Annotated in this window: 31 protein-coding genes; 10 read left to right on the top strand and 21 right to left on the bottom strand. The window is 66.3% G+C overall.

The annotated features are described in order from the left end of the window. Positions 1–1,060: Tn3 family transposase (locus RSA25_RS07685; protein WP_332808302.1), on the top strand; the 1,060-nt coding region annotated here is incomplete at its 5' end. A gap of 207 nt (positions 1,061–1,267) precedes the next feature. On the opposite strand, the gene RSA25_RS07680 is transcribed toward RSA25_RS07685, so the two are convergent. Together RSA25_RS07680 and RSA25_RS07675 are read right to left on the bottom strand one after the other, a co-directional pair. After that, positions 1,268–2,848 (bottom strand): AAA family ATPase, encoded by a 1,581-nt coding sequence (locus tag RSA25_RS07680; RefSeq protein WP_206620597.1) that lies wholly within the window; start codon positions 2,846–2,848, stop codon positions 1,268–1,270. 245 nt (positions 2,849–3,093) lie between these two features. Further along, entirely contained in the window at positions 3,094–3,546 is a 453-nt protein-coding gene (locus RSA25_RS07675; protein WP_049397652.1) for an antitoxin Xre/MbcA/ParS toxin-binding domain-containing protein, read from the bottom strand. Between the two features lie 362 nt (positions 3,547–3,908). On the opposite strand from RSA25_RS07675, the gene RSA25_RS07670 reads away from it, so the two are divergent. Further along, positions 3,909–4,910, top strand: coding sequence for a DUF6602 domain-containing protein (locus RSA25_RS07670; protein ID WP_049397653.1), 1,002 nt, complete (start codon positions 3,909–3,911; stop codon positions 4,908–4,910). Positions 4,911–4,965: 55 nt separating this feature from the next. Here RSA25_RS07670 and RSA25_RS07665 read toward each other — a convergent pair whose 3' ends face one another. The 5 genes from RSA25_RS07665 to RSA25_RS07645 form a co-directional block, all read right to left on the bottom strand. Beyond that, on the bottom strand, positions 4,966–5,418 hold the full coding sequence (locus RSA25_RS07665; RefSeq protein ID WP_049397654.1) for a hypothetical protein: 453 nt from the start codon (positions 5,416–5,418) through the stop codon (positions 4,966–4,968). Positions 5,419–5,424: 6 nt separating this feature from the next. Further along, positions 5,425–7,281 carry a hypothetical protein gene (locus tag RSA25_RS07660; RefSeq protein WP_049397655.1) on the bottom strand — a complete coding sequence of 619 codons (1,857 nt, stop codon included), beginning with the start codon at positions 7,279–7,281 and terminating at the stop codon, positions 5,425–5,427. Continuing rightward, positions 7,274–8,854 (bottom strand): site-specific integrase, encoded by a 1,581-nt coding sequence (locus RSA25_RS07655; protein ID WP_049397656.1) that lies wholly within the window; start codon positions 8,852–8,854, stop codon positions 7,274–7,276. The genes RSA25_RS07660 and RSA25_RS07655 overlap by 8 nt, the downstream gene beginning before the upstream one ends. Then, the gene (locus tag RSA25_RS07650) at positions 8,841–10,166 is read right to left on the bottom strand and encodes a site-specific integrase (RefSeq protein WP_223276829.1); all 1,326 of its coding nucleotides are present in this window, start codon (positions 10,164–10,166) and stop codon (positions 8,841–8,843) included. The genes RSA25_RS07655 and RSA25_RS07650 overlap by 14 nt, the downstream gene beginning before the upstream one ends. A 139-nt stretch (positions 10,167–10,305) precedes the next feature. Next, the gene (locus RSA25_RS07645) at positions 10,306–10,860 is read right to left on the bottom strand and encodes a single-stranded DNA-binding protein (RefSeq protein ID WP_332808301.1); all 555 of its coding nucleotides are present in this window, start codon (positions 10,858–10,860) and stop codon (positions 10,306–10,308) included. Positions 10,861–11,186: 326 nt separating this feature from the next. On the opposite strand from RSA25_RS07645, the gene RSA25_RS07640 reads away from it, so the two are divergent. Next, a complete protein-coding gene (locus tag RSA25_RS07640) occupies positions 11,187–12,218 on the top strand; it encodes a LacI family DNA-binding transcriptional regulator (RefSeq protein ID WP_332808300.1) in 1,032 nt (343 codons plus the stop codon). On the opposite strand, the gene RSA25_RS07635 is transcribed toward RSA25_RS07640, so the two are convergent. Continuing rightward, positions 12,204–12,902 (bottom strand): hypothetical protein, encoded by a 699-nt coding sequence (locus RSA25_RS07635; RefSeq protein WP_332808299.1) that lies wholly within the window; start codon positions 12,900–12,902, stop codon positions 12,204–12,206. The two genes, RSA25_RS07640 and RSA25_RS07635, sit on opposite strands and share 15 nt — an antisense overlap. Before the next feature lie 187 nt (positions 12,903–13,089). Here RSA25_RS07635 and RSA25_RS07630 point away from each other — a divergent pair, with 187 nt between their 5' ends. Together RSA25_RS07630 and RSA25_RS07625 are read left to right on the top strand one after the other, a co-directional pair. Further along, a complete protein-coding gene (locus RSA25_RS07630; protein ID WP_332808298.1) occupies positions 13,090–13,983 on the top strand; it encodes an ABC transporter ATP-binding protein in 894 nt (297 codons plus the stop codon). Positions 13,984–13,996: 13 nt separating this feature from the next. Next, the gene (locus RSA25_RS07625) at positions 13,997–17,575 is read left to right on the top strand and encodes an ABC transporter permease subunit (protein WP_332808297.1); all 3,579 of its coding nucleotides are present in this window, start codon (positions 13,997–13,999) and stop codon (positions 17,573–17,575) included. Between the two features lie 78 nt (positions 17,576–17,653). On the opposite strand, the gene RSA25_RS07620 is transcribed toward RSA25_RS07625, so the two are convergent. From RSA25_RS07620 to RSA25_RS07595, 6 genes are all read right to left on the bottom strand, one after another. After that, positions 17,654–19,723: a response regulator gene (locus RSA25_RS07620; RefSeq protein WP_332808296.1), complete on the bottom strand. Its 2,070-nt coding sequence runs from the start codon at positions 19,721–19,723 to the stop codon at positions 17,654–17,656. Then, positions 19,713–21,212, bottom strand: a complete 1,500-nt coding sequence (locus RSA25_RS07615) for an ATPase domain-containing protein (RefSeq protein ID WP_332808295.1) — start codon at positions 21,210–21,212, stop codon at positions 19,713–19,715. The genes RSA25_RS07620 and RSA25_RS07615 overlap by 11 nt, the downstream gene beginning before the upstream one ends. Before the next feature lie 117 nt (positions 21,213–21,329). Continuing rightward, a complete protein-coding gene (locus tag RSA25_RS07610) occupies positions 21,330–21,710 on the bottom strand; it encodes an SseB family protein (protein WP_332808294.1) in 381 nt (126 codons plus the stop codon). A 70-nt stretch (positions 21,711–21,780) separates the two neighbouring features. Beyond that, positions 21,781–23,496 (bottom strand): alpha-amylase family glycosyl hydrolase, encoded by a 1,716-nt coding sequence (locus RSA25_RS07605; RefSeq protein ID WP_332808293.1) that lies wholly within the window; start codon positions 23,494–23,496, stop codon positions 21,781–21,783. Continuing rightward, entirely contained in the window at positions 23,496–24,983 is a 1,488-nt protein-coding gene (locus tag RSA25_RS07600; protein ID WP_332808292.1) for an MFS transporter, read from the bottom strand. Before RSA25_RS07600 ends, RSA25_RS07605 begins: the two co-directional genes overlap by 1 nt. After that, entirely contained in the window at positions 24,980–27,178 is a 2,199-nt protein-coding gene (locus tag RSA25_RS07595; RefSeq protein ID WP_332808291.1) for a Six-hairpin glycosidase-like protein, read from the bottom strand. Before RSA25_RS07595 ends, RSA25_RS07600 begins: the two co-directional genes overlap by 4 nt. 283 nt (positions 27,179–27,461) lie before the next feature. Here RSA25_RS07595 and RSA25_RS07590 point away from each other — a divergent pair, with 283 nt between their 5' ends. Both RSA25_RS07590 and RSA25_RS07585 read left to right on the top strand, forming a co-directional pair. Continuing rightward, complete coding sequence (locus RSA25_RS07590; RefSeq protein ID WP_332808290.1) at positions 27,462–29,510, top strand: glycoside hydrolase family 97 protein; 2,049 nt, start codon at positions 27,462–27,464, stop codon at positions 29,508–29,510. A 329-nt stretch (positions 29,511–29,839) separates the two neighbouring features. Beyond that, the gene (locus RSA25_RS07585; protein WP_332808289.1) at positions 29,840–32,590 is read left to right on the top strand and encodes a TonB-dependent receptor; all 2,751 of its coding nucleotides are present in this window, start codon (positions 29,840–29,842) and stop codon (positions 32,588–32,590) included. A gap of 193 nt (positions 32,591–32,783) precedes the next feature. Here the strand turns inward: RSA25_RS07585 and RSA25_RS07580 are convergent, their stop codons facing one another. Together RSA25_RS07580 and RSA25_RS07575 are read right to left on the bottom strand one after the other, a co-directional pair. Then, positions 32,784–33,392 carry a hypothetical protein gene (locus tag RSA25_RS07580; RefSeq protein WP_332808288.1) on the bottom strand — a complete coding sequence of 203 codons (609 nt, stop codon included), beginning with the start codon at positions 33,390–33,392 and terminating at the stop codon, positions 32,784–32,786. Between the two features lie 255 nt (positions 33,393–33,647). Then, positions 33,648–35,261, bottom strand: coding sequence for an alpha-glucosidase (locus RSA25_RS07575; RefSeq protein WP_332808287.1), 1,614 nt, complete (start codon positions 35,259–35,261; stop codon positions 33,648–33,650). A gap of 216 nt (positions 35,262–35,477) precedes the next feature. Here RSA25_RS07575 and RSA25_RS07570 point away from each other — a divergent pair, with 216 nt between their 5' ends. Beyond that, positions 35,478–36,476, top strand: a complete 999-nt coding sequence (locus tag RSA25_RS07570; protein ID WP_332808286.1) for a polyprenyl synthetase family protein — start codon at positions 35,478–35,480, stop codon at positions 36,474–36,476. Between the two features lie 47 nt (positions 36,477–36,523). Here the strand turns inward: RSA25_RS07570 and RSA25_RS07565 are convergent, their stop codons facing one another. From RSA25_RS07565 to RSA25_RS07550, 4 genes are all read right to left on the bottom strand, one after another. Beyond that, entirely contained in the window at positions 36,524–37,324 is an 801-nt protein-coding gene (locus RSA25_RS07565; protein WP_332808285.1) for a dienelactone hydrolase family protein, read from the bottom strand. 76 nt (positions 37,325–37,400) lie between these two features. Then, entirely contained in the window at positions 37,401–38,810 is a 1,410-nt protein-coding gene (murD, locus tag RSA25_RS07560; protein WP_332808284.1) for a UDP-N-acetylmuramoyl-L-alanine--D-glutamate ligase, read from the bottom strand. Further along, positions 38,791–40,143 carry a UDP-N-acetyl-alpha-D-muramoyl-L-alanyl-L-glutamate epimerase gene (gene murL / locus RSA25_RS07555; protein ID WP_332808283.1) on the bottom strand — a complete coding sequence of 451 codons (1,353 nt, stop codon included), beginning with the start codon at positions 40,141–40,143 and terminating at the stop codon, positions 38,791–38,793. Before murL ends, murD begins: the two co-directional genes overlap by 20 nt. 70 nt (positions 40,144–40,213) lie before the next feature. After that, positions 40,214–42,817 (bottom strand): bifunctional aspartate kinase/diaminopimelate decarboxylase, encoded by a 2,604-nt coding sequence (locus tag RSA25_RS07550; RefSeq protein WP_332808282.1) that lies wholly within the window; start codon positions 42,815–42,817, stop codon positions 40,214–40,216. 178 nt (positions 42,818–42,995) lie between these two features. On the opposite strand from RSA25_RS07550, the gene RSA25_RS07545 reads away from it, so the two are divergent. After that, a complete protein-coding gene (locus RSA25_RS07545) occupies positions 42,996–43,871 on the top strand; it encodes a PhzF family phenazine biosynthesis protein (RefSeq protein WP_332808281.1) in 876 nt (291 codons plus the stop codon). Positions 43,872–43,922: 51 nt separating this feature from the next. Here the strand turns inward: RSA25_RS07545 and RSA25_RS07540 are convergent, their stop codons facing one another. Continuing rightward, positions 43,923–44,357, bottom strand: a complete 435-nt coding sequence (locus tag RSA25_RS07540; protein WP_332808280.1) for an OsmC family protein — start codon at positions 44,355–44,357, stop codon at positions 43,923–43,925. A gap of 376 nt (positions 44,358–44,733) precedes the next feature. On the opposite strand from RSA25_RS07540, the gene RSA25_RS07535 reads away from it, so the two are divergent. After that, the gene (locus RSA25_RS07535) at positions 44,734–45,132 is read left to right on the top strand and encodes an HU family DNA-binding protein (RefSeq protein WP_228886225.1); all 399 of its coding nucleotides are present in this window, start codon (positions 44,734–44,736) and stop codon (positions 45,130–45,132) included. Positions 45,133–45,273 lie beyond the last annotated feature (141 nt).

Below are 45,273 nucleotides of genomic sequence, written 5' to 3'. Positions count from 1 at the left end.
CAAGCTGTCCTGGCTGCAAGCCTGGCACATCCGCGACGAAACCTATTCGGCGGCCCTGGCCGAGCTGGTCAACCACCAGTACCGCCATGCCTTCGCCGCCCACTGGGGCGACGGCACCACCTCATCCTCCGATGGCCAGCGTTTCCGGGCTGGCGGCCGGGGCGAGAGCACCGGACACGTCAACCCGAAGTACGGCAGTGAGCCGGGACGGCTGTTCTACACCCATATCTCCGACCAGTACGCGCCGTTCAGCACCCGCGTGGTGAATGTCGGCGTGCGCGATTCCACCTATGTGCTCGACGGCCTGCTGTACCACGAGTCCGACCTGCGGATCGAGGAGCACTACACCGACACGGCCGGCTTCACCGATCACGTCTTTGCCCTGATGCACCTGCTAGGCTTCCGCTTCGCGCCGCGCATCCGCGACCTCGGCGAAACCAAGCTGTACGTGCCGCAGGGCGTGCAAGCCTACCCGACGTTGCGCCCGCTGATCGGCGGCACCCTGAACATCAAGCACGTGCGTGCCCACTGGGACGACATCCTGCGCCTGGCCAGCTCGATCAAGCAGGGCACCGTCACCGCCTCGCTGATGCTGCGCAAGCTCGGCAGCTACCCGCGCCAGAACGGACTGGCCGTGGCCCTGCGCGAGCTGGGCCGGATCGAGCGCACGCTGTTCATCCTCGACTGGCTGCAAAGCGTCGAGCTGCGCCGCCGCGTGCATGCCGGCCTGAACAAGGGTGAAGCGCGCAACTCCCTGGCCAGGGCGGTGTTCTTCAACCGCCTCGGCGAAATCAGGGATCGGAGCTTCGAGCAGCAGCGCTACCGGGCCAGCGGCCTCAACCTGGTGACGGCGGCTATCGTGCTGTGGAACACAGTGTATCTGGAACGCGCCACCCAGGGGCTGGTCGAGGCTGGTAAGCCGGTGGACGGCGAGCTGCTGCAATACCTGTCGCCGCTGGGTTGGGAACACATCAACCTAACCGGCGATTACGTCTGGCGGCAGAGCCGCCGGCTTGAAGACGGGAAGTTCAGGCCGCTACGGTTGCCCGGAAAACCTTAGCGTACGATTTTTTCCGAATTCTGCGGGCTCCCCTACAAGGTAACATTCGCGGGCACCGCGCCGGCATGGGCCTCGAATGAGCGTCGAATTTCTTCGAGATTCTCCAAGGTATAGGTGAGCATAGCGATGCGGCGCTGTGGTCGCTCCAAGGCCTGGCGGACCAGCAAGGTGGTCTTGCCAGAGCCGGCTGCCGATAGCAGTACCCGGTTAGGCGATAGCACGCTGGACATAGTCCGGGAACCTGATTGAAAGAGGGCTGTTGAAAATGGCTAGAGCCGTATCGGTCTTGTGACCTTTCATGTACTTGAGCAAAGCCACCTCGTCGGCGAATGACTGGGCCAGCACGGTGTTCAGCTCGTCCAGTGAGTTGGCTTTAATAAGTTGTTCTTCCAACGATGGGGCGGTCTCGTCAGAATCGTAGTAGATGGCATTGGGGAAGTCGGCATATCGCTCTTGCACTAGCGCGATATCACCATCGTTGTCGGTGACGACTTTGGCCTGAATACGCAGGCGCTCCGCAATCTGCAAGAAGCGCTTAAACGCCAGTGATTTGACCGAGATGATGTCCACGCCACGGGCCAATGGTGCTACACCGTGGTGATCCAGGTAGGCACGTTGCACGATCAGCTCGTCGGACGGGCCCTCCACCAGAATTACCCGCTTGGCCAGAATCAGTCGCAACGTGTCATGGCCAGGAAGCTTCATGAAGTAATCGTGCGTATCATGCGGCAACTGATCCAGTTTCATCTGGCCTTGGGCGCTGAACAGGATCACATTGTCCACGCCCAACTTGTTCAGAACGAAGCTGCTGTGGGTTGCGATGACCACTTGCTGCGCTGTAGAGAGCGCTGAAATCTTGTCAATCAGCTGGCTCATGCCAGAGAAGGAGAGGTGGTTCTCCGGCTCTTCGATCAGCAGTACATGCGCCGAGCCTGCAGCATGCATAGCCAGCTTCATCTTTACTGCGCTTTGCTCACCCTTGCCAGCTTGGGTGAAAGGAAGCTCATCCAGGTACGGTGACAAGCTGGTTTCCCACGTTGAGCGCGGTGAAGAGTCCACGCCCACCGTCAATGCTTTGTGACTGATGTCCCCCGTGTGCTCAGTGAGATAAGCATTAATGGCGGCAACGTCGCCCTCTTCCGCGAAGCTTTGCCGCATGCGGCGAAAACTCAGAGATAGCGACACGCGCTGCGCTGGGGTAAGCGCCTGTTCGATGATGCTGGCGATATAGCGATCGGCTCCGGACAGTGTCTTGATACCGTGGGTGTCGATGATAGTTGAATCGAACGGGATGGTACGAGCGGTGACACCGTTGTTGGCAAAGGAGTACCAGCGCACCGTGTAGTATTCCACTGGGAGGCTGGTCGCGCCCTGGTGTTGCTGCAGGTAGGCGTTGAATTCCTCGCGATAGTCATTGCTGAGCTCGACCAGCAATCGGACGCCTGCACCGTCTAGACCTAATGAGTTGTTGGTGCCGCGCAAAGACGCCAGCGCGGGATCGTTCCCCAAATAGGCTTCAATGGAGATCCTGGGCGGTGACGCAGGCGTTCCCGCGCGCAGAGCCGCTAAGTACTCCCTCACCGTTGGCTGGTGGAAAAGATAGGGTGTGAGCTCGTAGGTGAGGTTGCGACCATACAGCTGCCCAGTTATCACTGCGTGGATCGCTTCCAGCAAGGTGGACTTTCCCACCTCGTTGTCACCAACCACAAGGTTCATGTGCGCATTGAGCTGCAGATTGAGGTGGCGAAAAGACTTGAAGTTCTCGATAACAATACGTTCGATCGGCATGCTCCATCCCCCGGTGGACTATCCTGTCTCTACAGAACTTTACGCGGCTCGTAAGAACGATGCCAACTGGACTGGATTTGGAAAGAATTTGTTCTGGACAGGCCTGGCGGGCACAGAAGGTAAGCCATCAAAGACTGCTAAATGAACAGGATCCATCGTCTTCGCTCGTCTCACGTATCGGCTATGCGGTTTGGTGGTTGTGACGAGGTGGTGGTTATAGTCCCGACTTTCTTAGTGGTGCTCGGTCACAGACTGCTGGACGTCGTCGGAGCTGTCAGGGAGGCGGCGATTCCCTGGGCCTCTAGATAGTCACGAACAGTGGCAAGGTCGTTGAGTTGACCAGAGCACATGAAGGCCAAGGCCGGGGTCCCCTTGAACGGTGCTGCGCTGTTGGGGCGTCGTAGCCAGCTGTCAGCTTGCTGCGGATCAGGGAAGAGGATGTGCAGTGCCCGGTATATGCCGAGCGCATAGCTGATTCGCTCGATTGTTTCTGGCCAAAGGCCGTCAGTCACTCCCGCCTCTAGCTGTGCACAAGCAACGTCGATGGGCCTACCCAGGATTGCCGACTGCTCATGAGCGCTTAGTTTCCAAACTTCTGCCATCTTGGTAAACGCGCGCAGAGCAGGTCCTTCCAGGCTGGTGGCGTCACTGGCGATTGGGTAGATCATCCCTCTGGCCTGGGGGAGCAGATGAGTCATGCTACTCCCGTTTCACTCATCGCACCCTTCCGCGATGCGCCGATTGACTAAATGGTTGGCCTACATAGGCGGGCGATGCTCATGTCATCTCGACCGTTCGGTGCGAGGGAGGCCTAACAGCCCCGCCTCGGCCGACGGTCTGGCAGCCGACTGCCTGCCGGCCGCACGTCTGCATTCTATTTCAACGACACGTGGTGGCTGGTAGTGAACAACGTGGTGTGACCCCTTCAGGACCTATAAACACTGAAGGGGACAACAGTGACTACTGGGCCTCTATGCCCTGCCGCAATAGGCCTTATAGGGAAGGCGCCGGCGATGGATTTCACGGCATCATTGGGCTTGGAAGAGGAAATCCATCACAAATGATCCGAGCAGCTCCGCACCGCGACGATGGGCATTATCGGGAAGCGAGTCTGCGAGAGTTCCTCAAGCAGCATCTCCCATCACGCTTCCTGGTTACCAGCGGATTCGTGACCGATCATGATCGAGAGCAAGACAATCAGGTTGATCGATCCTGGCGCCAGATCGACTGCCTCGCGCATGACAAGCAGGACTTTACCCCGCTGTTACGCGCCGATGAATTTTCGATCGTTAGGCCTGAATCCGTTGCTGCGATCATTGAGGTCAAGAGCTCTCTAGAAATAGTGAGGGAAACCGTCCGGATGAGTACCAGCCCATCGTTTCTCACCCCCAAGGGGCGACACTACCGCTGGGCGGGCAGCCTGGTCGAGGCCCTTGAGAACATCAAATCTGCGGTCGACGTGATGGAAGCTGCATCCATCCGCCGCAATACGTACTTTGCGGGAGTAATCGCCTATTCTGCGCGCCCCCTCCGAAAGCTGCCTGAAGCGATGAACTCCGGCGAACTGTTCAAGCAGCTTGGGATTGAGGAAATTGAACATTTGCCCGACTGCATCTGTGTTCTAGACGGCCCCGCCTGGTCCTTCTCATGCGTTGCCGGAACGGATCCGAACGTCCACGGCGATGTGACCACCGACCCTAACTCTTCCTACGCCATTGGATCTCCACGGGACGGCGAGGGAAGCGCACTTCAGATCTTTAGCGCCCATCTGCATCACGCGGTTGCGGTGAATCGGCTACAGCAGCCGCACATGGTCGGAGGGGCGCACTCCGCTGCAGGCGATAGCGCGCAGGAACAGCACTACAGGATCCCCGTCTCATCCAAGCGAATGTTAGGTTCTACGTACAGCAATGCGCACCACACCTCGAACAGATCGACCATGCTTAGCTTGGTCTTCTTGCGCGCGCCGCTCTTTCAGTGTCCGGATCCCTTCCAGCAAGACGCCGATAAGAGCCGGCAGCGGATTCTGATCGGTCCGAACCGAGGCTCTACTACTCAGTAGCGTGCATTGCGACCGGCGGAGCTGCCGTGACCTCTCAAAAGAAACCACTTCCAGGTCACTGCTCGCTATTCTCTCTCTTCTTCTTTTCACCTTTCCGGCGACCAGAACGGTTCACCTCAGGCAACGGCTTGTCCAATGCAAGCAAGTCCATACGAACGTTGTTCGCGTAGGCGTTGTATTGCCATCGACGAAACTGATCAAGAAGCAGATTGTTGGTGTCCTCTAACCGTTTAACCTGCGCTTCCAAGTCAGTGATGCGGCGGATAGCGGCGTCCAACGTGAAATCTCTCGGAAGCGCATCTCTCGCCTCACGCAAATCCTTTTGACGCTGCTGAAACCGCTCCTTGACGGCAGGATAAAGGTACATCGTGTGCTTCGAGATCGAAGGCACGTCCAGCACCTTTGCGGCGCGCTCGCAGAATAGCGGCCAAGTGAGCTTGCCGTCCCAGCGATCCAGCTCACGCATTATCTTTGGCAGCGTTGCCTTGGTGATGATCTTCTTTGGCATGGCGGGTCAGGTAAGAGCCAAGGCAATCATTTTCGGACCAAGCGCATCCATGGAGGGCACTTCGACAACGCCAAGATCCATGAGAGCACGGCGAACCGGAGAAGGATCGTGCCCATCCGGAATCCTGAGGACCGCTCCCTCCAGAACATTGGGATGCTCCAATGCCATCCTCATTGCCTTGACGTGCGCGAGCTTCCACTTGTGATTGTCCACCCAGCGGTCGGCACCAAAGTCGCCATCCTCATGAGCTTTCATGGCCTGCTGGAGCAGTTTTTCCGTCTGCGCCTCCAAGAGGCGAATCCGGTCTAGCGCAACGTGATCACCCTTGATGCAAGCATGCTCCTTGCAGGTCATGCATTCGCGCTGTTTCTGGCACGGTGCCATGGCGTAGTCGTGCACGCACATGCCATAGAGCGTGGCTTTGGCCGTTCCCAGCCGATCAGTCCCAAGTTCCTGATACGTCACCGGTTGACGCTGCTTGATGCGTTCGAGCAATGGGGCAGGCTGCATCGGAAGCAGCCCACGGGCAGCCTCTAGGCGTTCCTCCGGCGAGCGATGGTCGTAATGACGGTTGTCGGAAACCTTTGCGCGACCGGCCCAGCGCGCCAGGCTGTAATCGTCCATGCCCGCCCGTTCTGACATCGTGCTGAGCCAATGACGGAGCTGGTGCGATGTCAACGTGATGCGCGTGCCATCCAAATTCCGCAGGCCCATACGGTCAAAAAGAGATTCGCCGTGGCCGCTGCCAGCGCCCAAGCGCTTATTCACCTCGTTAGCGCTTGGAATCCGCCATGAGTCTGGCCTAATTTCCTTCTCGCGACTGAATTCATTCTCTCGATGCAGGCACAGAGCACTCCAGGTCGTCAGCACCCTCTTCTCATCAAGGAAGGGCCAGTAGAAGCCGCCAAATTCTTTGATGAGATTGGACGTGCCGACATCTTCAGACGAAGACGTGGAGCCTTCGAACGCCGCCCTGACTAACTCACGTGCAGGAGCACCGATTTCGATCAGGCGCCGGACGGCCTCTTTCACGACGTCATGCATGACAGGCACGACCCACTTCTTCGTCGCTCCTTTGCCCTTGGCCGCATTCCAACGCAGGAACATCTGAAGATTACCGTCGTCATCTTCCTCCCACTGGATGCAGTCAATAGGAAGCTTCAGCACTTCGGAGACGCGGCCTGGCGCGGCCATAAGCAGGATGAAGATTGATGAGTAAAACTGACTCTCCCGATCGTCGGCCTGGGCAAACACGTCAGCAACTGCGAGCATTGCCTCATTGGTGGGAAGCTTTTTCATGCGATGGGCCTGTCCCGCTTCGCCGAGATCCTCGGTCAGGATCACCGGCTTCTTGAAAGGAGACTTCCAAGCCGGCAACGACGGGACAAGGCTGTTCTCACGTAAGAAGTCGAATACAGCTTGAAGTTGGAGCCCGGTCTTGTGGTGCACGTCCTCGCTGGAGTAGAACTCCTTGCACTTGTTGGCGCAAACGTCCATTACCGCACCACTCAGGAGTCCGACATCTCCTCGGCCGCAAGCCGCCAGCAATCCTGCCTCCACGCAGCGAAGTGCTTGGAGCATCATTGCCAAGCTCTTGACTGGCCTGTGGCTATATCTGTATCGAATGTATGCCTTTGCGAACTGCATGAATGGTTCGACGAAGGGCGTGAAAGAGTATGAGTTCAGAGGTGCTGTTTTCGTTGCGAAGACGACTATGGTCTCGTTTTGCTGCCACTTGTCGCGATCCCAAGCGCCACCATTCGCGAAGGCAGTCAGACCCTCTTTTGCCAAGCGTATGAAGTCGGCAAGGTTTCCGCTGGCTTCGCGCTCAGCGCGGGGAACGAACTGGACGACATCACCCATGGGTGCCCGCCTCCAACAGATTCGCGTCGAGCATCTGAGCCCTCGCATCCTTGCACATCGAAACACAGTGCTCGACAGCAAGGATCAGTTGGTCATTAGCATTAACAATGACGTTGGAACAGCCTGCCTCCCGGGTGCGCTCCTTCTCGGCATATAGGTCCACCAGCACCTCTTCATGCGGCCCGTCGACCCACGGCTGGAAGTGAAAGCATGTGTAGCAGGCTCGGTAGCCGCTAGCGCAGAATCCATAGTTACCGCAGGTCCCCACCGCGTGTTGACGATCATTCGGCACACGGCTCCGCGGATCGTCACCGCGAACTGCCTTACGTTCAGAGTGGACAAGCTTGCCGAGGCAGGCTTGCGCGAAGGGAGCGAGTCGAGCACCCACTAGCTCATTGATGACTACCGCCTCTTGAGCGGTGTTCTCCGTGTACACATGGACGTTCTGGGTGTCGGAATGATCCAGCAACTCGGCGATGATGACTGCACCGAATCCCTCTCGGCGAAGCTTCGTGCCTCGCGTGTGTCGGAATCGCAGTGCGGAAAAACGAATAAACTCACCAGTACGCTCCGAGTGCGCAGTCGACGCCTTCGCGCAACGCTGTAGAGCGGAATCGAGCGAGTCAATTTTTGAATGCAGTTGATCTGGCGCGCCACCCATCAGATAGTCGGTGAGCTCGTCTAAATTTCCAACATCCTCAAGCTTCTTGCGATTGAGAAAGATCGGCACCTCACCTACCAAGGCAGGATCAACCGCCCCCCCAATCGCCTCGAGAACTGCGGCGACGGACTGTCGATGCTGCTGCCGAAGCACCAGATATAGGTCTTCAAGGATGGCAAGAGACCGGTAGGCACCTCGAAAAGCGATGCCACGTTGCTTGGCTCGCGGAATGTTGAGCCTAAACATGGGCGCGCCTTCACCTGTTTCACGAACGAGATCCCGCCCCCTGAGAGCAGCGATCTGGACGGGACGGCGCGCGGTCATCGCCAAGGTGAGCAGATATGCGTAGTCCTCGAATGCAATGTCCTTTCGTGCTACCGCGAGGTTCGCCCAATCCAGGAGCGCAGCCATCTCGAGGTCGGTGTAGGGCCCATTCTCGGGGCAACCACTAGCAACGGCCGCCCCCTTTTCATTCCCCTTTATTCGCCAGCTTTGGAGGAGATCAACGACTTCGCTAGTGACGCCGTCAAATCCGTAGTCATGCCAGGCAAGCAGAAAGCCCTTCAGGCCGCCTAACTGATATTGCTCGTCTGCCGCAAGGCTGGCGCGCCAGTTGATGAGGTCAACCACGGTCACCCGCGACGCTCCTGTATCCCGCAGGTATCGCTTGAAACGCGTCTCCATATTTCGCGCATGACGAGCGGATGCCTCTTCCGCATAGCGCAACAGCGTGGCGCGAAAGCCAGCCTCGGTTCTAGCTTCAACCACCCCCGGCAGCGCTAGTGAAATCTGCACGTCCTTGTTTAATTGCCAATGTTTATCCGAAGGCTTGAAGGGATAACCATCCTTAGACACTGTCTGAGCGGTCGACTTTCCCTCGACATCGACCTGCTTTGGATTAGCGCGAATCACCACCGCCCCCCTTGGAGTTATCGCTACGCTTGGGATGAGCGGCCTGCACCTGACGAGCAGCCTTGTCGCTGGCTTCACGAATGTGACGCCGGTTGTACGTCGCTCCCGATGCCTTGCTGCGATGACCGTTCAGGAAAGCACGAACATCCAGCTCCCTAGCCTCGCTGAACGGCAATGCCTCAGCATCTTCACCCGACCGGATCTTGGCGTTGTGCTTGTCAATGCTGACGGAAAGCTCGTAATTGAAATGGTGTCGAAAGGCGTGGGGATGGATCGCCTCAAAGGCGGGGTCCACCGCGCGCATCCGCGAAAAGATCTGGCTACTCAGAGCTGAGGTGGAGAGTGGCTTGCCCCATGTATCGCCCTTCCTGTGCGAGACAAGTAGATACGGATGCCTTCTGGCGGGGCCGATCCTGGAACGGACATTCAGCATGTAACGGTCGATCTGATTGGCGAGCGCCTCAGGTATCGGTAATGGCCGCTCCTTGGTCTTCGTTACCGGCTGATAGGGTCGCGGGTCATGCTTATCATCCTGATTGCGCCGAACCCAGACGTGCGGCTCATGGCCCAAGTCGAACTGGTCGAGTCGCAAGCTCAATAGCTCTCCTCGTCGCATTCCGGTGTGTCTTAGCAGCCCGAAGATGATGGCATTGCGGAGCTGGACTTCCGGATGCCGGAACGGATTGCGCGGATCACCCTCAGTGCCTATCGCCATGAATCGCTCGACCAACTCGGAGGGTGGCGAGCGCAGATCCAAATCGTCATCCCTCTGTTTTGCCAACCCGCGCGGTCGGTGCTTGCGAATGGTTCTGGCCATCCGCGCAATTTCTTGAGCGGTTCGAGACGAGTTCTGGTGCTGTGTAACGACCGAAGCCGTAAATTCCAGATAGTCGGCAAACGTGCTGATACGGTTGAAATGCTGTTGCCCACCAATGGTGGCCAGCACCTGATTTGAGGCAACTCGCGCCTCGAGAAAATCGATGACGACGCTTCGTTTCTTGTCACCTTCTCCAACTGAACTCAACTCCCGCATGTCGAGCTTGGCGAAATCTCGAAGCGACACTATGTCTGAAACTGTGAGAAGGCGCCCGCTGCGGAACTCGGTGATCAGGTCTCGGCCATTGGCCTGCTCCCAGCGCAGAAGTACAACGATGTCGGCAAGCTTGTTTCGGATCGTGTTGACGGCTGCCCCGGCATTCCGAAGCTGGGAAGTAGCGAACAGGGTCGGGTAGAACAAAGGCACGCCCTGCTCGTCGTGGAGCATTGGAACTCGTTCTCCTTCGCCAAGCACATGAACTGACAGCATGGCCATCACTCTTCTTCTACTGTTTTTGCATATGTACAACTGTATATGAAATTTTCGACTACGCAAGTCAGCGTAGAAAAAAGAAAAGCCCTGTAAAAACAGGGCCTTCCTCGAAGCTATATCACCACTATTGATCTAGTATTCGCTAGAACGGAATATCGTCGTCAGCGAAGTCGTCCATCGGCGGTGCCTGCTGCGGCTGCTGCTGCGGGCGCTGCTGGCCGTAGCCGCCGCCCTGGCCGCCCTGGCGCTGACCGCCACCACCGCCACCACCGCCGTACTCCTGGCGCGGGGCCTGCTGGCGCTGCGGACGCTCGCCGCCGCCGTAGTTGCCGCCACCGCCACCGCCGCCACCGCCGCCTTCACTGCGGCCGCCCAGCATCTGCATTTCATCGGCGATGATGTCGGTGGAGTACTTCTCCACGCCATCCTGGCCGGTGTACTTGTCGTACCGCAGGCTGCCTTCGACGTAGACCGAGCTGCCCTTGCGCAGGTATTCGCCGGCGATCTCGCCGAGCTTGCCGAAGAACACCACGCGGTGCCATTCGGTGCGCTCCTGCTGGTTGCCATCCTTGTCCTTGCGGACGCTGGTGGTGGCCAGGCTGATGCGGGTGATCGCCATGCCGCCTTGGGTGTACTTCACGTCCGGGTCGTTGCCGAGGTTGCCGACCAGGATGACTTTGTTGATGCCGCGCGCCATAGGGTTGCTCTTCCGTTGTCCGAGGGCAGGTTGCACAGATAGCACAGCCCGGGCCGGGCTGCAGACAGGCAGGGCTGCCCCCGGGAGAATGGGGGGATTGCTACAACCATGCATCTTATCATCGTGGCCCGCTTGTCCCCCGTCAGGAAAGCGGCCTATCGCCGTCGGGGTCCGCCCAAAGCCATGTGGCACAAGGGCTACCCGGACCCTGCCCGCGCCAGCAGAACGCGCCGCCCTGCGCCGCGGCGGGCGGCCTGCGCGCAGCCCCGGCCCGCGCTGCCCGCCCCATGGCATGATGCGGATCGTCGTCCCCGCAGCCCCCAGCAATGACCATCCGAGGCAAAGCCACTTCCCTGGACATCGCCCACCTGGCCGGGGTGTCGCAACCCACCGTGTCGCGCGCCCTGCGCGGCAGCCCGATGGTCAACCCGGAGACCCGCGAGCGCATCCTGCGCATCGCCCGGGAACTCAACTACAAGGTGGACAAGAACGCCTCCAGCCTGCGCCTGCGCAATGCCGGCACGCTGGCGCTGCTGTTCTTCGAAGACCCCACCAACGACGACTCGCTGATCAACCCGTTCTTCCACGCCATGCTGGGCTCGATCACCCGCGCCTGCGCGCTGCGTGGCTATGACCTGCTGGTGTCCTTCCAGCAGTTGTCCACCGACTGGCAGGCCGATTACGAGGACAGCAACAAGGCCGACGGCATCATCCTGCTCGGCTATGGCGACTACCACGAGTCGCGCGAGCGGCTGCAGCGGCTGGTCGAGCAAGGCACCCATTTCGTGCGCTGGGGCGCGGCCCTGCCCGACCAGCCCGGGGTGTCGATCGGCAGCGACAACTTCCAGGGTGGGTTCGACATCACCGCCCACCTGCTCGACCAGGGCTGCACGCGCATCGCCTTCATCGGCCATGCCTCCAGCCACTATCCCGAGTTCGAGGAGCGCTACCGCGGGTATGCCGCGGCGATGGCCGCGCGTGGCATCGAGGCCGCTCCCGGCCTGCAGCACGATGCGATCACCACCGAGCAGGACGGGTTCGACGCCTGCCAGGCGCTGCTGGCGCGCGGCGCCCCGGTGGACGGCATCTTCGCGGCCAGCGACCTGATCGCCATCGGCGCGATGCGTGCGCTGCGCGAACACGGCCTGCGCGTGCCGCAGGACGTGGCGTTGGCCGGCTTCGACGACATTCCACTGGCCGCCTCGGTGTCGCCGCCGCTCACGACCGTGCAGCAGGACACCAAGCAGGCCGGCCAGCTGCTGGTGGAGAAGCTGCTGGCGCTGATCAACGGCGAGGCGGTGGACGGCCAGACCATCGCGGTGAAGCAGGTGCTGCGCGAGTCGTCACGGCGCGCGTGAGGCGGTTGCGGGCGCGCGCGCCCGATCCGCAGGCGGCTGGCGCCGTGCACGCCGCCGCTGCCGGCCCGTCCAGAGACACAGCACCAGGCCGTAGAGCAGCAGCGGTGCCACCAGGATGGGCCAGAAGAAGTAAAGCCAGAGCAGGTCGTAACCGCGCTCGGACGACTTGAACCCCATCGCCGGATGCAACGACAGGGCGACACGTTGCCCGCGCAGGGAGGGCCCGACGTCGAGTACGGTCAGCGTGAGCTGCGATCGGCCTTGCGGCAGGGTCACCGGTGAGGGCAACGGGGGCCAGCGATACCAGCCGGTCGGCGCATTGCGGGTCTGCACCCCCAGGTCACGCTCGACCCCATCGGCCCAGGACGCGCTGGCCGGGAAGGCCGCATACGTGGCCTGCTGACCCGCGTTCTCGATGCGCACCACCACCGGTTCGCCGGGGTGCTCGAACACCAGGAAGCCCGGGCGCTCCTGAACGCTCCACTTGCCCAGGGTGTCCCGCGTGTCCTCGCCCGGTGTGCGTGCGAATCGCAACGACAGTTGCACCTGGCCCGCACGCAGCCGCAGCGTGTCCAGCACCACCGTGGCGCCGGGTTCGAGCCGCAGCGGGGCCGTCTCGGTCCGCGAGGCGATCTTGAACGCCGGCCAGCCGGCCAGCACCGCGGCGCACAGCAGCGCCCACACCCCCCAGTGCACCCGCAACCAACGCGACACAGGCAGTCCCTTCCTGTCCGGCGGCGCGCCGGTCTCCAGCGCCGAGTATAGCCAGCCGCCTCGCGCCGGGCCGGGCGATGCATGACTTACGGCGGATGCAGCGCACTCCTTTTGCGCCCATAACTCGCTCTTCAACACAGGGAAAGGTGTTCGCCCCATGCTCCAGATCCGCTCGCTGTCCAAGACCTACGCCAATGGCGTGCATGCGCTTGATGGGGTGACGCTCGATATCCCGCGTGGCATGTTCGGCCTGCTCGGCCCCAACGGGGCAGGCAAGTCCTCGCTGATGCGCACCCTGTCCACCCTGCAGGAGGCCGACAGCGGCAGCGCCACCCTGGAGATTCCCGGCGAGCCGGTCATCGACGTGCTGCGCGACAAGGACGCGGTGCGGCGCCGGCTGGGCTACCTGCCGCAGGATTTCGGCGTGTATCCCAAGGTGAGCGCGCTGGACCTGCTGGACCATTTCGCCGTGCTGAAGGGCATCACCCACAAGGCCCAGCGCCGCGAGGTGGTGGAGGGGCTGCTGCAGCAGGTGAACCTGTGGGACGCGCGCAAGCGCAAGCTGGGCACCTATTCGGGCGGGATGCGCCAGCGCTTCGGCATCGCCCAGGCGCTGCTGGGCGACCCGCGCCTGGTGATCGTGGATGAACCCACCGCCGGGCTGGACCCGGAGGAACGCAACCGCTTCCTCAACCTGCTGGCCGCCATCGGCGAGAACGTGGCGGTGATCCTGTCCACCCACATCGTGGAGGACGTGACCGACCTGTGCCCGGCGATGGCCATCATGAACAAGGGCCAGGTGCTGCTGACCGGCAAGCCGGGCGACGCGATCCAGGCATTGCAGCAGCAGGTCTGGCGCAAGCAGGTGGACGCCGCCGAGCTGCCCGCCTACGAAGCCGCGCACGTGGTGCTCTCCACCCGCCTGGTGGCGGGCCGCCCGGTGATCCACGTGCACAGCGCCAGCGATCCCGGCGATGGTTTCCAGGCGGTCGCCCCCGACCTTGAGGACGTGTATTTCCAGCGACTGCGCCTGCAGTCGCGGGCCGCCTGACCGGAGCGCGCCCATGATCTCCGCCTTCTTCCGCTTCGAGCTGCGCGAACAGCTCCGTTCCCCGTTGCTGTGGCTGCTGTCGGCGCTGTTTGCCGCACTGGCCTTCGCCGCGGCCTCCAGCGATGCGGTGCAGATCGGCGGCGGCGCCGGCAATGTGCACAGCAACGCCCCGATCGTGATCGCCCGCTTCATGGGCATCTTCACCATGTTCGGCATGCTGGTGTCGGCGCTGCTGGTGAGCAACGCCCTGCTCCGCGATTTCGAGCTGGGCACCGCCGAGCTGATCTTCGCCAGCCCGATCAAGCGCCGCCACTACCTGGCCGGCCGCATCCTGGCCGCGCTGTGCGCCGGCCTGCTGTTCTACCTGATCATCGCCGTGGGCCTGTTCCTGGCCCCGTTCATGCCTTGGGTGGACACCGCGCGCGTGGGGCCGATCCCGCTGCACGGCTATGCCTGGACGTTCGCCTTCATCGTCCTGCCCAACCTGGTGTTCACCACCGCGCTGCTGGCGATGCTGGCCGCGCTGACCCGCTCGATCCTGTGGGTCTATATCGGCCTGGTCGGCTACTTCGTGCTGTACGGGGTGAGCGCCACGTTGCTGCGCGACATCGACAACATCTGGATCGCCACGCTGGCCGAGCCGCTGGGCATGCGTGCGGTGGGCCGCACCGTGCGCTACTGGGCCACCGAGCAGAGCAACACCCAGCTGCCACCGCTGGCCGGCTACGTGCTGGCCAACCGCGCGCTGTGGCTGGGCGTGGCGGCAGCCTTGTTCGCGGCGACCTTCGCCCTGTTCCGTACCGAGCGCAGCGGCAGCGGGCGGCGGCGCTGGGGCCGCAAGCCGGCCCCGGCACCGGCGCCGGCCGCGCGCCCCCTGCAGCTGACCGTGCCGCGCATCCACCCCCACTTCGGCGCGGCCACCGGCTGGCAGCAGTACCTGCGCCAGGTGCGCTTTGACACCGCCGGCGTGCTGCGCAGCGTGCCGTTCCTGGTGCTGCTGGTGCTGGGCCTGGCCAACTTCATCCCCGGTGCGCTGTGGCAGGAAACGCTCTACGGCACCCCGATCCATCCGGTCACCGCGCAGATGCTGGCTGCGCTGCAGGGCGCCTACAGCTGGCTGCTGGTGATCATCGTGCTGTTCTACGCCGGCGAGCTGGTGTGGAAGGAGCGCACCGCGCGCCTCAATGAAGTCAACGATGCCATGCCGGTGCCCAACTGGGTGCCGCTGCTGGCCAAGTTCAGCGTGCTGGTGATGGTCATCATCTGTTTCCAGGCGATCGGCGCGCTGGCCTCGATACTGCTGCAGCTGGGCCAGGGCTTCACCCGGCTGGAACCGATGGTGTACCTGCAGACGCTGGCGCTGGGCTCGGTGTTCTATGTGTTGATGGGCGGCATGGCGCTGGTGCTGCAGGTGCTGACCAACAACAAGTTCCTGGGTTACGCGCTGCTGATCGTGGTGATGATCGGCCAGGTGGCGCTGGGGCTGCTGGACTACACCCAGAACCTCTACAACTTCGGCAACTGGCCCAACGCGCCGTATTCGGACATGAACGGGTTCGGCCACTTCCTGACCGGGCAGCTGGCCTTCCAGGGCTACTGGGCGCTGTTGCTGGCGGCCCTGCTGTGCCTGGCCTCGGCGTTCTGGGTGCGCGGGGTGGGCATGGGCCTGCGCCAGCGCCTGGCACTGGCCGGGCGCCGCCTGCGTGGCCCGGCCGGCATGGGCACGGCCACGGCGTTGGTGGCGTTCGTGGCGGTGGGCGGCTGGCTGTACTGGAACACCAACGTGCGCAATGCGTTCCACTCGCCCGACCAGACCCGCGACCTGCAGGCACGGTACGAGCGCGAGCTGTCCCGGTATCGCCACCTGCCACAGCCGCGGATCGTGGCGGTGGACAACCGGGTGGACCTGCATCCGGAAACCCAGTCGGTGACCATCGATGCCGACTGGACCGTGCGCAACACCCATGCCACGCCGATCACCGACGTCCACATCGCGATGGGCGATGACCGCCAGCTGGTGGCCGTGGACCTGGGCGGGCAGACGCTGGCCTTCCATGACGTGGACCTGGGCTACCGCATCTACCGGCTGACCCGGCCGCTGCAGCCGGGCGAAGAACGCCGCGTGCATTTCCGCGTGGACCAGCACCCCGACGGCATCACCGCCGGGCAGGCACAGAGCGACCTGGTGGCCAACGGCAGCTTCTTCAACAGCCGCCTGCTGCCCTCCTTCGGCTACGACGAACGCAGCGAGCTGGAGGACCGCAACGAGCGCCGCAAGCGCGGGCTGGGCGAACCCACCCGCATGCCCAAGCTGGAGGATGAGGCTGCACGTGCCAATACCTACGTCTCCGACGATGCGGACTGGCTGGATTTCCGTACCACCATCTGCACCGCGCCAGACCAGATCGCCCTCGCCCCCGGCTACCTGCAGGCGGAGACGACCGTGGATGGGCGGCGCTGCTTCCGCTATGCCATGGACCGGCCCATGCTCAACTTCTACGCCTACCTGTCCGCGCGCTGGGAGGTGAAGCGTGGCATGTACAAGGACATTCCGATCGAGGTGTACTACGACCCGCGCCATGCCTACAACGTGGACCGGATGATCGAGGCGGTGCGCAAGTCTATGGCGTACTACGAGGCCAACTTCACGCCCTACCAGCACCGCCAGGTGCGCATCATCGAATTCCCCGGCTACCAGAGCTTCGCCCAGTCCTTCGCCAACACGATTCCGTACTCCGAGTCGATCGGCTTCATCGCCGACCTGCGTGACCCGGACAAGATCGACTACGTGTTCTACGTGACCGCGCACGAGATCGCCCACCAGTGGTGGGCCCATCAGGTGATCGGGGCCAACGTGCAGGGCGCCACGGTACTGTCCGAGTCGTTGTCGCAGTACTCGGCGTTGATGGTGATGGAGAAGGAATACGGCCGGGCGCACATGCGCCAGTTCCTGAAGACCGAACTGGACCGCTACCTGGCCGGGCGCGGGAGCGAGCGCATCGGGGAGCTGCCGCTGGAGCGCGTGGAGAACCAGCAGTACATCCACTACGAGAAGGGCTCGCTGGTGTTCTACCGCCTGCGCGAGGAGATCGGCGAGGCCGCGCTGAATCGTGCGCTCAAGCGCTTCCTGCAGGACAAGGGCTACCAGCAGCCGCCGTACACGACCTCACGCGAACTGATCGGCTATATCCGCGCCGAGACCCCGGCCGACCGCCAGCAGGTGGTCACCGACCTGTTCGAGAAGATCACCCTGTATGACAACCGGCTGCTGGAGGCCAAGGCACGCAGGCGCGCCGATGGCAAATACGAGGTGACCCTGGCGCTGCATGCCGACAAGCGCTACGCCGACGGCGCCGGCAAGGAGACCGCGGGCCGCATGGACGACTGGATCGAGGTGGGCGTGTTCGCCAATGCCGCCTCGGGCAAGGAACGCGACCAGAAGGTGCTGTACCTGCAGCGCCACCACATCACCACGGCCACGCCGACGATCACGGTGGTGGTGGAGGGCAAGCCGGACGAAGCGGGCTTCGATCCGTACAACAAGCTGATCGACCGGGTCAGCGATGACAACCGGCGCAAGGTGAGCCTGTAAGGACGCAACCGCGGTCGCGGCGTACCGCGCCCCCGGTCAACGCCTGGCGTGCATCAGGTTGGCGCGGTGGCCGCTGCATCATGGCGATGCAGCCACCGCCGCCCCCATCGCCTCGCGCACCGCTGCACTGAATTCGTCCAGCAGGAAGGGCTTGGCGATCATGCCCATGCCCTCGTCCAGGAACGCGGCGCGCTCCTGGGCCTTTTCCGCATAGCCGGTCATGAACAGCACCGGCAGCTGCGGCCGCGACTGGCGTGCGATCTCGGCCAGCTGGCGACCATTGAGGCCCGGCAGGCCCACGTCGGTGACCAGCAGGTCGATGCGCCGCGGGGACTGCAGGATCGGAATGGCCGCGTCCGCATCGCCCACCACCTCGACCTGGTAGCCGAGGTCTTCCAGCACCACGGTGACCAGCATGCGCACCTGCGCATCATCCTCGACCACCAGGATCGACTGGCCGGCGCCGAGGGTCACGCTGGGCGCCTCCTCGGCCGGGGCTTCGGCGTCGGGAGCCTGCGCCTGCGGGATGTACAGCGAGATGGTGGTGCCCTGCCCCGGGCGCGAATCCAGGGTGATGTAGCCGCCGGACTGTTGCATGAAGCCGTACACCATCGACATGCCCAGGCCAGTGCCCTTGCCGATCGGCTTGGTGGTGAAGAACGGCTCGAAGGCGCGCTCCACCACTTCCGGCGGCATGCCCATGCCGGTATCGGAGACCGCCACCACCGCATAGCGCCCGGCCGGCACGCTGACGTGCGCGTTGTCGGCGAGCACCACCGCACTGGTGCGCAGCAGCAGCTCGCCGCCGTTGGGCATCGCATCGCGTGCGTTGATGGCCAGGTTCAGCAGCGCGCTCTCGAACTGGTTGGCATCCAGCGTGGCGTGCAGCGCGGTGCCGGCCAGATCGGTGGCCACCCGCACGGTTTCGCCCAGGGTGCTGCGCAGCAGCTGCTGCAGCGAGCCGACCAGGGTGTTGAGTTCCACCGGGCGGGAATCCAGCGATTGCCGCCGCGAGAACGCCAGCAGCCGCTGGGTGAGGCTGGCCGCGCGCTGGCTGGAGGTGGTGGCCGCGTCCAGGAAGCGCTCCAGGTCGTCCACCCGGCCCATCTCCAGGCGCATGCGCACGATGTCCAGCGCCGAGAGGATGCCGGTGAGCATGTTGTTGAAATCATGCGCGATGCCGCCGGTGAGCTGGCCGATCGCCTCCATTTTCTGCGACTGGCGCAACGCCGCCTCGCTGGCCTCGCGCGCGGCCATCTGGGTCTCCAGCTCGCGGGTGCGCTCGGCCACCATGGCCTCCAGGTCCTGCGCATGCTGCCGACTGGTTGCCAGCGCCTGCTTGGACACGGTTATATCGGTGGCGAACACGTGGAAGCCGTCCACGCTGCCGTCGGCGGCAAAGCGCGGTGAATAGCGCACCTCGGTGTCGCGCTGCTGGCCGTCGCGACGTGGCCAGCGCACTTCGAAGGTCGATTCTTCACCGGCCAGTGCGCGCTCCATCGCCGGGCGCGGGGTGGCCCACGCGCTCTCGCCGATCACCGCGCTGACGTGCTGCCCGATCACCTCGGGGGCGGTCAGCTCGAACCAGGTTTCGTAGGCCTTGTTGGCGAAGCGGTAATGCAGGCTGCGGTCGATGAAGGCGATCAGCACCGGCATCGCATCGGCGATCAGGCGCAGTTCGGCATCGCTGCGCATCAGCGCCACGCGGTTGTCGGCCAGCGCCTGCACCTGGTCGCGCACCAGGTATTGTTTCTGCCGCGCACGCAGCGCGCCCTGCACCGAACTGAGCAGGGAAATGCTGCCCAGCGGGCGGTCCAGTTCCACCACGTTGAGCGAGCGCGGCAGCAGGCCCTCGACCGGCGAGCGGCGGTGCGCGCGCGGCGAGCGCAGCAGGATGAAGGGAAGATCGGACCACGGCGGCTGCGCCGACAGCGCCTGCAGCATCGCGTCCACGCCGCGCGCGGCGGCCTCCTCGGTGACCAGCACCACGCCGGCCTGCTCATCGAGCACGCTGGCGAGCTCGCTCAGGCCCGCGTGCACCCGGGTGGCCAGGCCGGCGCCTTCCAGCACCGAGGCGATGCTGGGCGCATCGCGCCCGAACGGGGCGACGATGTGCACGGTGCCTTGCGCGGCGTGGTCATCCGGCATACGGATGGCTCAGCAGGCCGGCGGTATCGCCCACGAACTCGGGCGTGCCGGTGAGGATGCCGCGGAATTCTTTCAGCGGCGGGCTCACCGACAGGCCGCGGCCGTCGATCTTGAGCTCGCGGATGGTGTCCTCGTGGGCGCCACCGCGATTCTTGATCACCGAGATCGCCTTGCGGATGCGCCCCTGCGCTTCAAAGAAGCGGAACAGGATCACCGCATCGGCGATGTAGGACACGTTGAGGTTGCCGGTGGACATGGTGCCCACCAGGCCGTGCTGCGGGTTGATGAGGAAGGTGACCACGCCCTTCTGGTTGAGGTAGGACAGCATTTCATGCAGCTGCAGCATCAGCTGCTTTTCCTGCGGCATGGCGGCCACGTAGCCGTTGAGGCTGTCGATCAGCAGCACGCTGCAGCCGCGCTCTTCCACCGCGCGCTGGATGTTCCAGGAGAACTCACCGGGAGAAATTTCCGCCGGGTCCATCTGCATGATTTCCAGCAGGCCTGAATCAAGGTGGCGGTGCAGGTCGATGTCCAGTGCCGCCGCGCGGGTGAGCAGCGTGCCCACGCGTTCGTCGAACTCGAAGATGCAGCAGCGCTCACCACGCTCGCACGCCGCCCAGATGTACTGCAGGGCCACGTTGGTCTTGCCGCTGCCGGCCGGGCCGGTCAGCAGGGTGCAGGTGCCGCGCAGCGGGCCGCCGCCGAGCAGGCTGTCGATCTCGACCACGCCGCTGGCCACGGCCGTGCCCTCGAAACCCTGGTGGTGCTGGGAGGCGATCAGGCGCGGAAACACTTCCAGGCCACCGCCGCGGATGACCATGTCGTGGTAACCGGCGACGAAGTCCACGCCGCGCAGCTTCTGCACCTGCAGGCGGCGGCGTGCGGCACCGAAATCCAGGGTCAGCCGCTCCAGCGACAGCACGCCGTGGCACAGGCTGTGCAGCTGCCCGTCGCGATCCTCGCCACTGGAGGTGAGGTCGTCCACCAGGAACACGGTGGCGCTCTTGGGCGCGAAGAACTGCTTGAGCGCCAGGATCTGGCGACGGTAGCGCAGCGAATCCTGGGCCAGCAGGCGAAGCTCGGACAGCGAGTCGAACACCACCCGGTTGGGGCGGATGCGCTCCACCTCGCCCAGGATCAGGTTGACGGTCTCATCCAGCTCCACTTCCCAGGAGTGCAGCACCGACTGCAGGCGGCCGTTGCCCAGCGCGTCCTCGGCCGAGCCCAGCTCGAACAGGTGCAGCCCGTCCAGCGACCAGCCATGCGCCTCGGCCACTTCGCGCAGTTCTTCGGCGGTCTCGGACAGGGTGATGTACAGGCAGCGCTCACCGCGCTTGAGCCCTTCCAGCAGGAACTGCAGCGACAGGGTGGTCTTGCCGGACCCGGGCGGGCCCTCCAGCAGGTACAGCCGCCCCTGCGGAAAGCCACCGCGCAGGATCTGATCGAGGCCGACAATGCCGGTGGTGATACGTGAACTCTGAGTCTGCATAAGACCCCCGTTTTTTGACGGAGGGAGTCTACCAATGGCAACTGTCGACAAGTCGTGTGATCGAGTTCGCGCGCCCGGGGCGCGTTCAGCGATGTCGAAGCGGCGTGCAATCGCCGCTCAGGCAAAGTCCTTGAGTATCTCGCCGATGCCCGCCGCCGACAGCTCCAGCCCCAGCGTGGTGCCGGGATTGACGACCACGCCATAGCCGCCCGGCACCCGCTTGAGCACCTCCAGCAGTTGCATGCGCAAGGTGTGGGGTGCCTGCTGGTTGTGCACGCCGACGCGGGCCATGTCGGTGAACACGGCCACGTGCAGCACGCCCTGCTTGTCGAACAGGAGCGGGTCGAAGCCGCTGCCGTCGGCGGTGACCAGGCTGCCGGTGAGCAGCACCACCTCCGAGGCCACGAAGGCCTTCATGAAGAGCGCGATCGGCAGCTGGCCGTCCATCGCGGACTTGAGCAGGGTTTCGATCGGGGTCTGGGGCGGCAGTTCGGTCATGACACGCAGGGGTCCGGTGGGGGCTGGCATTGTACCCGCCGCCCATCGGGCGTCGGCCACGCCGCGGCCGTCAGCGCGCCAGGCGCCGGTCCCGTGCCTGCTGGTCGGCCATCGCCCGGTCCAGCTCGGCCTGCAACGCCGGCTGGGCCACCGGGGCATCGAGCACGAACACCTTCACCCCGTGCGCGGGCACCGTGGCCTTCAGGCGGCCGCGCACCTGCTGGCTGCCGCCATCCAGCGCATCCCGCCACGTGCCGGCCTGCAGGTAGCGGCTCACCTCGACGGTGCGCGCGGTGTCGCCCTTGTTGAGCATCACCAGCGCGGTCTGGTGCACGCCGCCGTGTTGCAGCACGCGCAGGAACACCGCCTCCTCGCCCGCCAGGCGCTCATTGACCTGCAGGCCGCGCTGCAGTGCCGGTGTGGCCTGGCGCAGCTGGGCGATGCGCTGGAGCGGGGCGAAGATCGGGCTCTGCGGCGCGGCGTCGATGCGCTGCTGGCCGAAGTAGGCGCGGTTGCCGGCGTGCTCGGCGCGGCTGCGCATGAAGCCGGTTTCCGAGCCGTAGTAAAGCACCGGGATGCCGCGCGCGGTGAACAGCCAGTTGTGCGCATCGATGAAGCCACTGTCGGCGGCGTCCAGGCGCGCCATGTCGTGGTTGTCGTAGAAGCTCATCAGCGCATACGGGTTGGCGTAGGGGCCGCCCACCAGGTGCAGCGGTTCGGCCAGCGTCTCAAAGCCCTTCTGCTCCTTGCCGAAGACCGAAGACAGCGCGCCGCGCAGCGGGAAATCCAGCACGCTGACGTTGGCGTTGGCCGGCCAGGTGTGCTCGGCGATCTTGCCGGCGTCGTAGTCGAAGGCCTCGCCGAACATGAACATGCCCGGGTGCGCGGCACGGATGCGGCCGACGAATTCGTGCCACCACGGGTGCGGCAGCCAGCCGATGGTATCGATGCGCAGCGCATCCACGCCCTGCGCGGTCCATTGCAGGTAGGCGCCCACCAGGTAGTCCATCACCGCCGGGTTGTGCTGGTTGAAATCGCCCAGCTCGGCCAGGTTGCCGTCGAAGATCGAGCCGTCCTTGGCATCCACCGGCCCGATGGCGTTGTAGAACGCGTGCAGCGGGTTGTGCGCCGGGTCCAGCTGCGGCGGTGGCAGGTTCTGGTGGTCGGCGACCAGCGTGCCGGCCTTGTCGAAGATCTGCCCGAACTGCGGCTGCCGCTCGGGCATGGTCCACGCCGGCGAGCCATGGTTGCCGACGATGTCCAGCACCACCTTCAGCCGGGCCGCGTGCAACCCACGGGTGAGCCCGGCAAAGTCCAGGTCGGCGCTGGGCAGGTGCTCGTCGAGGGTGTAGAAGTTCACGCCCCAGTAGCCGTGGTAGCCGGTCTTGCCGCGATCGGTCAGCGTGCTGGTGCAGCTGATCGGCTTGCTGCCGGTGAAGGCCTGGTCGGGGTTGTCCACGATCGGGGTGATCCAGACCGCGCCGAAGCCGAGGTTGCGGATGTAGTCGGCGTTGTCGAGCACGCCCTTGAAGTCGCCGCCGAGGTAGCCGATGTTGCCGTCCACCTTGTCCGGGCACGGCACCGGGATGTCGAAGGTGGGGTGTGGGCCGCCCTGGTCGCGGTGGTCGTTGGCGGGATCGCCGTTGACGAAGCGGTCGGTGACCACGAAGTACACCGCCTCGCTGGCGAACGGCTCGGTGGTGCCGACATAGTCGGCCCCCGGGGCGGCACCGGCGTGGCCGGCGGACAGGGCAAGGCAGACCGCAACAGATACAGCACCACGCATCACACTACCTCCGGGCGGGACGGAACCCGCAGTACGCACAGGCCGGCCAGCAGCAGGCTGCAGCCGCCGAGCACCAGCACATGGATCGGCTGGCCACCCAGCCACGCGCGCAGGGCAAAGCCGAGCGCGCTGGCCGCCACCAGCTGCGGGATCACGATGAAGAAATTGAAGATGCCCATGTAGACGCCCATCTTGGCCGCCGGCACGCTGTCAGACAGCAGCGCGTAGGGCAGCGACAGGATGGAGGCCCATGCAAAGCCGACCCCGACCATGGACAGCAGCAGCCAGCGCGGGTCATCGATGAACAGCATCGAGATCAGCCCGGCCCCGCCCAGCCACAGGTTGACCAGGTGGCTCCAGCGCAGGCCGATCGCACGCACCATCGGCGGGATCAGCAACGCGGCCAGCGCGGCAAAGCCGTTGTAGGCCCCGAACAGCACGCCCACCCAGTTGGCGCCTTCGTTGTAGGCCGCCGATTCGGGATCGGTGGAGCCGAAGTGCACGCCGGCCACCGCGCGGGTGGTGAAGATCCACATCGCAAACAGGGCAAACCACGAGAAGAACTGCACCCAGGCCAGTCGGCGCATGGTGAGCGGCATGGCGCGCAGGTCGCCGGCGATGCTGGCCAGCATGTGCGTGCCCGGCAACAGCCGCGCCAGCGCCAGCAGCACCCCGTAGCCGGCGCACAGCCCGGCCAGCACGTACAACATCTTGTCGCCCTGCTGCCAGGCGATCAGGCCGGCCAGCACGATGCCGATGGCGGCCCACAGCACCGCCTGGCCGATGGGCGCCGGCCCGCGCGCGGCGACGTGGCCATGGTGCGCCGCAGGCTCGGCATCGTCGAAACCGGCCAGCTCGGTGGGGGAATACTCGCGCGTGCTGACCACCGTCCAGGTGATCGCCGCCAGCAGCACCGCCGCGCCGAAGTAGAACGCGTAGCGCACCGTGTCGGGCACCTGGCCGGGCGCGGCGGTGTTGGCCACGCCGGCCTGGGTGAGCAGGTAAGGCAGGAAGCTGGCCACGATGGCGCCCACGCCGATGAAGAAGCTCTGCATCGCATAGCCGGTGGGGCGCTGCGGCGGGGCCAGCTGGTCGCCGACGAAGGCACGGAACGGCTCCATCGAGACGTTGATGGAGGCATCCAGCACCCACAGCGTGCCGGCGGCGATCCACAGCGTGGGCGAGTTGGGCATCACCAGCAGGGCCAGCGTGGTCAGCACCGCGCCGATCATGAAGAACGGGCGGCGCCGACCGAAGCGGGTCCAGGTGCGGTCGGACAGGTAGCCCACGATCGGCTGCACCAGCAGGCCGGTCAGCGGAGCGGCGATCCACAGCCCGGGCACCGCGTCCTGCGAGGCACCCAGGGTTTCGAAGATGCGGCTGGCATTGGCGTTCTGCAGCGCGAAGCCGAACTGGATACCCAGGAACCCGAAACACATGTTCCAGATCTGCCAGAACGACAGGGTGGGTTTGGCGGGTCGGCTCATCGGGCGGCCTCCACCGGGCGGGCGACCGGGGCGACCAGCAGCGCGCTGACCGTGGCCTGGTTGAGTACGCCCTCGCGCCCGCCCTTGCCGCCGTTGTAGGTGGCAAAGTGCGCCAATGCGCTCATGTTGAAGCCTTCGCCCAGGCGCACCGTGCAACGCCCCTTGGGCAGGGTGAACGCGGCGGCGGTGGAGGCCTGGCGGCCCACGCTGTGCGGCATCACCACGGTGGCCTGCTGTTCGGGCTGGCCGGCGCATTGCACCAACAGCGTCTTGACCGCGGCGGTCACCCCGGTGTTGATCGGGCCATTGGGGTTGTCGTACTGCAGGCGCAGCCGCACGCGCATCGGCGCGGCGGCGGTGTAGGTCCAGCGGCTCGCGCCGGTCAGGCGCTGCTGCGGGCCCACGCAGGTGGTGGGGCTGTGCAGCGATTCCAGCGCGCCGTCGCGACGGGTGAGGCTCAGGCAGTGCTGGTGGCCGTCATCGGCCACGTCGAGCGTGCCGGTGGTGGCGGCCTCGCGGCCATCCAGCCACGCCACCTGCCCGGCCGGCACCGCGACCGCCCAGCCCTTGCCGCGCCGCGTGGCCCGGGGCGCGGCCGGCGTGGCCGGGGCGAAGGCGGCGGCGATGGCCGCGGTGGGCGGCGGCAGCGGTGCGGCCGGCGACGGCTGCGCCACCAGCTGCACGGTGGTGGTGTTGCCCTTGCGGGTCACCTTGCCTGCCACCAGCAACGTACCGGCCAGCGTGCGCGGGCGGGTAAGCACGTAGCGGCGCTGGCCATCGTGGAGCGCGATGCTGCGGCGCGTGCCGAACAACGCGGGCACCAGCGCGGTGGGCAGCTTGGGGGCCACGCTGCCGTCGGCTTCCACCCCGAACACCCCTTCCAGCACCATCGACAGGTAGCCGGCCACCGACCAGAGCTGGCGCGGCGAATTGACCACCGGGCCGCTCAGCGCGCCTTCGTCCACGTGCACGGCCAGCGTGCGCATTTCGTAGTTTTCCATGTTCGAGCCGGCCAGCGCGCTGCCGCGCATCAGCGATTCGATTTCCGCCTGGATGCGCGCGGCGTCGTCCACCCGGCGCGCCGCACGCAGCGCGTAGGCACTGACGAAGGGCCATACCGCGCGGTTGTGGTAGATCGGCTGCTGCGCTTCCTGCGGCCACACCACCGGGCTGCCGCCGGCCACGGTGGGGTAGCTGGCCAGCGCGCGGCGCGCGCGGTCGGCGGGAAACACCTCGGCAAGCACGCCCAGCGAGATCGCCAGCAGGTCGTATTTGGCATACGGCACCGGGTGCGCGGCCTCGCCGATGTAGCTCATGTACATGCCGGCCGATTCGCGCCAGAAGCGCGCGTCGATCTGCCCGGCCAGCGCGCCGGCCCAGCCGGCGTAGACATTGGCACGGGCATCGCCGCGCTCGCGGGCCAACCGCTCGGCCAGGCGCAGCGCCTGGTAGTGCAGCACGTTGGTGGACAGCGCGAAGGATTCGCCGATGAAACGCACGTCCTGGCGGGTCCAGTCCGGGTAGGTCTGCTCGCGCCAGTCCAGGAAAGAAGTCTCGCCGCGGTACAGGCCGATGGCCGGATCGAACACCATCGCCCGGTCCTGGGCCAGCGTGCCCTGCAGCGCCTGCCACACCTGGTCGGCGAAGGCCGGGTCGTCCAGCAGCGATTGGGCGGCCAGAAACCACACCACGCGGTCGCTGCTGATCGGCCAGCTGCCGCCCGAGCCGGTGTCCTGGGCCACGAACAGGCCGGGCGTGTGCCCGTCGCGCGCGGCGGAGAGTTTGAACTGCAGCGACTGGCGGGTGCGCAACGGGTCCAGCCGCGCCAGCGCCAGGTCGGCGGCGAAGCTGACATCGCGGGTCCACACGTACGGCCAGCGCTCGCCGGTCTGGAAACACGCGCACGCCACCGGGTTGCCGTGGTTGAAGGCCGGGTCGCGGATCGCATCGACGCGGTCGGCGGCCATGTCCTGCTGGGCCAGCGCGAACAAGGCATCGAACATCACGCTGTCGGTATGGCTGCGCATCGGCTGCGCCGCGATGGTCACCTCGCCGCTGGGCGTGTGCAGGGCGAAGCCGTCATCGGCGGCGGCGACGGCACGCGCGGTGCGGCCGTCGAAGGTGAGGTCGGCCGCGGCGGCGGTGGACCCCAGCGCCGCCCCGAGGGCAGCGGTCAGGCAGATCAGTTTCAGCATCGAAGCGGCGGACCGGCTTGCGCCCGTCGACCTCCCTCCCTCGTTGCACGCGTTGTAGTGACGCAGCGCGGTCCCGGCCAGCAGTCGGAACCTGCCAGTGTTTCCACCGGCGCGGCGCTGCGCGCGCGGCCCCCTCCCAGGGTGCCTGGCCCCATGGTAGACGGCGGGCCCGGGCGCGCGCCCTTTTGCATACGTATTCATGGCGATGCGTCCGGACGACGAGGCTCGCGTGGCTATAGTCGAGCGCATCGAAGGGGCTGCCCTGGGAGGGGAAATGCCGACAATGAGACGGGAACCGCGCCGGCTGTGCGGCGCGCGTGCGTGGCTGCTGTGCCTGGCGCTGCTGGGCGGCGCCGCGCAGGCGGCACCGGAAACCGTGGCCAGCGTCGAATCGCCGGGCAAGGTGTTGAAGGTATCGCTGCAGCTCGATGGCGGCAGCCCCAGCTACCGCGTGGAGCGGCTCGGGCAGACGGTGGTGGCCGACTCGCGGCTCGGCTTCCAGCTGCGCGATGGCCGCCTGGATCGCGACCTGGCAGTGCTGGCGCAAACCCGCCGCAGCGTGGATACGCGGTGGGAGCAACCCTGGGGCGAACGCCGCTGGGTGGCCGACCACTACAACGAAGTAACGGTGCAACTGGCCGAGCGCAGTGGCGCCAGGCGGCGGCTGGACCTGGTGTTCCGCGTGTACGACGACGGGCTGGGCTTCCGCTACCGCTTCCCCGAGCAGGCCGGCCAGCAGGACGTCATCATCGACGAGGAGCTGACCGAGTTCGCCATCGCGCCCGCGTCCACCGCCTGGTGGATTCCCGCTGGCGAGCCGATCCACTACGAATACCTCTACCAGCGCACCCCGCTGGAGCAGGTGCCGCTGGCCCATACCCCCCTCACCCTGCGCAGCCACGACGGCCTGCACGTGGCCATCCATGAGGCAGCCCTGGTGGACTACGCCGGCATGTGGCTGCGCCGCACCGACGGCCAGCGCCTGCGCGCGCAGCTCTCCCCCTCGGCGGAGGGCTGGAAGGTGCGGCGCAGCCGGCCGTTCGACACGCCCTGGCGCACGCTGCAGATCAGTGATCGCGCCGGCGGGCTGGTCGAATCGGACCTGATCCTCAACCTCAACGACCCCAACGTGCTGGGCGACGTAAGCTGGGTCAAGCCGTCCAAGTACCTCGGCGTGTGGTGGTCCATGCACCTGGACCAGGAAAGCTGGGCCACCGGCCCGCGGCATGCGGCCACCACGGCAAAGACCCGCAAGGTGATCGATTTCGCCGCCGCCCATGGCTTCCGTGGCGTGCTGGTGGAGGGCTGGAACCCTGGCTGGGACGGCAACTGGGTGGGCAACGGCTACGATTTCGATTTCACCCGGCCCACCGCCGATTTCGACATCGCCGCCCTGGCCGCCTACGGCGCCGGCAAGGGCGTGCACCTCATCGGCCACCATGAAACCGGCTGCGCCATCGAGCACTACGAAGACCAGCTCGACGCGGCGCTGGACCTGTATGCGCGGCTGGGCGTGGATTCCTTCAAGAGCGGTTACGTCTGCGATGACGGCCAGGTGGACCGGCGCAACCCGGCCGGCGGCCCGCTGTGGCGTGAGTGGCACGACGGGCAGTTCATGGCGCGCCACCACCTCAAGGTGGTGCAGGCAGCGGCCAAACGGCATATCGCGGTCAACCCGCATGAGCCGATCAAGGACACCGGGCTGCGCCGCACCTACCCCAACTGGATCTCGCGCGAAGGCGCGCGCGGCATGGAGTACAACGCCTGGGGCCAGCCGCCCAACCCGCCCGAGCACGAGGTCAACCTGGTGTTCACCCGCATGCTGGCCGGGCCGATGGACTACACCCCCGGCATCCTCAGCCTGAAGGGTCGCAACGGCCAGGCCATCCCCAGCACGCTGGCCCGCCAGCTGGCGCTGTACGTCACCCTGTACAGCCCGATCCAGATGGCCGCCGACCTGCCCGAGCACTACCTGCAGCACCGCCAGGCCTTCCGGTTCATCGAAGACGTGGCGGTGGACTGGGACGACTCGCGCGTGCTCAACGGCGAGGTGGGCGACTACGTGACCCTCGTGCGCAAGGACCGCCACAGCCGCGACTGGTTCCTGGGCAGCATCACCGACGAGCACGGCCGCGTGCTGCCGGTGCAACTGGGCTTCCTGGAGGCGGGCGTGCGCTACCGCGCCGAGATCTACCGCGATGGCGACGGCGCCGACTTCCGCACCCAGCCCTTCGCCTTCGTGCGGGAAACGCGCGAGGTCACCAGCGCCGACGCACTGGTGCTGACCCTGGCCCCGGGCGGCGGCCAGGCGATCCGTTTCACCCCGCTGTAGCGGCAGAACCGGTAGTGCCGGCCGCTGGCCGGCTCCTCGCATCACCCCGCACCCGGTAGTGCCGGCCGCTGGCCGGCTCCTCGCATTCCACCGCAGAAGCACCGCCGGCCAACGGCCGGCACTACCGATCGCGGTACGTGGCGACGCGTGCCATGACGCCCCTGTAATCGATTCCAACGCGGCAAATCCCATTGAATACGTATGCAGGATGATTCCCGCGGCCGATGCGCTGCCTACCATAGCCACGCAGTCAACGGCCACCGCGCCATGACGCTCCCGGGTTTCCGGGCAACCAAAAATCGATTGGCAACATTGCCTGGGAGGGGAAAATGTTGAACCGCAAGCGCAGCGCGCTGAGTCTCGCGCTGGCCGTCGCCCTGACGCCGTTGATGGCGTCGGCGCAGACCGCCGAACCGAACACCGCCACCGGCACCGCCGCCACCAACCTGGACACCGTGCAGGTCACCGGCATCCGCCGTGGCATCGAGAACGCCATCGCGATCAAGCAGGACGCCACCTCGGTGGTGGAAGCGATCTCGGCCGAAGACATCGGCAAGCTGCCGGATGTGAGCATCGGTGAATCGCTCTCGCGCCTGCCCGGCCTGGCCGCCCAGCGCGTGGCCGGCCGCGCCCAGGTGATCAGCGTGCGCGGCCTGTCCCCGGACTTCGCCACCACCCTGCTCAACGGCCGCGAAGTGGTCAGCACCGGCGACAATCGCAGCGTGGAGTTCGACCAGTACCCGTCCGAGCTGGTCAATGGCGTGGTGGTCTACAAGACCCCCGATGCGGCACTGGTCGGCCAGGGCCTGTCGGGCACCATCGACATGCAGACCGCGCGCCCGCTGAGCTTTGCCGAGCGCGTGATCGCCATCAGCGGCCGCTACCAGAAGAGCTCGCTGGGCAAGGCCGCCAACGTCGACCCGTACGGCAACCGCTTCAGCGCCAGCTACATCGACCAGTTCATGGACAACACGCTGGGCATTGCGATCGGCTATGCGCACAGCGACATGCCCATCCAGGAAAACCAGGTGGGCCTGTACGAGCCGTGGACCACCGAGCAGACCGACCAGGGCAATCGCCCGGGCCTGGCGCCGGGCACGGCCTTCTCCGATGGCATCAAGGCGCTGCGCCGCACCGGCAACAACAAGCGCGATGGTGTCATGGCCACGGTGCAGTTCCGCCCCTCCAACGTGTGGACCAGCACGCTGGATGCCTTCCACACCGAGGCCGAGCAGATCGACACGGCCAACCAGTTCGAGCTCAACCTCAGCAACTACAACGGCGGTTACACGCCGGGCCTGCTGATCACCAACCCGCAGGTCAACGCCGATGGCACCTTCACCGGCGGCGTGGCGACCGGCGTGTACCCGCTCGTGCGCGGCATGTACAACAAGCGCAAGGACAAGATCGACGCGTTCGGCTGGAACAACGAGTTCAACTTCGACGGCGTCAAGGTCGTGGCCGACGTCAACTACTCCAAGGCCACCCGCGATGAGCTGAACCTGGAGAACAACCTGCAGTTGACGCCGATGCCGCAGCTGGATTCGGTCGCGGTGACGGTCAACCCGAACGGCTTCTCGCAGATCCGCCCGGGGCTGAACTATGCCAATCCCGATGCGCTGTTCCTGACCAACACCATCTATGGCTCAGGCTACGGCAAGGTGCCGCAGGTGGAAGACCGCCTGAAGGGCGCGCGCCTGCAGGCCACCTTCGCCCTGCCCGAGGCGATGAAGTGGTTCGCCGACGTGGACGTGGGCGTGAACTACGCCGACCGCCGCAAGGACAAGACCCAGGCCGAAGGCAATATCCTGCTGGGCGACCAGGGCGATGCCAACATCGCCAGCGACCTGCAGTACCGCCCGGTCAACCTTGGCTTTGCCGGGCTCGGCAGCATCCCGTCCTGGAACGTGCCCGGTGCCGTGGACCGCTACATGGTGTTCAACCCGGTCACCAACCTGGACTACCTGATTCCCAAGGCATGGACGGTGCAGGAAAAGACCAGCACGGCCTGGGTGCGCGCCAACATCAATACCGACATCGGCGAGGTGGGCGTGCGCGGCAACATCGGCGTGCAGATGGTGCGCACCGACCAGAGCTCGCAGTCCAACTACTTCGACCGCTCGCGCCCGGCCGGGCAGGAAGTGCTGCCGATCGATGCCGGCAAGACCTACACCGACTGGCTGCCCAGCTTGAACCTGGTCTTCATGTTCCCGCACCAGCAGACGCTGCGCTTCGCCGCGGCCAAGCAGGTGGCGCGCCCGCGCGTGGACCAGATGCGCGCCGGCCTGGAGTTCGGCGTGGATACGGCCACCGGCAAGCCCGGCGGCAGCGGCGGCAACCCGCTGCTGGACCCGTGGCGCGCCAATGCACTGGACCTGTCGTATGAGAAGTACTTCGGCGAGAAGGCCTACGTGGCCGCGGCGATCTTCTACAAGGACCTCAAGTCCTACGTGTACACCCAGTCGGTGGACGACTACGACTTCAGCGACCTGCTGGCCAGCTACGTGATCCCGCCGGGCATGACCGCCCCGCTGCAGACCACGGGTACGTTCTCGGCACCGCAGAACGGCACCGGCGGCACGCTGAAGGGCCTGGAGCTGACCGCGTCCTTCCCGCTGGACATGTTCACCGAGAGCCTGCGCGGGTTCGGCGTGCAGGCCAGCGCGACGTTCAACGACAGCGACATCAAGATCCTGGACCCGGAGAGCGCCTCCAGCGTGGGCAGCGATCCGATCAGCCTGCCGGGCCTGTCCAAGCGGGTGTACAACTTCACTGCGTATTACGAACGCAGCGGGTTCGAGGCACGCGTGAGCCAGCGCCGTCGTTCGGACTTCATCGGCGAGATCGGCAACTTCAACGGCAACCGCACGCTGCGCTACGTGGTGGGTGAGAACGTCACCGACGCGCAGATCAGCTACACCTTCGCCGACAGCAGCAGCCTGCACGGGCTGACCCTGCTGCTGCAGGGGAGCAACCTGACCAACGAGCCGTACCGCACCTACGCCGGCACCAAGGACCGCCCGCTGGAATACATCGAGTGGGGCCGCACCTACATGCTGGGCGTGAACTACAAGTTCTGATCCGGACACGGTGCCCGACCCTGAAAACCCGCTGCGCAGGCAGCGGGTTTTTTTGTTCTTCACCCAAGGGTGCGCCGACCGTTGGTCGGCTGTGGCCGCGTGCGTATCGCGCGATCAGAGCACAACCAGGATGTAGCCAGAAACGCCGTTTACATACGCGACGATCTGCGAGGCGGTCTTGACGACGTATCTCCTACCCGGCCCCCGCCGACCGCCTTACCATCTGATCGGACCAGATCGACGCGGCGACCTGGCGCAACGCCATCTGTGCCGCTGCATCTGGCCCGGTCACCGTCCGCTTCTTCCCGGTCGGCAGATCCTGTACGGGCTGGGTCGCTTGAGCACCCGACCAGCGCGCCGGACCAAAGCGTTTCGCCCATATCGCCAAGGCAACATGGCAGCGCCCGCCCGCGCTGGAAAAGCACACGACCTGCGCGCGGTTGCCGTCGAAGTACGCCGCATGCAGACTGCCGTCGGGAAGCAGCACGACCGCTGCCGCCTGCGTGTCATAGGCATTGCGCCGCCAGCCATCCAGCAGCAGCCCACCGCCTCGCAATGGCGCAGGTTCGGCAACCTCGTCGAAGCGGCTTCGAAACTCACCGTAGTGGTTACCCAAGAGGGCGTTGAGCGACGCGACGACCTGCGTGTCCTGCAGCGCTTCCTCGAATACCGGGTGATCCGTCACCGCGTGGGTTGGATCGCCCGCGTGCGCACTGGTGCACGCACCGGATGCCATTACCAGCAAGCAGGCAATGACAAAATATCGGCAGCCATGCCTGGGGTTGGAACGGGTCTCTCTCAACGCCATTCTCCGGCGGAATCATCGAGCCGCCAGTTTCTGCTGCGTACGCAGGGGTTGCTATTCCATTACTTGCATTCTTCGGGCGCCTGCGCGAACGCGTGCCCGATTTCATCGGCCACTCAAAGAAGGTCCTTCGCCCATCTGCGGGGTAAGGCTTCGCTGAAGCACGCGCGTGCTTCACCCGCACATGGGCGAACACCCAAAAAAAGGGCGAAGCCACCGGCTCCGCCCTCTCAATACCACCGGAAAAACAATTCAGCTGCGGCGTGCGCAATACATCGACTGCGCAGGCAGCACCAGCGCCTCACCGTCCGCCTGGCCCACGTCCGGGCCCGGCACGTGCAGCGGCTGCCAGGTGCCTGCGGGCAGCGCCACGCGCGCGGTGTCGGCCGCCAGGTTGAACGCCAGCAGCAGCGTCTCGCCCGCGTGCCGCCGCTCGAACATCAACACCGGTTCGGCGGTCTCCAGGAACACGATGTCGCCCACCAGCAGCGTCGGCATCGTCCGCCGCCACGCCAGGAACTGCCGGAAGGCGTTCAACACCGAGTGCGGATCGTGTTCCTGCACCGCCACCGCCGCCGCCCGATGCTCGGCCGGAATCGGCAGCCACGGCTCGCCCGTGGTGAACCCCGCCAACGGCGCATCCCGCCACGGCATCGGCGTGCGGCAGCCGTCGCGACCCTTGAAGTTCGGCCAGAAGGTGATCCCGTACGGGTCCTGCAGCGCCTCGAACGGCACGTCCGCCTCGCCCAGCCCCAGCTCTTCGCCCTGGTACAGGCAGATCGAGCCGCGCAGCGAACACAGCAGCGCCACCAGCAGCCGCGCCAGCCGCGGCTGCGCCGGATGCCCGCCCCAGCGCGTCACCGCCCGCTCCACGTCGTGGTTGGAGATCGCCCAGCACGGCCAGCCTTCGGTCATGGTCGCTTCCAGCCGCGCGACCGTGTCGCGGAGGTAGCCGGCGCTGAAATCCTTCACCAGCAGCTCGAAGCTGTAGCCCATGTGCAGGCGGCCCGGCGCGGTGTACTCGGCCGTGGTCGCCAGCGAATCTTCGGCCGAGATCTCGCCCAGGCTCACCGTGCCCGGGTACTCGTCCAGCAGCCCCCGCAGGCGCTCGATGAAGCCGATGTTCTCCGGCTGGGTGTTGTTGTAATAGTGGTACTGGTAGGCGTACGGATTGTCCGCACTGAAGCCCCGCCCCACCCGCTTCTCCAGCGGCTTGGCCGGGTTGTCGCGCAGCTGCGCGTCGTGGAAGCAGAAATTGATCGAATCCAGGCGGAACCCGTCCACGCCCCGGTCCAGCCAGAAGCGCACGTAGTCCAGCGTCGCCTGCTGCACGGCCGGGTTGTGGAAATCCAGGTCGGGCTGGTCGGCCAGGAAGTTGTGCAGGAAGTACTGCTCCCGGCGCGGCTCCCACTGCCAGGCTACGCCACCGAAGATCGACAGCCAGTTGTTGGGCGGCGTGCCGTCCTCGCGCGGGTCGGCCCACACGTACCAGTCCGCCTTCGGATTGGTCCGGTCCTGGCGGCTCTCGGCAAACCAGGCATGCGCGATCGAGGTGTGGCTGAACACCTGGTCGATCATCACCTTCAGGCCCAGCGCATGCGCCCTGGCCAGCAGCCGGTCGAAATCGGCCAGGGTGCCGAACAGCGGGTCCACGTCGCGGTGGTCGGCGATGTCGTAGCCGAAATCGGCCATCGGCGAGGTGAAGAACGGTGAAATCCAGATCGCATCCACGCCCAGCGCGGCCACGTAGTCCAGGCGCTCGATGATGCCCGGCAGGTCGCCCACCCCATCGCCGTTGGCATCCAGGAAACTGCGCGGGTAGATCTGATAGATGACGGCACCGCGCCACCATGGAGTCTGCGACATGTCAGGGCCCCCTCCGGGCTTCCACGGCACCCGCATCGGGGGCGCCAGAACGTACCCGACAAGCTTATCCGTGCACCCTCGGCGATGGCGCTGGATGCATACGTATTCACGCCGCGACGACCCCGTGCCCGCCCCCGTCCGGCGGCCGGCGGGCCGTCGCGGGCGCAAAGCCACCGCACCGCCTATAATTCGGTTCAAGCCTGAAAGTCAGACCGCATGACCATCACCGAAGACACCCGCCCCGCGCTGGGCCTGCCCCAGATCCAGACGCTCGCCGCGCCGGACATGGCCGCCGTGGATGCGCTGATCCGCCGCCGACTGTCCTCCGATGTCGTGCTGATCAACCAGATCGCCGACCACATCATCTCCGCCGGCGGCAAGCGCCTGCGCCCGATGCTGGTCATGCTGGCCGGCCACGCCGTGGGCCAGGCCGGGCCGGAGCACCATCAGCTGGCGGCGATCATCGAGTTCATCCATACCTCCACCCTGCTGCATGACGACGTGGTGGACGAATCCAGCCTGCGGCGCGGCCGCAGCACCGCCAATGCGCTGTGGGGCAACGCCCCGAGCGTGCTGGTCGGCGATTTCCTGTACTCGCGCAGCTTCCAGCTGATGGTCGAGCTGGACCGCATGCCGGTCATGCAGATCCTGGCCGACACCACCAACCGCATCGCCGAAGGCGAAGTGCTGCAGCTGCTGCACGTGCACAACCCCGATACCGACGAAGCCGCCTACCTGCGGGTGATCGAGCGCAAGACCGCGGTGCTGTTTGCCGCCGGCACCCGCCTGGGGGCGCTGGCCAGCGGCGTGGACGCGGCCACCCAGCAGGCGCTGTACGACTACGGCATGGCGCTGGGCTATGCCTTCCAGATCGCCGACGATGTGCTGGATTACTCGGCCAATGCCGAGGAACTGGGCAAGAACCTGGGCGATGACCTGGCCGAGGGCAAGGCCACCCTGCCGCTGATCCATGCCATGGCCCACACCGATGCCGCCACCCGGCAGCGCCTGCGCGAGATCGTGCAGAACGGCGATGCCGAGGCGATGCCGGAGGTACTGGCGGCCATCCACGCCACCGGCGGACTGGACTACAGCCGTGCCCGCGCCGTGGAATATGCCGAGGCCGCCGAGCGTGCGCTCGACGGCCTGGCCGACAACGATGCCGTCGCCGCCCTGCGCGGCCTGGCCCGTTACGCGGTACAGCGCTCGCACTGAGGCCAACGCACCGCGCCCTGCGCGGTGCGGCCGGGCAGCGTTCCGCGCTACCGGTGCGAGGTCTCGAAGCGTTCCTCGAAGAATTCATCCAGCGCCTTCCAGGCGCGTTTGGCGGCGCGCTCGTTGTACAGGCACCCCGGCGGGCTGTTGGCGTCCGCCTCGGCGAAGCAATGCACCGCGCCGCTGTAGTTGGTGAACTCCCAGTCCACCTTGGCCGCGTTCATCTCCTGCTCGAAGCCGGCGATGTCATCCTTGCTCACGCCCTTGTCGTCGGCGCCGTTGAGCACCAGCACCGACGGATGGCGGCCCCCGGCCTTGGCCGGCAACGGCGACCCCAGCCCGCCATGCAGGCTGACCACGCCGGCCAGCGGCGCCCCGGCCCGCGCCATCTCCAGCACGGTGGTGCCGCCGAAGCAGAAGCCGACCGCGCCGATCCGGCTGGCATCCAGCGGCGCCTTGCCGGCCTGGGCCTTGAGCACGTCGATGGCCTTCAGCGCGCGGGCGCGCAGCACCGCGCGGTCGTTGCGCAGCTTCGTGGCCACCGGCCCTGCCTCGGCATCGGTCTTCGGGCGCACGCCCTTGCCGTACACGTCGGCCACCAGCACCACGTAATCGTCGCCCGCCAACTGCCTGGCCTTGGCGATCGCCGAATCGTTCACGCCCTTCCAGTTCGGCACCATCACCAGCCCGGGGCGTTTGTCGCTGTCGCCGTCGTCATAGACCAGCACGCCACTGAAAGTGGTCCCGTCCAGTTGCCATTCCACCGGCTGGGTCTTCATTGCCGCCATCGCCGGCAGCGCCACCATCCCCAACAAGACCGCCGCTCCCCACCGCCATTGCCTGACCATGCGCCTGCTCCTCCGGACAAGAACCCGCAGTGTAGAGCGCCCGGGCGAACAGCCCGTGTAGAGCGGGGCGGCGGCGCTAGGCGATGCCGATGCCCGGGATCGCGGTGATGGCATCGGGATCGAAGCCGGCCAGCTCGGCGAAGTGCCTGCCGCGGGCCACGTAATCACGGTAGACCCCGTAACTGGGTGCGCCCGGCGACATCAGCACCACGCCGCCCGCCGTGCCCAGCGCGGCACGCGCCTGCTGCATCGCCTCGGGCAGGTCGGCGGCGGCGTGCAGGCCGAAGCGGCCCGCGTCGGCCAGCGGCTGCAGCAGCGCGTGGATGCGCGGGCCGTTGGCGCCCATGGTAATGATCGCCACCGGCGGCGCGTCGTGGGCCATGTGCTGCACGAAATCGTGCCAGTCCAGGCCACGGTCGTGGCCGCCCACCAGCAGCGCGATGCGCTGGCCGGCAAAGCAGTCCAGCGCGGCCAGGCTGGCATGCGGGGTGGTGCTGATCGAATCGTTGACGTAGCGCAGCCCATCGCGCGCGCCCACCGTCTGCAGGCGATTGGGCAGCGGACGGAAGTCCTGCACCGCCGGGGCCAGGGCCACCGCATCCAGCCCCAGCGCCTCCAGCGCGGCCAGCACCGCACACAGGTTGCCGCGGTTGTGGCGGCCCGGCAGCGGCGTGTGCGCGGTATCGAACACCGCCTGCTCGCCCCGGTGCACCCACTCCCCGCGCATGTGCCAGCCCTGCGGCTGGTTGAACCACACCACCTGGCTGTGCGGCAGCGACAGCGCGGCCAGGTGAGGGTCGGCGGCGTTGAGCACGGCGATGCGCGGCTGCGCCCCGGTCACCAGGCGCAGCTTGTCCTGGATGTAGCGGTCCTCGCTGCCGTGCCAGTCCAGGTGTTCGGGAAACAGGTTCAGCACGATAGCCACGTGCGGGTGCGCGCCGCTGCGCGCCACTTCGCCGGTCTGGTAGCTGGACAGCTCCACCGCCCAGTAGTCCGGCGCCGGCGTGGGCGCCAGCACCTCCAGCAGCGGCAGGCCGATGTTGCCGACCAGCGCGGTGCGCGCGCCCGAGGCACGCAGCAGGTGCGCCAGCAGCGAGGTGGTGGTGCTCTTGCCCTTGGTGCCGGTCACGCACACCGTATCGCGCACGGTGCCATCGGCGCCCGCATGCTCGGCAAACCACAGCGAGGTGCCCCCGATGAATTGGGTGCCTGCACCTGCGGCGTGCAGCGCGGCCTCGCCATACGGGCTGATGCCCGGCGACTTGATCACCACCTCGAAGGCAGCCAGTGCCGGACCGGTCACGTCCGAGCGCACCTCAAGGCCCGCCCCGGCGTCCGCGCGTGCGGCCTCCACCTCGGCTGCCGGGCAGAACAGGGTCAGCGGCAGCGACGGCAGCCGTTGCTGCAGCACGCGCCAGGCCGCGCGTCCTTCGCGCCCCCAGCCCCACAACGCGACGCGCTTGCCCTCAAGCTGCGAAATTCGCACGCAGGCGCTCCCAGATCGACGCCGGGATGCGGTGTTCGCCATCGAGCACCAGCAACGGGGCGATGCCCAGCTCGGCGGCGTCCAGCTGCGGCTGGATCTGCGCCACGAAGCGCTTCACCAACGCGTCTTCGGCCCACTCCGGGCGCGCGGCCAGGGTGGCCATCGCCGCGCGCGATTCGCGGCCTTCGCCCACGCACTCGAACGGCTTGTGGTCCTGGAACTCCAGCAGCGCATCGAAGCCGGCGGCCTGTTCGGCATCGTCCAGCAGGTTGCGGCCGAAGATCGCCACCAGGCGCGTCTTGGGCATGAACGGGGCCAGCGCCAGGAACACGAAGTGGCACTTGGGGCAGACCCCGCACCAGCGGTTCACCGGGCGCTCGCCCAGGATGTGGAAATTGCGGTTGCAGCTGGAGAAATGCGCATCGTAGTAATCGCTCCTGGCGAACTGCCGCGCCACCGCCAGCTCCGACAGCGGGCGCAGCAGCGAGTAGTAATGCAGGTCGGCGGCGATGTGTTGCTCCAGGTGTTCGCCGAAGGCCTGCTCGAACGCCCAGCCCTTGGACCACTGGTGGTTGACCTCGCCGGTGCCGGGAATCTGGCTGCCGTAGCTGGCCGAGCGCTCGTTGGAGAACACCACCTGGTCCACGCCCTGCAGCAGCGCGGCCAGCACCATGATGGCCGAGTTCACCGCGGTCACCGGGATGTGGCCGTTCCACGCGCCCTGCCGGTTCAACTCGAACAGCGCCGGCGCCAGCGCGCGGCCGATGTTGAGCGTGGGCAGGCCGGTGCGCTCGGCGCAGGCGCGGATCAGCTGCGAGCCGCCGATCCACGTCACCGTCTCGTCGATGCCCAACCCGCGCAAGGCCTCGATGCTGACCAGCGAATCCTTGCCGCCGCCGATGGCCACCAGCGCATGCTGGCGCAGGCCCACCGCCGGGGCCGCGAACGCCTCGGCATCAGCCGGCAGGCGGAACCGGCCGCGCAGGTTCAAGCCGTTGCGGTAGGCGAACTCGCCCAGGCCATTGAGGTAGATGTCCTCCACCAGCGCCGCGGTGGCCGCATCGATGCGGTACCCGTCGATGCGGACCTGCGCAGGCACGCCGGCCTTGTAATAGCTCACCCCGGCGATCAGGTGCAGCAGGCGCAGTGCGCGCTGCACCGCCTCGGCCCGGGCGCCGTCCAGCACGAAGGGCGCGCCGGGGATGGTCACCGTCTCGATCAGCTCGGGGCCGTCGTCGAACGCGTAGACCAGCTGCGCCACGCCGGTGTCGGCCGCGAAATCGCAGCGCACGAAGCGGAAAACGGCAACCTGGTGTTTATCGAAAGCAGTCATGGTGTATCCGGTTCAGAGGGCGGCCGTGCGGGTGCACGGCGCGTCTTCAGGGGAGGGCGGCAGGCGGCGGTCAGGGCGCGTCATCGATGACGTCCTGGCGCGGCAGCTCGCGCTGGTTGTAGGTGTTGGCCATGACATAGCCATAGGCGCCGGCATCGGCGATCAGCATCACATCGTCCGGCGCGGTCGAGACCGGCAGCTTGCGGCGCTTGCCGAACACATCGCTGGACTCGCAGATCGGGCCGACCACGTCGAAGGCGGCCTCGGCATACCCGCCCAGCCGGCTCAGGTTCTCGATGTCGTGCCAGGCGTCGTACAGCGCCGGGCGCATCAGCGTGTTCATGCCGGCATCCAGCCCGACCCGGCGCACGCCGTCCTTTTCGATCACCTGGGTGGCCGTGGCCAGCAGCACGCCGGACTCGGCCACCAGGTAACGGCCCGGCTCGATCGCCAGGCGGAAGGCCGGGTGCACGGCCTTGACCTCGGCCAGCCCGATCGCCCAGGCATCCAGGTCGAACGGCTCGTCCTCAGCGCTGTACGGAATGGGCAGGCCGCCGCCGATGTCGATGGTTTCCACGCTGCCGATGCGGCGCGCGAACCCGGCCAGCTCATCGCACATCAGGCGCCAGTGCTGCGCGGTTTCCACGCCGCTGCCCAGGTGGGCGTGCAGGCCCACCACGCGCGTGCCCAGCTCGGTGGCCAGGCGCATGAACTCGTCCACGCGCGCGATCGGCAGGCCGAACTTGGAGTCCTTGCCGCCGGTACGCACCTTGGCGTGGTGGCCTTCGCCACGACCCAGGTCCACGCGCAGCCACAGTTCGCGGTTGCGGAACAGGTCCGGCCAGCGCTGCAGCGCTTCCACGCTGTCCACGGTGACGGTCACGCCGAGCGCGAACGCGGCCTCGTATTCGCCACGCGGGGCGAAGCTGGGGGTGAACAGCACGCGCCGCGGCGACAGCGCCGGCAGCGTGTTGAACACATGCTTGAGCTCGCCATGGGACACGCACTCCAGGCCGAAGCCTTCCTGCTCCAGCACTTCCAGGATGGCCGGGTGCGAGTTGGCCTTGATCGCGTAGTAACGCTGGTCGATGGCCTTGATCGCGGCCAGCGCACGGGCGCGCGCGCGCACCGTGGGCAGGTTGTACACATAGCGCGGCGTGCCGGCCTGGGCCAGCTGCAGCAGGTGCTCGCGTTGGCCACGCCACCACGCGGTTTCGCGCGGGCGCACGGTGCCGGCGATCTCGCGCCAGCGCGGCCCGAACACCTCGCCCTCCTCCACCGGCATCGCGCCGCTGTCGATCAGCTCGGCGTGCAGGATCGGCAGCAGGCCGTCGGCGTCGGCTTCGTCGATGACGAAGGTCAGGTTGAGGTCGTTGGAAGACTGGGAAATCATGTGCACGCGCTCGCGCCCGAACGTGGCCCACACATCCGACAGCTTGTGCAGCAGCGAGCGCATGCCGCGCCCGACCAGGGTGATCGCCGCGCACGGCACGATCACCTTGACCTTGCAGATCTGCGACAGGTCGGCCGACAGCGCGGCCAGCACATCGGTGTTGACCAGGTTTTCGGACGGGTCCAGCGACACGGTGACGTTGGTTTCGGCCGAACCGATCAGGTCCACCGACAGCCCATGCTTCTTGAACAACCCGAACACATCGGCCAGGAAGCCCACCTGCTGCCACATGCCGATGCCTTCCATGGACACCAGCACGATGCCGTTGCGGCGGCTGATCGCCTTCACCCCAGGCACCGGCTCGGCGTTGCCGTCGATGCTGGTGCCCGGCAGTTCGGGGCGCTCGGTGTCCAGGATGGCCATCGGCACGCCGGCATCGCGGCACGGCTTGATCGACCGCGGGTGCAGCACCTTCGCGCCGGTGGTGGCGATTTCCTGCGCTTCGTAATAATCCAGGCGGGTCAGCAGGCGCGCGTCGGGCACGTCACGCGGATTGGCGCTGAACATGCCCGGCACGTCGGTCCAGATTTCCACGCGGCTGGCACCCAGCAGTGCGCCGAAGTATGCCGCCGAGGTGTCCGAACCGCCGCGGCCGAGGATGGCGGTGCCGCCATCGGCATGCCGCGAGATGAAGCCCTGGGTGATCAGCATGCGCGTGGGCTGGGCGCGGAAACGCGCGGCCCAGTCGGCATCGGCACGCCACTGGCAGTTCACCGACAGGCGCTGGGACCAGTCGCTCTGGTTGGGCTGCGGCGGCAGCGCGTCCAGCCACTGGCGCGCATCCATCCAGCCGAAATCCAGGCCGCTGGCGCGCAGGTAGGCCGCGCCCACCGTGGAGGACAGCAGCTCGCCCTGGCCCAGCACGTCGGCCTGCCAGTCCAGCGGCCGGGTCGCCGCGCGCGGATCGTCCAGCAGCCCGGCCAGGGCGGCCAGGCGCGCGTCCAGCGCGCCGGCCTCGAGCGCCAGCTCCACCAGGAACTCGCGGTGGCGGGCCACCAGCGCGTCCACGCGGGCGCGGCTGTCGGCGGCGCCATCGGCGATCGCGGTCAGTTCGTTGGTCACCCCGGACAGCGCCGACACCACCACCAGCACGCGCGCACCGGTCTCTTCCGCACGTTTTTTCGCCAGCTTCCCGATCGTGTCCCAGCGGTGACGACGCGACACGGAGGTGCCGCCGAACTTCAGTACGATCCAGCGATCGACAAGGGGGGAAGCTGACATGGAGGTAAAGAGGGTTTCGTAGTGAGGGGGGATTCGCCCGGCGCACCGGCCGAACTCCCGATTCTATGCCAACCCCGGCCCGGGCAGGGCCAGTGCCGGCCGTCGCCGTCCCCGCCTGGCGGCCCGCCAGCCGGGTGGGGTTGATAAGCTGCCCGACCGTTTCGCAGACCCTGCCGCCATGACTTCCCGCCGTTTCCTGCAGTTGGACGTGTTTTCCCCCCGCCCCGGCGCCGGCAACCCGCTCGCCGTGGTGCTCGATGCCGAGGGCCTGGACGAGGCTGCCATGCAGGCCATCGCACGCTGGACCCGGCTGCCGGAAACCACCTTCGTGTTCGCCGCCGACGCCCCCGGCAGCAGCTACCGCCTGCGCATGTTCAGCCCGCAGAAGGAAGTGCCCTTCGCCGGCCACCCCAGCGTGGGCACCGCCCATGCCGTGCTGGAGGCCGGGCTGGCCGCGCCGGTGGACGGCGTGCTGGTGCAGGACGGCATCGCCGGGGCGTTGCCGCTGCGCGTGGCCGGTGACGGCGTGGCGCGCAGCATCGCCATCCGCACCCCGCGCGCCAGCGTGGCCGAGGTGACCACGGCCACCGACCCGCGCCTGCAGGCCGCCCTGGCCGGCTGGCCGCTGGGCGCGCTACCGCCTGCGCGGATGGCCGGCGGACGCAGCTGGTGGGTGGTGGCCCTGGCCGATGAGGCCGCGCTGCGCGCGCTGCGCCCGGACTGGGACGCGATCGCCGCGCTGGCCGAGGCCACCGACAGCATGGGCGTCTTCGCCTACGCCTACAGCCAGGGCCAGCCCTGGGACATGGCCGTGCGCGCGTTCGTCGGCAATGGCCGTCGTTTCGAGGATGCCGCCTCCGGTGCGGCCAACGCGGTGCTGGCGGCGTGGCTGGACAGCCGCGACGCCCTGCCCGGGGCAGGCCGCGATTACGTGGTCAGCCAGGGCCGCGAGGTGGGCCACGATGCGCGCCTGCACCTGCATATCGATGCCGACGGCGATGTCTGGTCCGGTGGCCAGGTGCAGACGGTGATCCGCGGCACCCTGGACTGGTAAACAGCAGGGGCGGCCCTGAGCCGCCCCTGCCGGGTTGCCGCAACGTTGGGATCAGCTGGCCAGCTCGGCTTCCAGGCTGATCGGCACCGCGCTCAAGGCCTTGGACACCGGGCAATTCTGCTTGGCGTCATCGGCGATCGCGCGGAACTGCGCCGCGTCGATGCGGGGCACCACCGCCTTCACCTTGAGGGTGATCTGGGACAGCTGCGGGCCGCCTTCCATCGACAGGTCCACCTTGGCCTCGGTATCCAGCGAGGTGGGCACGAAGCCGGCCTCGGTCAGCTTGGCCGACAGCGCCATGGTGAAGCACCCGGCGTGGGCGGCGGCGATCAGCTCTTCGGGGTTGGTGCCCTTCTCATCGCCGAAGCGGCTGCTGAAGGCATAGCGGGTGTTGTCCATCAAGCCGCTCTGCGGCGTGCTCAATTGTCCCTTGCCTGTCTTGAGGTCGCCTTCCCAGTGCGCGGTGGCATGACGCGAAATACCCATCGGTTGATCTCCTGCGGATGAATGGCAGGGCCAGCATGGACCGGGGCGCGTTAGCGCGGCGTCGGGCCGCCGTCGCGACCGCGACAGGGCGGCGCCCGGACCGGGCCGGACCGGCGTGCCGCGGCGGGAAATACCGCTGTTTTCAAGCCGTTTGCGTGGGGGCGGGGCCAGGCCACGGGGCCGGCTGGCGGTGACCGGCCGACACCGCCGCCCCTGTTTTTTGGCGATATGCTGATGCACTGCGGTAACCAGCAAGCGGGAAATCGCGAATATTTATGCGATTGCCTATTGGCGCGGCCGCATTGTTGCCCTACATTTCGCTTGCCGACGGGGTTCGGCGCGACCACACAACCAACCGTTCACGGAACAGGAAACCATGGCAAAGACCGCTAAGAAGGCTGCCCCGAAGAAGGCAGTAAAGAAAGTCGCTACCAAGGCAGCCGCCAAGCCGGCCGCTCCCAAGCCGATCAAGGACGTACTGAGCAAGTCTGGTCTGGTTGCACACATCGTTGAAGCGTCCGGCGTTGTCGCCAAGGACGTGCGCGCCGTGCTCGCCTCGCTGGAAGGCGCCGTCGCCGCTTCGGTGCACAAGAAGGGCGCAGGCAGCTTCACCCTGCCGGGCCTGCTGAAGATCACCACCGTCAGCGTGCCGGCCAAGCCGAAGCGCAAGGGCATCAACCCGTTCACCAAGGAAGAGCAGTGGTTCGCCGCCAAGCCGGCCTCCACCAAGCTGAAGGTGCGTCCGCTCAAGAAGCTCAAGGACGCTGCGCTGTAATCAGCGCGTTTCCTGCAGCACCCAAACGGGACGGCCATGGCCGTCCCGTTTTTTTTGGTTCGTCGCCCATCTGCGGGTAAGGCTTCGCTGAAGCACGCGCGTGCATGCCTTGTCGCTTGGGGCGGGTACGGGCGGGGGTGC

The sequence above is a fragment of the Stenotrophomonas sp. genome, from assembly GCF_036662295.1.
GTDB lineage: Bacteria > Pseudomonadota > Gammaproteobacteria > Xanthomonadales > Xanthomonadaceae > Stenotrophomonas.
Note: the sequence above shows the minus strand (reverse complement) of the source record. Positions and strands in the feature narration are given on the sequence as shown.

What these genes read in the sequence shown, in the direction of transcription:
- RSA25_RS07680 (WP_206620597.1), bottom strand. Translation starts at nt 2,848, where the DNA reads ATGCCGATCGAACGTATTGTTATCGAGAACTTCAAGTCTTTTCGCCAC.
- RSA25_RS07675 (WP_049397652.1), bottom strand. Translation starts at nt 3,546, where the DNA reads ATGACTCATCTGCTCCCCCAGGCCAGAGGGATGATCTACCCAATCGCC.
- RSA25_RS07670 (WP_049397653.1), top strand. Translation starts at nt 3,909, where the DNA reads ATGATCCGAGCAGCTCCGCACCGCGACGATGGGCATTATCGGGAAGCG.
- RSA25_RS07665 (WP_049397654.1), bottom strand. Translation starts at nt 5,418, where the DNA reads ATGCCAAAGAAGATCATCACCAAGGCAACGCTGCCAAAGATAATGCGT.
- RSA25_RS07660 (WP_049397655.1), bottom strand. Translation starts at nt 7,281, where the DNA reads ATGGGTGATGTCGTCCAGTTCGTTCCCCGCGCTGAGCGCGAAGCCAGC.
- RSA25_RS07650 (WP_223276829.1), bottom strand. Translation starts at nt 10,166, where the DNA reads ATGGCCATGCTGTCAGTTCATGTGCTTGGCGAAGGAGAACGAGTTCCA.
- RSA25_RS07645 (WP_332808301.1), bottom strand. Translation starts at nt 10,860, where the DNA reads ATGGCGCGCGGCATCAACAAAGTCATCCTGGTCGGCAACCTCGGCAAC.
- RSA25_RS07640 (WP_332808300.1), top strand. Translation starts at nt 11,187, where the DNA reads ATGACCATCCGAGGCAAAGCCACTTCCCTGGACATCGCCCACCTGGCC.
- RSA25_RS07630 (WP_332808298.1), top strand. Translation starts at nt 13,090, where the DNA reads ATGCTCCAGATCCGCTCGCTGTCCAAGACCTACGCCAATGGCGTGCAT.
- RSA25_RS07625 (WP_332808297.1), top strand. Translation starts at nt 13,997, where the DNA reads ATGATCTCCGCCTTCTTCCGCTTCGAGCTGCGCGAACAGCTCCGTTCC.
- RSA25_RS07620 (WP_332808296.1), bottom strand. Translation starts at nt 19,723, where the DNA reads ATGCCGGATGACCACGCCGCGCAAGGCACCGTGCACATCGTCGCCCCG.
- RSA25_RS07615 (WP_332808295.1), bottom strand. Translation starts at nt 21,212, where the DNA reads ATGCAGACTCAGAGTTCACGTATCACCACCGGCATTGTCGGCCTCGAT.
- RSA25_RS07610 (WP_332808294.1), bottom strand. Translation starts at nt 21,710, where the DNA reads ATGACCGAACTGCCGCCCCAGACCCCGATCGAAACCCTGCTCAAGTCC.
- RSA25_RS07605 (WP_332808293.1), bottom strand. Translation starts at nt 23,496, where the DNA reads ATGCGTGGTGCTGTATCTGTTGCGGTCTGCCTTGCCCTGTCCGCCGGC.
- RSA25_RS07600 (WP_332808292.1), bottom strand. Translation starts at nt 24,983, where the DNA reads ATGAGCCGACCCGCCAAACCCACCCTGTCGTTCTGGCAGATCTGGAAC.
- RSA25_RS07595 (WP_332808291.1), bottom strand. Translation starts at nt 27,178, where the DNA reads ATGCTGAAACTGATCTGCCTGACCGCTGCCCTCGGGGCGGCGCTGGGG.
- RSA25_RS07590 (WP_332808290.1), top strand. Translation starts at nt 27,462, where the DNA reads ATGAGACGGGAACCGCGCCGGCTGTGCGGCGCGCGTGCGTGGCTGCTG.
- RSA25_RS07585 (WP_332808289.1), top strand. Translation starts at nt 29,840, where the DNA reads ATGTTGAACCGCAAGCGCAGCGCGCTGAGTCTCGCGCTGGCCGTCGCC.
- RSA25_RS07575 (WP_332808287.1), bottom strand. Translation starts at nt 35,261, where the DNA reads ATGTCGCAGACTCCATGGTGGCGCGGTGCCGTCATCTATCAGATCTAC.
- RSA25_RS07570 (WP_332808286.1), top strand. Translation starts at nt 35,478, where the DNA reads ATGACCATCACCGAAGACACCCGCCCCGCGCTGGGCCTGCCCCAGATC.
- RSA25_RS07565 (WP_332808285.1), bottom strand. Translation starts at nt 37,324, where the DNA reads ATGGTCAGGCAATGGCGGTGGGGAGCGGCGGTCTTGTTGGGGATGGTG.
- murL (WP_332808283.1), bottom strand. Translation starts at nt 40,143, where the DNA reads ATGACTGCTTTCGATAAACACCAGGTTGCCGTTTTCCGCTTCGTGCGC.
- RSA25_RS07550 (WP_332808282.1), bottom strand. Translation starts at nt 42,817, where the DNA reads ATGTCAGCTTCCCCCCTTGTCGATCGCTGGATCGTACTGAAGTTCGGC.
- RSA25_RS07545 (WP_332808281.1), top strand. Translation starts at nt 42,996, where the DNA reads ATGACTTCCCGCCGTTTCCTGCAGTTGGACGTGTTTTCCCCCCGCCCC.
- RSA25_RS07540 (WP_332808280.1), bottom strand. Translation starts at nt 44,357, where the DNA reads ATGGGTATTTCGCGTCATGCCACCGCGCACTGGGAAGGCGACCTCAAG.
- RSA25_RS07535 (WP_228886225.1), top strand. Translation starts at nt 44,734, where the DNA reads ATGGCAAAGACCGCTAAGAAGGCTGCCCCGAAGAAGGCAGTAAAGAAA.